Origin of the sequence: Thioalkalivibrio sp. K90mix (genome assembly GCF_000025545.1) — a bacterium.
Lineage (GTDB): Bacteria > Pseudomonadota > Gammaproteobacteria > Ectothiorhodospirales > Ectothiorhodospiraceae > Thioalkalivibrio.
This window is the reverse complement of sequence record NC_013930.1, coordinates 107153-164247: the sequence shown is the minus strand read 5'-3', so window position 1 is coordinate 164247 and position 57095 is coordinate 107153. Positions and strand designations below refer to the sequence as shown.

Annotated in this window: 55 protein-coding genes (2 of these 55 running past the window's edge); 22 read left to right on the top strand and 33 right to left on the bottom strand. The window is 60.8% G+C overall.

The annotated features are described in order from the left end of the window. The 10 genes from TK90_RS14095 to TK90_RS14050 form a co-directional block, all read right to left on the bottom strand. On the bottom strand, positions 1 to 209 hold the 5' portion of the coding sequence (locus TK90_RS14095) for a thioredoxin fold domain-containing protein (protein ID WP_013006662.1). It extends 733 nt beyond the left edge of the window; the window shows 209 of its 942 coding nt (coding positions 1–209); it begins with the start codon at positions 207 to 209; its stop codon lies beyond the left edge, outside the window. Positions 210 to 251: 42 nt separating this feature from the next. Further along, entirely contained in the window at positions 252 to 2087 is a 1836-nt protein-coding gene (locus tag TK90_RS14090) for a DHH family phosphoesterase (RefSeq protein WP_018940600.1), read from the bottom strand. Then, entirely contained in the window at positions 2071 to 2376 is a 306-nt protein-coding gene (locus tag TK90_RS14085; protein ID WP_013006660.1) for a hypothetical protein, read from the bottom strand. Before TK90_RS14085 ends, TK90_RS14090 begins: the two co-directional genes overlap by 17 nt. Before the next feature lie 515 nt (positions 2377 to 2891). Then, a complete protein-coding gene (locus tag TK90_RS14080; RefSeq protein WP_013006659.1) occupies positions 2892 to 3572 on the bottom strand; it encodes a response regulator transcription factor in 681 nt (226 codons plus the stop codon). After that, the gene (locus TK90_RS14075) at positions 3547 to 5985 is read right to left on the bottom strand and encodes a hybrid sensor histidine kinase/response regulator (protein ID WP_013006658.1); all 2439 of its coding nucleotides are present in this window, start codon (positions 5983 to 5985) and stop codon (positions 3547 to 3549) included. Before TK90_RS14075 ends, TK90_RS14080 begins: the two co-directional genes overlap by 26 nt. Continuing rightward, positions 5982 to 6524 (bottom strand): hypothetical protein, encoded by a 543-nt coding sequence (locus TK90_RS14070; RefSeq protein ID WP_013006657.1) that lies wholly within the window; start codon positions 6522 to 6524, stop codon positions 5982 to 5984. The genes TK90_RS14075 and TK90_RS14070 overlap by 4 nt, the downstream gene beginning before the upstream one ends. A gap of 9 nt (positions 6525 to 6533) precedes the next feature. Continuing rightward, complete coding sequence (locus TK90_RS14065) at positions 6534 to 7751, bottom strand: TraB family protein (protein ID WP_013006656.1); 1218 nt, start codon at positions 7749 to 7751, stop codon at positions 6534 to 6536. 59 nt (positions 7752 to 7810) lie between these two features. After that, positions 7811 to 8788 (bottom strand): hypothetical protein, encoded by a 978-nt coding sequence (locus TK90_RS14060; RefSeq protein ID WP_013006655.1) that lies wholly within the window; start codon positions 8786 to 8788, stop codon positions 7811 to 7813. Between the two features lie 268 nt (positions 8789 to 9056). Next, positions 9057 to 9245, bottom strand: coding sequence for a hypothetical protein (locus TK90_RS14055; protein WP_013006654.1), 189 nt, complete (start codon positions 9243 to 9245; stop codon positions 9057 to 9059). A gap of 422 nt (positions 9246 to 9667) precedes the next feature. Further along, positions 9668 to 10261, bottom strand: coding sequence for a lysophospholipid acyltransferase family protein (locus TK90_RS14050; RefSeq protein WP_013006652.1), 594 nt, complete (start codon positions 10259 to 10261; stop codon positions 9668 to 9670). A gap of 64 nt (positions 10262 to 10325) precedes the next feature. Between TK90_RS14050 and TK90_RS14045 the strand changes: the two genes are divergently transcribed. Next, complete coding sequence (locus tag TK90_RS14045; RefSeq protein ID WP_013006651.1) at positions 10326 to 11066, top strand: AcaB family transcriptional regulator; 741 nt, start codon at positions 10326 to 10328, stop codon at positions 11064 to 11066. On the opposite strand, the gene TK90_RS14040 is transcribed toward TK90_RS14045, so the two are convergent. The 4 genes from TK90_RS14040 to TK90_RS14500 form a co-directional block, all read right to left on the bottom strand. Beyond that, on the bottom strand, positions 11063 to 11686 hold the full coding sequence (locus TK90_RS14040; RefSeq protein WP_013006650.1) for a restriction endonuclease: 624 nt from the start codon (positions 11684 to 11686) through the stop codon (positions 11063 to 11065). The genes TK90_RS14045 and TK90_RS14040 overlap by 4 nt on opposite strands. A 442-nt stretch (positions 11687 to 12128) precedes the next feature. Next, positions 12129 to 12365, bottom strand: coding sequence for a hypothetical protein (locus tag TK90_RS14035; protein ID WP_013006648.1), 237 nt, complete (start codon positions 12363 to 12365; stop codon positions 12129 to 12131). A gap of 238 nt (positions 12366 to 12603) precedes the next feature. After that, positions 12604 to 12870, bottom strand: a complete 267-nt coding sequence (locus tag TK90_RS14030; protein ID WP_013006647.1) for a hypothetical protein — start codon at positions 12868 to 12870, stop codon at positions 12604 to 12606. Between the two features lie 633 nt (positions 12871 to 13503). After that, on the bottom strand, positions 13504 to 15372 hold the full coding sequence (locus TK90_RS14500) for a 2-oxoglutarate-dependent dioxygenase (RefSeq protein WP_018940603.1): 1869 nt from the start codon (positions 15370 to 15372) through the stop codon (positions 13504 to 13506). A 995-nt stretch (positions 15373 to 16367) separates the two neighbouring features. Here TK90_RS14500 and TK90_RS14015 point away from each other — a divergent pair. After that, entirely contained in the window at positions 16368 to 16682 is a 315-nt protein-coding gene (locus TK90_RS14015) for a hypothetical protein (RefSeq protein ID WP_013006643.1), read from the top strand. Between the two features lie 49 nt (positions 16683 to 16731). Beyond that, positions 16732 to 18768: a DEAD/DEAH box helicase gene (locus tag TK90_RS14010; RefSeq protein ID WP_013006642.1), complete on the top strand. Its 2037-nt coding sequence runs from the start codon at positions 16732 to 16734 to the stop codon at positions 18766 to 18768. Here the strand turns inward: TK90_RS14010 and TK90_RS14005 are convergent. Beyond that, complete coding sequence (locus TK90_RS14005) at positions 18747 to 19049, bottom strand: DUF1294 domain-containing protein (protein ID WP_013006641.1); 303 nt, start codon at positions 19047 to 19049, stop codon at positions 18747 to 18749. The two genes, TK90_RS14010 and TK90_RS14005, sit on opposite strands and share 22 nt — an antisense overlap. 282 nt (positions 19050 to 19331) lie before the next feature. Further along, positions 19332 to 19718, bottom strand: coding sequence for a hypothetical protein (locus TK90_RS14000; protein WP_013006640.1), 387 nt, complete (start codon positions 19716 to 19718; stop codon positions 19332 to 19334). 226 nt (positions 19719 to 19944) lie between these two features. Here TK90_RS14000 and TK90_RS13995 point away from each other — a divergent pair, with 226 nt between their 5' ends. After that, positions 19945 to 20433, top strand: coding sequence for a type IV toxin-antitoxin system AbiEi family antitoxin domain-containing protein (locus TK90_RS13995; RefSeq protein ID WP_013006639.1), 489 nt, complete (start codon positions 19945 to 19947; stop codon positions 20431 to 20433). 27 nt (positions 20434 to 20460) lie between these two features. Here TK90_RS13995 and TK90_RS13990 read toward each other — a convergent pair whose 3' ends face one another. The 4 genes from TK90_RS13990 to TK90_RS13975 all read right to left on the bottom strand — a co-directional run bounded on the left by TK90_RS13990 (position 20461) and on the right by TK90_RS13975 (position 23575). Next, a complete protein-coding gene (locus tag TK90_RS13990; protein WP_013006638.1) occupies positions 20461 to 20724 on the bottom strand; it encodes a hypothetical protein in 264 nt (87 codons plus the stop codon). A gap of 20 nt (positions 20725 to 20744) precedes the next feature. Further along, the gene (locus TK90_RS13985; RefSeq protein ID WP_013006637.1) at positions 20745 to 22304 is read right to left on the bottom strand and encodes a UvrD-helicase domain-containing protein; all 1560 of its coding nucleotides are present in this window, start codon (positions 22302 to 22304) and stop codon (positions 20745 to 20747) included. Then, on the bottom strand, positions 22301 to 22855 hold the full coding sequence (locus TK90_RS13980; RefSeq protein WP_013006636.1) for a thermonuclease family protein: 555 nt from the start codon (positions 22853 to 22855) through the stop codon (positions 22301 to 22303). Before TK90_RS13980 ends, TK90_RS13985 begins: the two co-directional genes overlap by 4 nt. A gap of 66 nt (positions 22856 to 22921) precedes the next feature. Then, positions 22922 to 23575, bottom strand: a complete 654-nt coding sequence (locus TK90_RS13975; protein ID WP_018940604.1) for a hypothetical protein — start codon at positions 23573 to 23575, stop codon at positions 22922 to 22924. A 201-nt stretch (positions 23576 to 23776) separates the two neighbouring features. On the opposite strand from TK90_RS13975, the gene TK90_RS13970 reads away from it, so the two are divergent. Then, positions 23777 to 24502 (top strand): hypothetical protein, encoded by a 726-nt coding sequence (locus TK90_RS13970; protein WP_013006634.1) that lies wholly within the window; start codon positions 23777 to 23779, stop codon positions 24500 to 24502. Between the two features lie 44 nt (positions 24503 to 24546). Here TK90_RS13970 and TK90_RS15520 read toward each other — a convergent pair whose 3' ends face one another. Next, positions 24547 to 24864 carry a winged helix-turn-helix transcriptional regulator gene (locus tag TK90_RS15520; protein WP_013006633.1) on the bottom strand — a complete coding sequence of 106 codons (318 nt, stop codon included), beginning with the start codon at positions 24862 to 24864 and terminating at the stop codon, positions 24547 to 24549. 70 nt (positions 24865 to 24934) lie between these two features. Beyond that, the gene (locus TK90_RS13965; RefSeq protein ID WP_013006632.1) at positions 24935 to 26047 is read right to left on the bottom strand and encodes a replication initiator protein A; all 1113 of its coding nucleotides are present in this window, start codon (positions 26045 to 26047) and stop codon (positions 24935 to 24937) included. Between the two features lie 775 nt (positions 26048 to 26822). On the opposite strand from TK90_RS13965, the gene ssb reads away from it, so the two are divergent. After that, the gene (gene ssb, locus TK90_RS13960; RefSeq protein ID WP_013006630.1) at positions 26823 to 27290 is read left to right on the top strand and encodes a single-stranded DNA-binding protein; all 468 of its coding nucleotides are present in this window, start codon (positions 26823 to 26825) and stop codon (positions 27288 to 27290) included. 99 nt (positions 27291 to 27389) lie between these two features. On the opposite strand, the gene TK90_RS13955 is transcribed toward ssb, so the two are convergent. Further along, positions 27390 to 27956, bottom strand: coding sequence for a cold shock domain-containing protein (locus tag TK90_RS13955; protein WP_013006629.1), 567 nt, complete (start codon positions 27954 to 27956; stop codon positions 27390 to 27392). Then, positions 27953 to 28963: a DNA-binding protein gene (locus TK90_RS13950; RefSeq protein WP_013006628.1), complete on the bottom strand. Its 1011-nt coding sequence runs from the start codon at positions 28961 to 28963 to the stop codon at positions 27953 to 27955. Before TK90_RS13950 ends, TK90_RS13955 begins: the two co-directional genes overlap by 4 nt. Before the next feature lie 667 nt (positions 28964 to 29630). Between TK90_RS13950 and TK90_RS13945 the strand changes: the two genes are divergently transcribed. Continuing rightward, on the top strand, positions 29631 to 30431 hold the full coding sequence (locus TK90_RS13945; RefSeq protein WP_244406406.1) for a tyrosine-type recombinase/integrase: 801 nt from the start codon (positions 29631 to 29633) through the stop codon (positions 30429 to 30431). A 1992-nt stretch (positions 30432 to 32423) separates the two neighbouring features. Here TK90_RS13945 and TK90_RS13940 read toward each other — a convergent pair. From TK90_RS13940 to TK90_RS13930, 3 genes are read right to left on the bottom strand one after another with little or no spacing between them, the layout of a single operon-like run. Further along, positions 32424 to 32885, bottom strand: a complete 462-nt coding sequence (locus TK90_RS13940; protein ID WP_013006626.1) for a hypothetical protein — start codon at positions 32883 to 32885, stop codon at positions 32424 to 32426. Further along, entirely contained in the window at positions 32885 to 33952 is a 1068-nt protein-coding gene (locus TK90_RS13935) for a ParB N-terminal domain-containing protein (protein WP_013006625.1), read from the bottom strand. The genes TK90_RS13940 and TK90_RS13935 overlap by 1 nt, the downstream gene beginning before the upstream one ends. 5 nt (positions 33953 to 33957) lie before the next feature. Beyond that, positions 33958 to 34848: a ParA family protein gene (locus tag TK90_RS13930; protein ID WP_013006624.1), complete on the bottom strand. Its 891-nt coding sequence runs from the start codon at positions 34846 to 34848 to the stop codon at positions 33958 to 33960. A gap of 587 nt (positions 34849 to 35435) precedes the next feature. Between TK90_RS13930 and TK90_RS13925 the strand changes: the two genes are divergently transcribed. Next, positions 35436 to 36674 (top strand): replication initiation protein, encoded by a 1239-nt coding sequence (locus TK90_RS13925; protein WP_013006623.1) that lies wholly within the window; start codon positions 35436 to 35438, stop codon positions 36672 to 36674. Positions 36675 to 36727: 53 nt separating this feature from the next. On the opposite strand, the gene TK90_RS13920 is transcribed toward TK90_RS13925, so the two are convergent. The 5 genes from TK90_RS13920 to TK90_RS13900 form a co-directional block, all read right to left on the bottom strand. Continuing rightward, positions 36728 to 37585 (bottom strand): HDOD domain-containing protein, encoded by an 858-nt coding sequence (locus TK90_RS13920; RefSeq protein WP_013006622.1) that lies wholly within the window; start codon positions 37583 to 37585, stop codon positions 36728 to 36730. A gap of 38 nt (positions 37586 to 37623) precedes the next feature. Then, on the bottom strand, positions 37624 to 38388 hold the full coding sequence (locus TK90_RS13915; RefSeq protein WP_013006621.1) for a DsbC family protein: 765 nt from the start codon (positions 38386 to 38388) through the stop codon (positions 37624 to 37626). 63 nt (positions 38389 to 38451) lie between these two features. Then, on the bottom strand, positions 38452 to 40923 hold the full coding sequence (gyrA, locus tag TK90_RS13910; RefSeq protein ID WP_013006620.1) for a DNA gyrase subunit A: 2472 nt from the start codon (positions 40921 to 40923) through the stop codon (positions 38452 to 38454). Beyond that, entirely contained in the window at positions 40920 to 41171 is a 252-nt protein-coding gene (locus TK90_RS15195) for a hypothetical protein (protein ID WP_148216269.1), read from the bottom strand. The genes gyrA and TK90_RS15195 overlap by 4 nt, the downstream gene beginning before the upstream one ends. A gap of 401 nt (positions 41172 to 41572) precedes the next feature. Further along, positions 41573 to 43555, bottom strand: coding sequence for a type IIA DNA topoisomerase subunit B (locus tag TK90_RS13900; protein ID WP_244406405.1), 1983 nt, complete (start codon positions 43553 to 43555; stop codon positions 41573 to 41575). Between the two features lie 199 nt (positions 43556 to 43754). On the opposite strand from TK90_RS13900, the gene TK90_RS13895 reads away from it, so the two are divergent. The 13 genes from TK90_RS13895 (at position 43755) to TK90_RS13835 (ending at position 54251) form a co-directional block, all read left to right on the top strand. Then, the gene (locus TK90_RS13895) at positions 43755 to 44465 is read left to right on the top strand and encodes a hypothetical protein (RefSeq protein WP_013006617.1); all 711 of its coding nucleotides are present in this window, start codon (positions 43755 to 43757) and stop codon (positions 44463 to 44465) included. A gap of 89 nt (positions 44466 to 44554) precedes the next feature. Then, the gene (locus tag TK90_RS13890; RefSeq protein WP_013006616.1) at positions 44555 to 45160 is read left to right on the top strand and encodes a hypothetical protein; all 606 of its coding nucleotides are present in this window, start codon (positions 44555 to 44557) and stop codon (positions 45158 to 45160) included. Between the two features lie 62 nt (positions 45161 to 45222). Then, on the top strand, positions 45223 to 46509 hold the full coding sequence (locus TK90_RS13885; RefSeq protein ID WP_013006615.1) for a hypothetical protein: 1287 nt from the start codon (positions 45223 to 45225) through the stop codon (positions 46507 to 46509). 94 nt (positions 46510 to 46603) lie between these two features. Then, a complete protein-coding gene (locus TK90_RS13880; protein ID WP_013006614.1) occupies positions 46604 to 47104 on the top strand; it encodes a hypothetical protein in 501 nt (166 codons plus the stop codon). Between the two features lie 170 nt (positions 47105 to 47274). Beyond that, positions 47275 to 48966 (top strand): ATP-binding protein, encoded by a 1692-nt coding sequence (locus TK90_RS13875; protein WP_013006613.1) that lies wholly within the window; start codon positions 47275 to 47277, stop codon positions 48964 to 48966. Between the two features lie 38 nt (positions 48967 to 49004). Next, positions 49005 to 49301 carry a hypothetical protein gene (locus tag TK90_RS13870; protein WP_013006612.1) on the top strand — a complete coding sequence of 99 codons (297 nt, stop codon included), beginning with the start codon at positions 49005 to 49007 and terminating at the stop codon, positions 49299 to 49301. Then, positions 49301 to 49573 carry a hypothetical protein gene (locus tag TK90_RS13865; protein WP_013006611.1) on the top strand — a complete coding sequence of 91 codons (273 nt, stop codon included), beginning with the start codon at positions 49301 to 49303 and terminating at the stop codon, positions 49571 to 49573. Before TK90_RS13870 ends, TK90_RS13865 begins: the two co-directional genes overlap by 1 nt. Next, positions 49570 to 49974 (top strand): zinc-finger-containing protein, encoded by a 405-nt coding sequence (locus TK90_RS13860; RefSeq protein ID WP_013006610.1) that lies wholly within the window; start codon positions 49570 to 49572, stop codon positions 49972 to 49974. Before TK90_RS13865 ends, TK90_RS13860 begins: the two co-directional genes overlap by 4 nt. Then, on the top strand, positions 49962 to 50429 hold the full coding sequence (locus TK90_RS13855) for a hypothetical protein (protein ID WP_013006609.1): 468 nt from the start codon (positions 49962 to 49964) through the stop codon (positions 50427 to 50429). Before TK90_RS13860 ends, TK90_RS13855 begins: the two co-directional genes overlap by 13 nt. Then, positions 50426 to 51457: an ERCC4 domain-containing protein gene (locus TK90_RS13850; protein WP_013006608.1), complete on the top strand. Its 1032-nt coding sequence runs from the start codon at positions 50426 to 50428 to the stop codon at positions 51455 to 51457. The genes TK90_RS13855 and TK90_RS13850 overlap by 4 nt, the downstream gene beginning before the upstream one ends. A 59-nt stretch (positions 51458 to 51516) precedes the next feature. Continuing rightward, the gene (locus tag TK90_RS13845) at positions 51517 to 52005 is read left to right on the top strand and encodes an NfeD family protein (protein WP_013006607.1); all 489 of its coding nucleotides are present in this window, start codon (positions 51517 to 51519) and stop codon (positions 52003 to 52005) included. Between the two features lie 17 nt (positions 52006 to 52022). Further along, entirely contained in the window at positions 52023 to 53006 is a 984-nt protein-coding gene (locus tag TK90_RS13840; RefSeq protein WP_013006606.1) for an SPFH domain-containing protein, read from the top strand. A 219-nt stretch (positions 53007 to 53225) separates the two neighbouring features. Next, a complete protein-coding gene (locus TK90_RS13835) occupies positions 53226 to 54251 on the top strand; it encodes a hypothetical protein (RefSeq protein ID WP_018940612.1) in 1026 nt (341 codons plus the stop codon). 77 nt (positions 54252 to 54328) lie between these two features. Here the strand turns inward: TK90_RS13835 and TK90_RS13830 are convergent, their stop codons facing one another. Further along, positions 54329 to 54673 carry a hypothetical protein gene (locus TK90_RS13830; RefSeq protein ID WP_018940613.1) on the bottom strand — a complete coding sequence of 115 codons (345 nt, stop codon included), beginning with the start codon at positions 54671 to 54673 and terminating at the stop codon, positions 54329 to 54331. Between the two features lie 514 nt (positions 54674 to 55187). Between TK90_RS13830 and TK90_RS13825 the strand changes: the two genes are divergently transcribed. Next, positions 55188 to 57095: the 5' portion of a S8 family serine peptidase gene (locus tag TK90_RS13825; protein ID WP_013006603.1), read on the top strand. It continues 375 nt past the right edge of the window; 1908 of the gene's 2283 nt are visible here — the first part of the coding sequence; its start codon is at positions 55188 to 55190; the stop codon falls past the right edge of the window.

The window sequence follows — 57095 nt, the reverse complement described above, 5'->3', positions numbered from 1 at the left end:
AGAATCATTTTCCCGGGCGAGATCTGGTTGGGGATCAACGTGCCTTCGGCGGCGTCGACATAGTCGCGCGCCCGCTTGCGTCGGCTTCGTGGTCGCTCGTTCTGGGCGTCCTCACCGGTGTCGCTCTCGACGGCATCGTCCAGCGCTTCCGGGTCGTCTGACGGCTTCGCGTTCGAGCCTTTGCGATCAGGGGTCTGGTCTTGTTCCATTTGCGTTCCCTCGCTGCGGGGCGGCATCCGTGCCAGTGGGCACTATACCGCAGCCTGTTCCTGATTGGCAGGGCGCATCTCCCGAACGACCAGCTGTAATCGGCAATGCCCCATGTAATGATTCAGGCCGACGCTGGCCGCCACCCAAACGGATTGGCCGGATCTCCATTGCGTCTCGCCACCCGGCTCTGCCGCATTGAAGTAGACCGCTCCATAGGTTCCGCCGTCTGTCTTGAGAGCTAGGCGCAGGTGTGTTTTCTCCTGCCCCATGGCCTTGACCGTCTGGATCAACGCCTTCAAGGCATATACCGGACGGCGGAAGCGCTCACCAAAAGGCGCCAGGGCCTCAAGCTCCCGCACCCGCCGGTCATCAAATCCGCCCTCCGGCCAGGCCTCGACCTGCAACAGGGGCTCGAGCACCAACCCGTGCGCCTGCGCCTGCTCATTGCACGCCGCGTTCCAGGATTCCTCGAGTGCGTCCAGGGCGCTGCGTTCAAGGGTGATTCCGCCCGCGCCGGCATGGCCGCCAAATTTCATTACCCGGTTTCCGAGATCGGCCTTCACCTGGCGCAGCGCACGCTCGACATGAACACCCTCGACACCCCGTGCCGAGCCGGTGACCCGGTCTCCCGACTCATGCACGGGCGACACACAAAGCGTTGGTCGGCCATAACGCTCCAGTACCCGCGAGGCCACGATTCCATGGACCCCGGAGTGCCCGTTTTCCATCCAGACCATGATGCCAGATACACCCTTACTCACCTGCGCTTCAGCCTTCCCGATGGCGACATCCTTCATCGCCTTCTCGACCGCTCGGCGCTGGGTATTCTCCGCATCCAGGACCGACCACCACTGCTCGGCCTCGCCCTCGTCCTTAGACAGCAGAAACTTTACGCCGGCCATCGCCTCGTCCAGTCGCCCGCGCGCATTGATTCGGGGGCCTACGTCAAAGGCGAGACGCTCCTCCGTGAAGGGCGCCCCGTGCTGGCAGGTGTGGCGTTTTGCCACCCGCCAGCACGGGCGAGGATCGTCGGCGTTGATGCGATCCAGACCCTTCCTCACGATCGTACGGTTGTTGACACTCTCTCCCAGCGACACACAATCCGCGATCGTCCCCAGGGCCACCTCGGGGAGCATATCGATCAGGGCCGCGCGCCCGGGGCCTGGGTCATCCAGGCCCTGCACCTCGCACCACTGGCGATAGACCCGCATTGCCAAGAGCCACGCCACCATGCAGCCGGCGATCGTGGTGTCGGGGTATGCACTGTCGTCACGCGCGGGGCTGACACAGGCCACGGCCGAGCGCGGCGGCCCGGCTTCCGGTACGGCATGGTGGTCCGTCACGATCGTATCCACCCCCTCGCCGGCGAGGCGGGCGATGCGGTCTTCGTCCGCGGTACCGTTATCGGCCGTCACCACCAGCTGCGGTTTTTCGTCAGCCGCCAAGATGCGGTCCACAACGGCATCCGAGAGGCCATACCCTTCCTTTAGTCGGTGCCCGATGTAGGACTGCACCTTTTCGGGCGCATGCCCCATCACATGGACCAGCGTGCGATACAGGATGGCGTGGCTGGTGACCCCATCGACATCGTGATCCGTCTCGATCGCGATGACCTGCTCCAGAAGGACTGCGCTCACCAGTCGTTCCGTGGCCGCCTCGATGCCGGGGAGGGTATCCGGGCTATCCAGATTCGCCAGCCGCACATCGACGAATCCCTTACGGATCGTATCCGTGTCGGCCTCGGGCATTCGTTTTGCCACGATCTCCGCCTGAAACGGCGTCAGCCCCGCCTCGACCGCGCGCGCCACCGAGTCCGGATGACCTTCGATCTCTTGCCAGCGCTTCATCGCAACTGCGCCACTACCGGTCTTCGTCATGGTCGCTTTCGTGTGCCTTCTCGCCATGCTTGCAGGCATCTTGATCCTGCGTGAATGCCGCACCATCCCAGACGTACATCACCGTCGGCACCATCACGTCTTCCTGGCGCGGCTCCAGGCGATACTGTGCGCAGTTCCGATCATCCCATCCGGCGAAGACGTACGCGGCCTGGACCGTGCCGGCATCGTTGTACTGATACCCCGCGGCTTCGCCCGACTTCTGTGCAGCACAGGCACTCAGAGCGGTTGCGCACGCCCCCGCCAACGCCCACTGACACATCCATTTCATTGCGGTCTCCTGATTCGTCTATTTGTACGGGTCTGGTATATACCCTACCGAATGGAGTCGTTCCGTCTATTTCTTCTCGGCCAAAAAAAAGGCCAGCTCACGGTTGAGCTGGCCTTTCCTTCGGGCTTATCCATAAGCCCCATCCCCGACTCCTTCGGGCGGCGTCCCTGCCAGCGCTGCCACCTTGCAGCGCTCTGTAATGGTCTTCCCTGACACCCTCTTTCAGCTTACTTTTGCGCCTCGTAAGCCTTGCCCCTCTCAATCCTTGAACTCCTTTCCGGGGCTCCCCACAAATGGGGATCATCCTTGAAGCGACCAATCCTTTGGTTCGCTATCCGCCCATCCTTGGGCGTTTGGCTTCCCTGCCTGCCCTCAATCCTTGAGGGCTTTTTCTTCCTTGCTTCTGCGCCATCCTTGCGCTTCGCTTCCGTCCTTGGACGATTTGTATTCTGCCCATCGATCCCGGATCGTGGAAGGGGGGTTGCTGGGTGAAAAGTCTACCCCCTCACCCACGTTTATCCAGCTGACTCCGTGACGCCCATGCCGCTCCGAATCAGCACGTCGCGGATCTCCCAGTCCTCACGAACCCCCAGCTTTGTCCTCACCGACTTGCGCACCTTGCTGACATATTTCTCGCCCACAGCACACTCCCAAGCGACCACCTGTGGCGTCTTACCCCCAATGAGCAGCTTTCCGATGACTTCTTTCTCGCGATCCGTCAGCAGTCGTACGGAATCCTCTACCTCACTCATTCGAGCGCGATCCATAATCTCGGTGGAGTAGTGTTCGTTTCGGCAAGCCGCTCGCAGGGCGCGTATGATTTCTTCTAGTGATTCCCGGCGGTTTTTTAGGATATAGCCATCCACACCTTCATCCAGAAGACCACGTATCGTCCCGAGTTCGTCGAGTCGACTCATCGCCCATACCACATCCCCTGGCCGCTTGATCTTCGGATTTCGGGCGGCCGCAAAACCGGCACCACAATCCGTCGTGTCGATATACAAGTCGACAAACAGGATTTGAGGTCGCGGCGGGTCATTGGCCTGGCGCCACAGAAGGTAGTCCGCCGGCGTTTCAAACTCTCGGACCTCCCCAATCTCAGCGCCCCCCGATTTCTCCCCATCCCGTTGAATGGCATCGACCAACAACGAGGAAAACAGACCCTCATCCTCAATGATATTGACGTCGTACTTCACGCTCTGCCTCCTCTAGGCTCGCCAGAATTTCCTTTTCTTCGCCGTCAAGGGCGCTTCGCTCCACCCTATAAAACGCCGCGCCAACTTCATCGACCCCCAGCATTTGGCAGGTCCCGGCTGCTTTGTGCATCACGCTCGCGACTCCCTTCCAGTCTTTCTGCGATGCCCTCGTGCGTGCTTCCCGGGCCCAGCTATTCGCCTTCTCCATGCAGGCATCCCGCATTTCCTGGCTGATCTCGACCTCAACGGGCGCCTCTTGGCTGTTGCCTCTCCCAACCGCCAGCGTTTCCATTAGGAATCGCTCCAGGGTTTCCATATCCAGAGGGCGCCCCATCACAGATTCAACACCGATACGTTCAACGCGCTCCATCGGGACCAAAGACGGATTCCCGCTCACCAATGCGATCTTGATGGAATCGCTCATACTTCGGATCCGCTCGGACAGATCAACGCCATCTTGGCCGGGCAGCTGGTAATCGATGATTGCGCTCTCGATTACCCCCTTCGCCACCCGAATCTTCTGCATCGCTTCCTCGGCGCTGCTGGCCTCTATGATCGCTCCGTTCAATTCAGGGAACCGGCTGATAAGTAGCTGGCTCAATGCCTCGAGATTTGCTTCCGAGTCATCCACTAGCAACAAGCTGCCGCCCCGATACGTTTCTGCCGAGCCTCCCATATCGCATTCGCCAATCGTGTCTTCACCGCCTATAACCTCCGAGGCTAGGATTTCCACCTCGGAAATGGTGACCCAGCCCTCCAGGTGGGCCGTGACGGGGTCCGAAGGCGCTTCCAGAACGATCGTTGGAATCGCCTCCGCTGTACGGCGCCTGTACCCCTCCACAACGAGAATGTCGGCGCCGGCGGCAACCCCCCTCTGAACGAACCCCACGCAGTTCGACGACCGATTGATGTGGGCAGCCACGGCTCGAGCCTCATCCGGATCGGCAAGATCTACCTGGACGTTGCAGCACTGATCCAGTGTTTTCCGCGTTCCATGCTCCACACTATGGCTCTCCATGGCGGGCCACACTGCTTGGAACCAGGCACCCCCCAGTGGGTGCGAATCACACACCAGGCGGAGCTCGCCATGAATCTTCCCCATGTGATCCGCAACCATTGCAAGTCCACGCCCCATTCCTTCGCTCGGGCCAATCTTGCGGATCGTCCCGTTGACCTTATAGTCACCCTCTTCGAACAAGGACTCCTGTTGCGCTTCCGGAACCCCCGGGCCGCTATCGCGAATATCGATCACGTATTCCCGTGCCGCATCCTCCCGATGAAACAGGATCTCAATCTCGCCCCCCTTTGGTGTCATTTTTTCGGCATTCTCGATCGTGTTCCTCAACATGCTTGCAACGATGGCTTCATTGGTGAGCACGTACTGGGGGATATCGGGACTGATCCAAATCGAAAACCGCTTGGTGTTCCCGGAGCGTCCATCCCGCGTCATCATCACCTGATCTTCAATCATCCGGGCAACGTTGTGCAGGCTGACCTCGGGCTGATTCTGCCGGCTGACGACAAATTCAGTCTTCAGGTCCTCTGAGATCTTCTCCCCATGCCGAATAACCCGGTCAATCGCTTCCGCGGCAGAAGCCATATCCCCATCACGGATCTTGGTCAGGGCAAGTTGGGCCGACAGGCTCATGTTGCCTACGGCCGAGCGGACATCGTGGGTCATCTGGGCATGCCAATGCGCCTGCATCTCGAGGAAGCGCTGAGAGACCACAGCCTCTTCTCTCTGTCTCTGTAGATGCCCGATTTTTTCTTCCAAGTGTCCGATGACGCGATCGAGGGACGAGCGTGACCGAACGTTGTTGCCCGGTCCTGCCATCCTCCCGTGTCCGTTTTTCCCGCTCGCGGCGGCAGAAAGTTTCTTCAGCGTATCGAGCCAGCCCTGCTCGGACGTCACATGCATGTGGAGCATGAACACAAGAACCGCAGCAAACGCGAACAGCACTGAGCCCACCCAGATGATCGTCCAGCTCGCAACATGCGGCTTTACGGCGACGGTGACTTCACCTCTAGCCTTTCCCCCGTCCTGCCCGTAATAACGGATCGTGCTCGCCGCCGCGATGCCGCTCGTGCCAGATGAATCCGGAATCACATCGCCTGTTCGATGAACACCACTCTCGCTGCTCCATGTGAGGGCGGGGGTCTCGACCAATACATTCTCCGCCCTCTCAGGCATCCATTCTTCCACCGCTTCCCGGATCTCAGTTGAGCTATTAGGGTCGGCGTTCGCCAGCGCCTGTGACACGGTCGATGCGGCGGTCTGGGCCAACTCTCGATCCCGGTCCTGCACGTACAGATGAACCAGGAAGAGCATGCCCAAGAAGCTCGCCAGAAAAGCCGCCATCACTCCATATCGCATTAGAATGGAGCGGCCCGACCGGGTGCGAAGCAAGCTCATTCAGCACACTCCTCGGATCCCCGGTAGCTCGCGCTCTTCACGCCCCAGCGGCCCAGATCCACCTCGCTCTCCACCAGGCGCACGAGCTCCACCTGACCGCTCTCCGAACCGGCCAAGAGCGCCATGTCAGCGCGAAACCACCGCTCATCGGCGGTGCGCACAAGCGCGCGCGCCTCCAGGGCTTCACCACGTTTCCGGTACAGCAGAGACACGACTTCGAACTGTAGGTCGAGATCCTCTTCCGGGAAGCCCTCCTCAACCAGCGCACGCTGGATTGCCGACTCGGCCGTCTGCTCGAATGCTTCACGCAGCTGCTTATCTCGGGATACACGAACCCCGTGCCGATACCCTTCCCAGGAGACCAGCCAGTACACCCACAGCACGACCGCCGTCACGCACAGCATCAAAACCGACCCCATCAACCAGGTCGCCAGGCTCGAGCTGGCAGCCGCTGCCAGCAGCATCCATTCCGCGCGCCCCAGGCCCTCGCGGTCCAGAGATGCGTTATTGCCGTCTCGTTTGTTCTTTGCGCATTCCATACGTCCTCCTTAATCCCGTCCTGGGATATCGTGGCTGTAGTTCACCGATGTCACGACCGGGACGCCGAAGAGGCGGCCCCACGCGCTTACGATGTACTCCTGCATGCGTGGAATTGCGTTGTTGTACGCCCACCATGCATTGGTCGGCGCAAGCACCACGTCGGGCCCGACCCAGAAGGTCTGAATCATCGGGAACCCAATAAGTTGCTCGTAACAAAGCAATACACCTATCTCTTCGCCCGTTGGAGCCTGTACAGTGCCCGGGCCAAATATGTCTGCATGCGCGGACTCGGGATCAAGCGGATTCCACATCGCCCAAGGAATCGGCATGCGCTGGTCGTACCGCATTCCCCGAAGCGCGCCGATCCCTACCAGACTGTTGTGGTATCCCGGCGCATCCCCCTGCAATGCTGCCCCGATCAAAGCTCCTCGAGGGGCGCCATCCCAATGCTCCCACATGGGTTCCGCGAATTCCCATACACCTGCTACTGTTTCCGGTAGCAGAACGAATTGCCCCTGGTACCGACCCTCGATCTTCTGTTGCAGGACTACCTGACGATCGACCACCGACGGGCCATGCGTCAGCTCGAGATCCCCTAAAGCCGTATCTACCCCCTGCCATTGGTCGAATTCTGGATCGGAATCGATCCAGACTGTGCTCTGCGGCATCAGAGCCACCAGCGAAATCGTCAGCAGACCCGCCACCATGGCCGCGCGTCCGCTCAGCCCCAACGCCAACACCGCCGCCAGTAGCACAAACCCGAACCATCCGGTACCCGGAAACAAAATCCCCGCGGCGTTTACAGGCGAGGCCCAACCGATCCAAGCCAGGGGCGGCAGCATAAACAGTGCGATAACGAGCAGTGCATTGATCACCCGCAGATGAGGTCGGTCCGTCCAGGCAATAGCCCATACCAGCGCATGGATGAAGGCGACGATCGCGACGGACAGCACCCCGAACAACAACTGGTCATTACCGAAGTAGGCCGGCACCGCAGGTGCGACAGTCCAGGCAGCGCCCGCAACAAACAGCCCGGAGGCCAAACCGCCCAGCCACCGGTTCGGCGCAAGGCCCCACAACAGTGGTTGCGCCAGGAGAAGAAGGACGGCCCCCGCGGTCGTATTCAGCGAGATCGCTCCGAACGCCGCAGCGGCCAGCAGAACGGCCGGCGGCCATGCCACCTCCAGTGACGCTCGATGTACCCCAATTTTCTCCATGATGAACATCGTATTGACCTCCCTGTCGATTACCTCTGTGCCTCAGCGGCCCCACACCCTCGCTGTGACTATTCGCCGGACACAGAATCCTTTTTCGCTTGGGCGTCACGCTGACGGCGCTCCGCCAGCGATATGACATCAGAGCCCTCGCCCTCGATACCTTTCGGGTCGATCTTCTCATCCGGGATCTTCTTCAGCAGCTCTCGAACCACCGCATCGACCCGGTCGTTCTGGCGTTTCTGCACATCGAGCTCCGGATCCACGATTTCGATCGCCATTCGCAGCCACTGGTCCATTTCTACGTTGATCCCCAACGGATGGTGCTCGTTGACGTAGGGCACCAGGATCGTCACTGCGAACGCAAACGGCCGGTGACGACCAAGCCAGAGCAGGATTTGCTCCGGGTTGGACTCCAACGTCACGGACTCGCCCTGCGCGTCATCGATGTCCCAAATTGAGCGTGCCTGCTCCCCGTACATCTCACGGAGGATCTCGCGCGTCTCCGGGTACAGCCCGCGGCGACCCCATTGACTCTGGGCAAACGCCACCAGGTGCTCCACCTCCGCATTCTCGAGAAAGTGGCGCATGTTCAACTGGAAGGTTTCCCCCGTCGCCTCACTACGGCTCTGGTCGGCCGGCTCCGGATCTCCAACCATCTGGTAGATGTATGCACTGTCCCGGTCTTCCTCGAACACGAAATAGATGTCCTTGTCCGGGCGCAACGCGAACCACTCGGATTCAGACTCGGTATCAGACCGATGCAACACCAGCCACACCTCCTGGACTCCATCCAGTGTCGCGAAATCACTCTGGAGGCTGGGCGTCCAGGCCGGTACCACCCAGCGACCCTTGTTGATAACCTTGGCGGGCGATACCACCATCGCTCGCGTCCCCATCAGGACCAGGTCGAGATGGAGGTCTTCGTTCTTCTCCGGCGCATGGTAGAGATCCTTGAAACGCGGATCTCGGACCAGTCGGTCGGCGGAGCGCGCCGCTTTCTGTAGTCGGCGTCGAATTGCTTGTAACGGCTTCAGGATCTCGGGCATAAACCCTCCTTGGTCTCGGTTCTGCGGCCTCGAATTACACTTGCTGCCAGTTTGAACCTACAGGATGCACCCCGATTGCGCGAATTCTTTTCGCGCCCGCGAAACTGGCGTTTCGCGCTCGAAGTTTGGAGGGGATTGGGCGAATACCCAGGGGAGAGAAGGGAGAGGTGGTGCTGATGGGGATGACCTCTCCCGGAGGGCCGACGACGGCCCCCCGGGAGAAGCCACCAAAGGTGACTTCAACCCCACTGAACTGCGGGCATGGATATTATCGGTATCCGTGGTTTTTCAGCATCTGGCCGACGCGGGCCTTGAATGAACCCTCGGTGATTTCGAGCTCTTCGTCGTTCAGGTGGTCAACGGTGATGATCCCCAAGATCTCACCCTGAAGCAGCCAGGCGGACTCATCCAGCTCGTTGAAGGTTTCCAGATTGTCTTTCAGCATTTCGATCTGCATGGTGAATCTCCTTAATAAAGAGAGACACCAGCCCCATCCGGGAGTGGTGTCCCGGATGGGAAAAATGATGGAAAGAACTCAGGCCCAGATCAGACCCAGGGACTGATCAAAGCGTAGCTGACGAAATCCGTGCCGTTTGATGAATTCACGAACGGTGAGGTTTCGTACATCGCTTGAGAGAGGCATGCGCATACTCCTGTCAAAGAGGGGCATGCGATCCTCACGGGAATCGAATGCCCCGGTGAGGAATGGTCGAGGTCGCGAAGACTTCGACAGCGAACAACCGACAAAACCGCGCAGGGTCTCGTGGGTTGTTGAACGATTTTTACAAGTCGCTTCCTTGCCTCAATATACCCAGAGGGGGGTGTCATCACCTTCAGTCCACCACATCCCCGCGCCTGCGTGCAAAGGTCGTTTTTCGCTCAGAAGCGTAGCCTGATCGGCGGCCGCCATCGTGTCCCTGCCTTCCCCGCTACCCGGCTTTGATACGCACCTTCAATCGCCAGACGGATATGGCGGGCCCCCGTGCGCCGCTGCATCCACTGAACTCCGGGATATTCGGCGCTTGTCTGTCCGTCGGGCGCGATCCCGCCCTCCGGGAAGATCATCACCCGCCCCCCCTTCTCCAGGACTTTCACCAGCTCGCGCAGGCCGATCGGCTTGGTGCTGGAGACCGGGACCACGCGCCCGAGCCCCGCCGCTTCCATCCATCGCAGCGCTGTTGAGCTCGCGGGGTCCGTCTCGGCAAACTCGGGGTCGACCCCGAATACCATCGGCACCGGGGAAGCCAGCGCGATTATCGGGCCATCAACGTAGGACTGGTGATTGCAGGTAACAATGAGCGGGCCAGGTTCATACAGAGCGCGCAGCGTCGACGGACGATATTCGACCTGCACCCTAGCGGCCTTCAGGAGTGCCCTGCACCACAACGGACGGCCCGGGGTCGCCGCGCTCTCCGCGGTGCCACCCTCAAACGAGTTTGGAGTCTGTGCCCCGGTCTGCGTTACCTTGCCCATTGCGCCTCCTGCGCATACACCCAACGCTGGCTCACCGCCAGCTTGTAAGAAAGGAGTCTTGATTATGCCCGACGATTACGATGTCTCCAGCGTCGACAGCCCGATGGGCCGCCTCAGTCTGCATCGCATGTACGAATTCGAGGCCTACACCCACACCGGCCGGATGCTGGTCAACGGACGCAATGCCGAACGCAATGAGGATGGCCGAATCGTCCGCCACGCGATCATCGGGCTGACGATGTTCGAGTCCAAGATGCGCGACGTCTGGGCTGACGTCAGTCGATCCAACCCCTTTGCTTTCTACTGGCTTCAGAAAGCCCGCGCCAGCCTGGAGGAAATCCACAACACCGTCGGTGACGCACTGGACCGGACAGAGGAACAGCTGAAGGACCAGGGGTTCGACCTCGAAAACTTCCCGCGCCCCGACCCGCACGAGACCTTTGAGCTCAAGATCAAGACCGGCATTGGCTGGGATGCGGCCGATCTGGTCCGGGATGTGGACCTTCTGGAATCGGCGATGCTGTTTCTGCGCTCCGCCGGCGAGATCTCGAACGATACCTTCCAGGTCGAGTACAAGCGGTTTCGCAAGCTGGCCCGAAAGGCGCTTCGTTCCTGTATGCGCTACCACCACTTCCCGGTGAACCTCGATGACTACCATGCCCAAACGGATACGACCAAAGAGGCCATCCAGCGCTTGGGTGACGTTCCAGCGCGGATCCTCGAGCTGGATCCATCGAGCGCCTGGTTCGGCCCTGTGATCGTCGACGAAGACGGCAAAGCCCTGCCCACCGAGTCCGCCGCCTAGAGGCCTATCTTCCGAATCAGATCCTCTCCCGAGAGGATCTGGATTCTGGATCTCCGCGCAATGCCGGCGGACTTTCCCCCGGTTCTACCCGAGTGAACGAACAACCCAGGCACCTGCTGCTGCTCGCACAGGTCCGCAAACGCCTGCACGTCCGCCGGATCGATGGCGCTGGAGTACCGCTTGGACTGGACGTTCCACCAGACTCCTTGCATCTGGATACGACCATCCACCCCGCCGTCGCCGCTGTAGCGCGCCGATCGCTCCACCCTGTAGCCCTTCTCCTCGAATATGGTCAGTACCAGCTCCTCAAAGACGTAGGGATCCACCTTGCGCAGATACTTGATCGCGGGCCCAGGTCCCGTTTTCTTCAGGATCTCCCGTATCTTGATCAGGACTCGCTGCGATCGCTCAATGCGCGGCCGGTTGGTATCGGTCTGCACCGCTATCGTGCGGGCGCCGGCTTCCGATTCCTGTGGCCGGAAGCGTGCGTGGCGGCGCCCCAGTAGACGCTCAAGCCAACCCGCTCCCGCAAATCGGGTCTGACGGGCCATTCGGTCCAGCCGGGATTCGAGCCGGTCCAGCGTTTCATCCAGCGTCGCATTGCCCTGTGTATTCGCCATACCCCTTCCTTGGTTGTTCTCATGTCCGCCAAGGCTACCGGCGGACCGACATACGTCAATTTCGCAAAAAAAAACCCGGAACCTTTCGGTTCCGGGCGTTGGGAGTGGTTAGTCCGAGTCGTAGAAATAATCGCGACGTGGATCAAAAACCTCTTTCTGAACTGGTGCCTTCTTTTTCTGCATCTCCGACTCGTCGATCTGCTCGCTGAGATGGTCGCAGTAATTCTCAAGGGAATTCACTGCCTTCGTGATGATGTGAAAAATTCCGGTCACATAGTTCCGCATGGCATAGCTCCTTCTATGGAAGGTGGACCATCCCGCATCCGCCCTCGGGCCTGATGGGGGTATGGATGAGGCTTTATTGCAGACCCCTGAACTGCCCTCTTATTCTCGAGGAGAGATTGCTCGGTCCCGGCTAACCCCGGAAATCCTATCTTCCGGATCAACGGATCACTGTCGATTTCTTCGTCGGCCGAAGTTTCTCCCCCTGAAACCTGGACTGCGTTTCGGGCGGCTGCTTCTCCAACCATGCCGGATTAGCGGCGATCAGACGGAACCCTCGGCTGCCCATGGCCGTCTCGAAATACTCGAGGGCAACCTTGAGCCCGGATCGGTAGGCCATTCCGGCTTCACGGGAAAGGATCACAGCAATCCCCTTGGGTACGGTCATTTTCAACATGAGCTACTCCACTCAATAGGCCCCTATAGGGCACCCGTTTTGGGGGGGGTGCCCCGGGGCGTTTGCTTTTCTGGCTGTGTGTTCGCTGGGAATTACTAACCGCTAGGCGGCCGGAACCACACAATGCACGAAGGTCGTCATGGCGATCTCCTGAAAGCACACCCCTTGCCGACCGGGGGGTGTGAGTGAGCGACACCCCTTTCGTTCGGCGGGTATGGATCCAGGTCGCCCCACTCAGTCACGCTAGGCGGGGCGCCGTGAGACGCGTTTCCGGGTTCAACCGGATCTTTACCGTTTCCAGTACACGGTGGGTTTCTACATCCTGAATGATGCCGACGCCGTTCGAGCTAAGGCCCTTGCAAACAGCCCGGCAACGCGACGAAGCGGCGCGGTAACGCTGCATCAGGTACTCCGATGCCTTGTCCCACGCTTCGGCTGCGGTCGTGGTGTCTTCCACGACCTTCACATCCAGTTCTCCATCTCGGGTGATCGTCACCTGATACATGGTCATTCTCCTCTCGTTGATTGGCTGATCAGGCTTGCAGCAGGCGTGTTACCGCCCGCAGCCGCCCTTGCTCGTCACGAATGGCTGTATGGCCTGTATCCGGGGCATAAACTCCCGCGCGGCCTGGGACCGCGGACAGCACATGCGCCGGCACAAGACAAGGGTGCTCATCGTCTGGAAGGCCCTCCACCCGAATGGGGTGGCGCTCAATCACGGGTACACCGTGCTTCCGTCCGACAACCCTGTCCTCGAGCTCTACATGGACTGTCACACCCGAAGGAGGAATAACTCGTTCAGCACCGTCTTCGGTGCGCAAAACGATTGCATGAGGGGTAAGGTTCAACATGGTGCTTTCTCCAGGTAGCGGCCCACATAGGCCGTCTCCTAACAGCCCGAAAGTGCCGCTGGAAAAAGCAGAATTCTTCCTGCTCCGGGCGCCATGCCCAGCAGGAAGCGACGCATCGGCATCAAGCGAACGCAATGCCGTTGCGTAGTGCCATCGCCCGTCGAAGACGTTGGCAGTAAAGGTGCGCCGGGGCGGCGCACTTTCCGGTCCAGAACTAAAGACCGAAGCCAGTCACCCTTGGCCGGGGAATTCTATTCATCGAGGCTATCGCCGCCCCCTCCGGTCGTTCAAGTGATGCGTTTAAATCGCTGGCTTCCCGTGCCCGCCAGCATCTCGAAAATCGATACCCACAACGGGATCGTGACCCGGTCGTTGATTGCTGGCTGCTGCACGAAATTCGGCATTGTGCTGATATCGAGGATCAGCGCGTGCCCATTCTCGCGGAACAGCGCATCCACCCCGAGCACCGCAAACGTGGTCGCCGATGAATTTTCGGCCAGCCCCGGGAATGCCTCCACTACGGCCGTAACCGCAGCCGACAGATCCTCCCAGTGAGAGTCCTTCAGCTGCGCTACCTCATGGAACACTTCCTGGACCAGCGGACCTGACGGGTCATGCGCATTGCGGTGATCCATCTGCGTGGCCGCATTGGTGCTCCCGACCTGGTACTGAGCCCCATGCATCAGCACATACCCCTCATCAAACAGGTAGGCCGCCCCGCCCCAGACCAGAACGAATGCACGCGTGAGAAACTTTCGCCCTCTGATGAGAAGTAGACTTTCCTCCGCCAGCTGCAAGAACTGCTGGGGATGCAGGCTCGCCCCCCGCAGGCTCGCCCCCCGCACGCAATGCGTACCCCGTCCCGCACTCCCAAACGATGGACGGACAAACCACACGGCGTCGCGAGCCCCCGGAAGCCCCATCGCGTCGCTGATCGAATCACAAGAGAGCGGGATGCGCTCCGCGTGCCCGGCCTCCTTCATTTTGCGCACGACGTTCTTCTTGTTCTCGGCTTCATTGGTGATGCTCGAAGGCATCGCCCGCACCACAAGCCCGAAGGCCTCCGCTTCAGAACTTTCCTCGCGCTGATTGTCCGGGCCGACACAGTATTCGACCATTACGTCGCCAGCTTCCGGGGGCAGCATCGGCGCCGCCCTCTCCAGCGCAGGCTGAAGGATGCTTTGCGCCCGATTGCTCGCCACTACCGGCCAGTGACCACCCTCGCCCTCGGGGACCTGGGCGCTGGCGTCCTCCACGTCATCGAACCAGGGTTGCCGTTCGTGCGCCGGGCGGGCGCGGAACCAGATGCTGGCCGCCCACTTTTCGCCGCTCTTCACCGGCATGCCGCCATGCAAACTGCGTGGATGTGGGCGACCCGGGTCAGCACCGACATTATTGAATATAGCGATCCTCCCCTTGCGGGGCGCGACTTCGACTCCGGCGTTTGGAAATGCCGTAGCACCCCCTTCCTCGACCTCATTGAGGTACAGCAATGCGGTAACCATTCGCTGTCCGCCCTGCCGTGTACACCTCAGTCCCCGCGGCGTATCCAGATCGTATGCATCGTAATGAGGTCGGTATTCCTGCTCGTGACCGTAGTGAATAACCTGAAGCGGCTCGGCGTATTCCAAGGGGAATCCGACCCGTTTTGCGACCCGCTCTCCGATGCGGCGCGCCAGCGGCTCTTCCTGATAGCGCAGCCAGCAGTTGGAGCCCGTCCGGCCCTGACTCACGCCGCTACTCCCATCGAGCGACACCAGCGCACGCTTCATGCGGCCCTGCGCCAGATGAATGAGCGCTTCACACTCCCCCGGCTCCAGAAACTCATCGAGATAGACCACCAGCGGGTCCTGCGATAGCGTCTCCATCCCGTCGTATCGTTCCGCCGGCATCCGGTTTCGTTCGACCCTCTCCGGCTCGGCTTCCTCGGCCACCACCGGGAGCGAGCTCGTTACGGCCTCCCGAACTGAATCGGGAATCTCGCCCTCAATGATCCTTACCTCGCCATTCACCATCCAACCAACACCGCCAATGGTGGTTTCAGGATCCTCTCTTAGCAGCGCAGCACGCGCCTCATGTGGTCCGGAAGCAAGAATCTTGTGAGGTGTAAAGTGACCAGTTGCGTGGTCGAGACGTGACAGGATGAACCAGTCCATTGGCGCTTCCCCTTCCTTGGGATCTCTTGTTTAGCACCACAAGGGTACCGGGCCGCCCCTCCTTCCTTCCAGTTCTTTGCCGAAAAACGGGTTTGACGGGGTGGTACTACGCCTTCAGACTTCTTGGATAGATCATGGATGATCGAGCCCAAACAAGGATGTATGGAGTGACCCCTTATCGCAAACTAACCGGGAATCCCGCGCCCTTAACGCACCGTTCTTGCCCACTGGGCGGCCGGACCGAGGCTTAGTGCTGTGCTCCTTTTTCCTCGTTCCTGGTATCCGTCGCCGATCGCGCCGGCAGCGCGCGAGTGGATGCTGCATGTGGCCAAGTGCTTCTTTGTTGCTCGACGGGACGGCGGAGCATCCGTTACTGAATACCCCTACCTGGTACTCCCCACTGGATACCATCTGCCCTCGTGTCGCATGGATAACCCGAACGAGTGGGTGCAGGAGCTGTTTGACGCGGTCCGCTTTCATGCGGGTTTGGCTCATTGGCCGGCTCGCGTCACTCCCGTCGATGGGAGGCATGAGAATTTCCCCACTCGGGCCCATTATCCTGGGCTTCACCCGCCGCCACGGACCTTCACGTACGACGCATCCATGGGGGCTGATGACCTGGTCACGCAATTCGCCAGCCACATGGCGGGTTGGTGGCTCGAGAGATATGGCCCCGACGCCCTCGCGCCTGACGCGACGACGTCGCGTCGGCTCCAAGAGTTGATTGCAGTCCTGATGGGGTTCGGCCTATTTGTAACCCGCGCCGCTTTGTTGCGGCCGCACTCCGAGTCCTCGCCACCCGGTCTTGGCCCAACGGAGGCCGTGTATGCACTGGCGCTTTTCTGCCAGGTGACAAGGACGCCTCTGCGTAGAGCTACGCCTCACCTGTCCCGCGACCTCCGCCTCGATCTTCGTGCTGCTTACCGGAGCCTTCGGACGTCTCAACATCTCCACAGTGCCTCCTTGCAGCCATGCTGGAAGCGAGGAGGTGAGGGATGAAGATGTTTACGTTCGCGGCCGTCATCGCATCGTTCGGGCTCGCGGCCTACATCACCTGGGGTGGTGTTGAGGGCGATGTCACCGCAGCCCTTGCTGCCGGTGGCGAGCTACACAGATGCGTCAGCGACCTGGAAGGCCATGGAGACGAAATCCGATCCTCCCTGGCTCGTCAGGACCTTAAACCTGAAGCGGAGGCCAACCTAAGCGCGATCAACAACGAGGACCTGGTCTTTGCGGCCTGCATCGCCCTGGTCGAAGACGCTCCTATTGAATCCGTTCTTTCCGAGGATCCACCCACTTCTGTGGAATGACCACCCATCGCTACCGGCCGCGAGGGCGCATCCAGGATTGGACCCGACAATGCCACCCACAACAAGCATCACCGACCTTCTCGATCGTTCCTTCAAAGGCTTTCGCCCCTACCAGCGCGAGGCCGTCGATTGCTACACCCGATGGGTGGTCTCCACGCGCGAACCCCTGCTGATTGTAATGCCCACCGGTGCTGGCAAGAGCTGGGTGATTGCCGGAATTTCCGCCGTCTTGAGGCAACTCGCGTATGAAAAAACGGGGTTACGAAAGAAGGTCTTGGTACTAGCCCCCAGTGCCGAGCTGGTCGGGCAGAATCACGCGAAGATGGAGGCCAGTGGTTTCAAGGCGAGCATCTTTTGCGCAGGTGCCGGTGACAAGTCTCATAGCGAGGACATCATCTACGCCACCCCCGAAACCGTGCGGGTAAACATCGAAGAACTCATGGAGTACGAATTCGCCGGTGTCCTGATCGACGAGGCACACAGGACATCCAACCAGATCATCGAGGCGATCGACACCATCCGCTCGCGCAACCCCAACGTTCGGGTCGCCGGGCTCACGGCGACCCCGTACCGGCTTACTGAGGGGTACATCTACCGGCAGGACAAGCACCTCGACCTCCCCCCGATGAGCGATGACCTCACGCTCGATCCGTACTTCTCCTACATGATCTACGAGGTCTCGGCGCACTACCTCATCGAACAGGGTTACATTCTGCCTCCGATCTTCGGCGATGTAACGGCGCAGTACGACACCACCAAGCTCGTCCGCAACCGTACCGCGAACTGGACCAACGAATCCTCGGACGAGGTCTTCGTTCACGGGAACGCGCGGGATCTGGCCCAGGAGATCGTCAAAGAGGTGAAGCAGAAAATTAGGGGCGGCCGGCACTCCGCGATCCTGTTCTGCCAGAACATTAAGCACGCCGAGATGGTATTGAGCCTCCTACCGCCCTCACAGTCGGGGATGATCTCGCACAAGACACCGCGCCGCGTTAGGCGGCAAATAATCGCTGACTTTCACCGCAAGAAGGCATTCAAGTATCTCGTCAATGTCAGCACCCTCACCACTGGGTTCGATGTGGCTGCCGTTGATGTCATCGCAATCCTGCGTGCCACTCACTCCGCCTCGCTGTTCCAGCAGATTCTTGGCCGCGGGCTAAGGCTCAGCCCGGAGACTGGAAAGGAAGACTGTCTAGTCCTCGATTACGCTAACAATCTCGGCCGCTTCTGCCCCCGCGGCGATCCATTCTCACCCGAGATTCGGGCGGCCCTGCCCAGCGACCGAGAGGGCTCGATGCGCATTGAGGTCGACTGTCCTGCCTGTGCCGGAACCAACTGGTTTCAGGCGGTGGACCTGCCAGGCACCGAGATCGACGCCCAGGGATACCTACGATCCATCGAAAACGGAATGCCTGTTCTCACGGCCCTCGGCGAACGGCTCGCGGGTCACATCGGCGTGCAGTGTACGAACTTCGTTGAGGGTCCCAACCAGCGTCTCGTTCGCTGCGAACATCGCTGGTCGAGCGTTGAGTGCCCGGCCTGCGGAACCCTCAACACCACCTACGACCAATGGTGCGTGAAGTGCGAAACGATTCTGGGGGCCGCCCTGGCGCGCATGCGCACCCGCGCACAGCACGGCGATACGACCTACGACGCCCGAATTGCTCGAGTGCGCGATATGACCGCGCGCATCCGACCCACGAAGAAGCAGCAAGAAGCCGTGGTACTAACCCTCGACATCCATGAACTGCCCAGGATTAAGGAAGGCGAAGACGGCAACCCTGAACTCGAGGAAACGTCGCCGCGCACCATCAACGTCTGGATGAGCCCCGAATGGAAACACCCGTCCGCCCAGCGTCAGTGGTCCACGTTCATCGAGCACTGTGTATTGGGCGGCCCCGTCCGCACTCCCTCAGATCTCACCAGGGACGGCATTGAACTCATCCTGCCGGAGGAGGTTGTATTCCGCGCGAAGCCCCCTTCAGATCCAAGCAAGACCGATGGACCCGTATTCTACGAACTGCTTCAGCTGCGCGACGAACCCACGCTCCAGATGGATCCGGCTTACGCCGCCACGAACCCGTAGAGCAGCACCCCCCAGGCCACGGTCGATGCCGTTGCCACCATCATCCACTTCGCTTGGAAAGTGCCTTTTCGTGTCTTGTGCCGGAAGCGCCGTTGCGCCCAAAAACCGCCGGGGAAACCGCCGGCGAAATCGACCGTCAGTAGCATTTGCTCCGGGATTCGGCTGAGGCTCTTGCCCCGCGCCCGCTCTCGAGCCAAACCTTTATCCCAGGCGTACAGCCCGATCGAGGCGAGATTTGCCGCCAGCACCCACATTGCGATCAACTCGATACTGCCATCCATTGCATCCACTCCCTTGGATATTCCACTTACACCCGTGACGGGATCATTGTAGAGGCGACGCACGACCATCCGCGGTTGAAAAACGACCCTTGACGTTAAAGCCCGTTCACTTCATCTTGAAGCCGTTGCCAAGGAACGGCGATTCAGGAATGGATTCCACATCACGGTCAGCTTTCAGTTTATAGCCTCCATCACCGTTGGTCTCCTCCACTGAAAAGCTGAGTTGGGCAGGGTCCCCGACTTCGCGGGTGGATCCACCCTGAGTATGTCGTTCCTGGCACCTTATATTCCCGGCCACCCTTCGAGCGAGGGGGTCTGAGCCGCGGTGGTGCCCCTTACCCCTGACACCGCCCCCCTGTCGTGCTCAGGCCCCTTCCCTCGAGGGGTGGCTTTCTTTCTTACGGCCGACTGCTGGTAGGGCGTTACCAGGCCCTCATCCTTCTGGATCTGCCCCAGTGCGAATTCGACCCACTCCTTTCTCAATGGAACGCCATCCGATGTTGTATCCAGGTTCATCATGTCCGGATGGGTCATCCAGTCATAGAACAATTCGGCAGCCGCTCGAATAGACCCCTCCTCCGCGATATAGAACCTCGCCGCCTCCGCCGTCTCAGGATCGCTTTCGATCTCACGGTAGATGGCATAAGCCAGGTCGATTCGACTTTCCATGGTGTCTCCCCGTTGTGCATGAAGCCAAGCCGAGGGTATCGACTTACCTCTGCACGTCGATTTCTATCGTCCGTCGGGCGCGAGCGGTGCTCTGTTACACTCTGCGCCCTCTTCCGTTTGTCTCGATCATTTTGTATCCGTGAAAGTGGCGCCTCGCGCTTCTCAGTGCCGAGATCTCCGGAAGCGTATTTGTCTTTGCACACCCACCACACATGAAGGTTTCTGAATGCACGACCAATCGCTCGACACGATGACGGCCGACGAACTCTACGAACTCGCCCGGGCACGTGAACAAGAACAGGCTCAGGCATCGCTTCAGGCCATTCGCAACGAACGCGCTTCTACCAAGAAAGCTCACCGCGCGGAGATGCGCGACATCAAGAAACGTCACCGTCGCGAACTCCGCGATCTGGAGCGTTCTCACGCATCCGACCTTGAGAGCATCGAAAAGCGATTGAGCGATTTGGAAGCGGTGCTTTCGGCGCGCGCGCCGAAAGCACCTCGCAGCCACCGGAAAAACCGTTCCGGGTCCGCAGGGAGCGCGGAAATTCTTGGTGTAATGGCTGCGGGAAGGGACTACTCCGCGGCCGACATCGAAACACTGCTCAAGGAGCAGGGGATGGAGCCGCCGCCCCAGACTAGCGCTGTCGTTTCATACTTGTCTTCGCGCGGAAAGGTCGAGCGGGTCCGGCGGGGCGTTTACCGGCTGATATAGCCGGGCCGTCGGGTGCGACGGGCGCACTCAGCGCCCGTCCACCTCACGTTCTGCGTCCTTGCGATGACCGTTGTGCATCTTCGGGGATGCGCCCCACATCACGTAGTCCTGCATCGCTTCGTGTTCACGGCGAGACTGCGCGGCGCGGATCTTCAGCTCGCGGTCGACACGCTTCATCTCTTCCTCGGTCGGTCCGATCCGATCACTCCACCCGGAAAGCGCATTTGCCATACGCTCCAGGCGGGCGGCGAATCGCTCCAGGCCGGTCAGTATTCGTTCGCTGATCGTCATCTCGTTATTCCTTGGGGGCGCTAGAAGCCCGCAGCGTTTCTGTATCGATGACCCTGTTGTACCACTCCGGCCCAATCCGTCAATTTCTCCAGCTCTTTCGACATCACGAGCACCTTTTTCGCACGGGTCAGCGCCACATACAGGAGGTAGATTTCCGGATCCTCGGGGATGGCGCAGCCTGGTCGGTCGATCCATCCCTCAGTGCGCGGCACCCGTTCCCCCTTCCCTGTCTGTTCGAGACGCTGTTGAATTGTCAGCGCCGGAAAGTCATCCCCCAACACAACGACAGGGAACTCAGCGCCTTTCGCCCGGTGTGCAGTGCTGACAATCCGGTCGGCACGCCACACATCCCGAACGGCAGCCTCCTGTAGCCGCTCGACCAGGTCGTAGAGCCGCTTACCGAAACGGCGCTGGATGCGAATCCGGGCCAACAGCTCGCGGTCTTGCACCGACTGGGCAAACTCCTCCAGAGCATCGACCGTCGCGAAGCGCTGCATCAACGGATCACGGATCTTTCGATGCCGGCCATCCGCCAGCAGCTGGACTTCCCTCAGCACCCACAGCTCATACGATTTGACGCCGCCCCACCACGCGACCCTCAATCCCGCCTCGTGGGCCTCCACTGCGCTCTGAAACACCCCAGCCCGCGTTCGGCTCAGGTGACAAGGGGGCGCCCCCGCATTCGAACCCTGATATTCCCATTGCCCCTGTGTCAGTACGGCCCCTCTGGGGCCCGCCCCGATAAGCAAGTGTTTCGGATCCAGGAAAACCCCGAGCAGGGTATTCGCAACCTCTGCAATCTCAGGGCCAAACCGGAACGACTGCGTCAGGCTGTACCGGCAGCCGCCGGGGACTCGGTTCATCACATCCACCGAACGCCGGAAGGCGTAGATCGACTGGTAGGTATCCCCGACCACCACCAGTGGCAACCCCTGGGAAACGAGCAGATCGAATACCGCCGCGTTCGTGTCCTGGGCCTCATCCAGAATGATGCAGTCAAAACGGCCGGTCAGATCCGGCTGCGATAATTGGTACAGCTTGAGATACCCATCGTGCGACATGGGAAGCGGGTTATTCAGCCAGCGCATTGCTTCCCAGAGGAAGCGGGCATCGCGGGCCACCTCCCCAGTTCCGACTCCAAACAGCGCAGCATGCTCGGGCGATACAAATCCCTCGTGCAGATCTTCATCTGGCGAGGCGCAGTACGCCGCCACCACGTCCAGACAGATCGCCGCGTAGGCTGCTCCCCGGCTCCTGCGGCCAGCGGCTTGCAAAGCGCGCTCCGCCTGATAAGGCTTCGGTGTTCCGAGCTTTTTCGGCGTGTTCGCATATGCCCGTCCGCAGGTATAGAAAGCCAATCCGTGCGTGGTCTTGCAGGTAGTATTGCTGGCCGGGAACCGCGTCTTGGCGTCCTCATTCACCGACTTATTGAACGCCAGGTTGAGGAAACGTCGCGATGGGTGCGCTCTCGCCCGCCATTCAAGCGTGGTGGTCTTGGCTGCCCCCGCGAAAGCCTCCACCGCCAACGACTCATGCGGGGAGCTCTCAATAATCTTCCGTTGTTCGGCGGTGGGCTTCACTGCTGGCTACCGGCCGCCTCTTCGTAGGCCTCGGGCCAATACGGGTGCGGCCCGAAGTTGTCGATGTACTCTGCATGCCCCTCGTTGACCAGATGCACGCCGAGGTCGAATCCTTCTCCCATCTCACCCCCATATAACGAGCAGATCGGGCGCCCCCAGTGGCCGATGTCCCAGCAGACAAAATTCACGGTGCGATCTGCCATCAGATCCTTCACATACTCCGAGGCTGCCTTCCCTTCGGGGGTGTTGCGTGACGGGTCCGGATGTACCGACTCGGGCGTATCGATATTCCCGATCCGCACCAGCATGCTCCGTTCACTATCTCGGAAGCGTTCATCCACGCGGAGATCGCGGTCGACCCGGCGCTGTTCGGCTTCCGCCTCCTGCCGGATCCGGTTATAGATCTCCGGGTCGATTCGTTCTACGCGCATGGTGTCGCCATCCGCGATCCACCCCACGACGGCCTGCCCTTGCGCTTCAAACGTCTCGCCTGCAATCACCGGCGCACCGGTCAGCACGATGGCCGCGATCATCATCCATTGGTGTTTCATTGCCCCTCCCGGGTATCTGCATCCATGCCCCCGAGGCTACCGGCTGCGGCGTGAGTGTCGATTTCTTCAGGCGGGCTTTCCCATCAGGGGGTCCGGCTCATCCGACAGATCGACGAAGCCTGCCCGGCGGTAGCTTGCGATGATGCGCTTCATCGCGTCCTCCTTGCTGCATTCTCGCTGGTTCAGGCACATGGCCTGATGCCATTCCGGCCCCCAGGGCGACGGGGCTGGACTATGCCGCTCTCCTCCCTCGAACTGAAGGGGGAATGGTCGTAGCACAGCCAGGCTGACGTTGCGCGCGGCCGTCCTGAACGCATCTTCTATGAGCTCGCCGCCGAAACCCCACCCCTCGTACTCAGGCAGAACTTCAACACGCTCGACGACCATTAGATCTCCTCGCTCCACCCTCTCTTGCGGGACGTACAGACATGCCGCCACATCGGGGCACACGCCGCCCCCCGCGTCAGCGTCCATGATCTTCCGCAGGTATCCCCAACTCGGCTCAACTTCCAGCATGCCCTCGAGATTGATTATCCAGTCGCACAGGATGTGCGCGTGGAGGCGCCCCACGATTCGGTTCTGCTCCAAGGGGTCCATTAGGCACCCGGCCAGCTCGAGCAGGTATGGGGCCGCCCTATCTCCTTCACTCTTCTCCAGGATCGGGTTCCATGCAGACAGCTCATAGCTCGTTGCCAGGACGGGTTTTCTTTCCATGTTCATCACGCTCCTTGTGTTAACGAGTTTTCACCCTATCTGCTTTCGCCTTGCTCCAGCAAGCCCTATCTCCATGTTTCGACTGAACTTTCTGGATCCAGTCGGCTTTTTCGATGGTTGCCTCGAGCACCCATTCTCTGTTTGAACGACCTGCTTTATGACGTGTAGCGTTGCCCATAACACTGAATTCGCAAAAGGAATTGCGCTATGCCTCAAAAGAAAGGACTCTTTCCACCGCTTCGGAATAACCCGTTGCTGATGAGTCCTGGTCGTCGGCGTGACGTACGGGAAATGCGGGCCCTCGCGAAACACCTCCTCACGGAGGAGGACGACCACTCAGCGATTCTCTCTAAGGTCGAGTCCATTCCGGAGCCCCTGTTCGCCGATTTCGCGTTGGCGGCCTTTGAGGTAACCGGCCACGCTGTTGAGCGCTTTGTGCAGTTCGACGACCTTGCTCCGCAGGGCGCTGTGCAGTTTGGCGTCCGACGCTTCCTGGTACGCGGTTTCCGCTCCCCGAGCCATCGCGATCGCGCGATGCACCTCAGCCGCTCACTGGACACGCTGGCGATGGAGTGCAAAGGCCGGAACCTAAGTGGGCTGTTTGTATCGCCCCATCTGGCCGTTACGCCTCAGCACCTAATGGAGGTGAGCAAGGCTCATTTCGGACGGAACTACACCATGTCGATGATGTGTGGCCCTGACCTGTCCGACCTGCTCTGCAAGCGCTGTGTGCGCGATCCGCTCCGGGGGTTCCTGCTGGTCTACGGGGAGGGTTTCTCGCCGGCGGTGACGCACCCCTATCACGCGTACTACCCGAAGCAGAATGACCCTTGGTGGTCGCCGGCGACAGACAAAACTCAGGTGCCTCATCCGCAGACAGTGTGCGAGACCCTTTCGACCGAAGGCGATGGAATCGAGGTCCATCATTCCTAGACGGACCTCCTAAAAGAAAAAGGGGGTTGCGGCCCCTCTTGGGCCTAATGGTACGGAACGCTACTCTCGTCCCGGTTGCGTTCGGACTTTCCTCGGTTGTACCCGGTTTCGGTCAATGTAAACTGGAGTTCTCTCTGAACACGTTCACTATGCCTGCGTACCCATCCGTTTTGTTCCAGTCGACGCATCGCGTCCCGAACCTTGATGATGTAGATCCCAGTTCGATTCGATATCTGCGAGCAGGTCAGCCATCCGCCATCGGATTCCAAGGTTTCCAGGATCTGGTGCGTGATGGTGGCGCCTCCACTGTGGTCCGATACATTGCCTCGAACCCATTGCGCCAGGTTACTCCAAGTTGTCATTGTCTCTATCCCTGAGCCCGACCAAACATACCGTCGCTGATCCGTGCGAACGGCCCGTGTTGTACCCTGATTAGACCTGTAGCTCTTTGCGCTTCCTCACACCGAGGCTCTCCTGCATCTGTTGCAGAGCATCCTTCGCCGTGGGCTTCTTGGAGCAAGTCTCCAGATCCAGTGTCCCGCTTGCGGCCGCTGCGTTGTTGGCTGCGGGCTGGGACTGCGCGGCTCGCGCCAGCCGCCGTGCCACATCCTCCAGTGTTGCCTCTCCGGGCAGCGCCATTTTGCGGAGGTGGTCTTCCGAGTAGCCGCTCAGTTTCCCCCGGGCCCGGGCATAGGCCGGCGCCCGGCGTGCGCCCGGATCGCGGTTTTTGAATCGAACCACATTCTTCGTGGCATCAAGAATCAGGTGGTACTCGGGCATTTCCTGCCGTTCCTGGATCTGCTTCAGCTCAAATCGAAGACGCCGCATCGGGTATTTCCCGCCGACACGGGCTGCCAGGTTCTCGAGGCCGATGGTCATTTCCTTCTGGTTGCCGCACATCTTCCGGGCAATCTCATAGATGCGCCTGTCAAGGGCTTTCTTCAGGCGGAAATAGTCGCGCGAGATCGTCAGCACATCGCGGCTCTGGATCGACTTGTAGAGCCACGGGGGGATGGTGAACTCAATCAGGCGTTCTGTTCCGCGGCCGTCGACCTTACCGGACAGCGTGTTCCCGTCCTTGATTAGTCCGAACCAATCGGTCTTCTCGATCGGATTGCCCGACTCGCCTCCGGTCTGGATGTTCGTTTCGACCCGGGTGCCATCCATGCGGCGGATGGCCTGTCGAAGTAGCGAGTAGCTCTTCCCGCCCGCTGGCCGATTGGTGGCCCGCATGAACTCGTGTGCCGAGAAGCGGATGTGTGGCCCGACGTTCGGGTGGCCGCTGTCCTCCCCGGCGACAATCTGTGAGATCGCGTATAACCACAGATCCTTATCGAAGATCGTCGCCATCCCGTAGTACGAGGGCGTCACGGTAACCTTGGTCCCCTTGTTCTCATAGAACCGGGGCTCGTGATCCCCCTTCTTCAGTGCGAAGAAGGGGTGTGGCATAGAAGGCATGTCCGATTTCGGCACGACCTTCGGAATATCCGCGACGAAGAAGTCGCTGGTCGGATAGCGTTCGGGTTCAAGACGTGATTCCGTCATCCGTGATCTCGCTTCGCTCCACCCTGAGCTGGGTTGTCTCAATGCGCAAAACCGTAGCGAGTCCCCTGCCCCGCCGCAATCCAGCGATCCCCCTGACCCCCTGTAAATCTCGTACCTGATGAACGGCCGCTTGCCACGATTGGCTCTGCAATGCGGGTTTCCGAGCTCCCCGTGTTCGCTCGGTCGATTTTTCTACCCGAGCGTCTTCGGATTCGTACCTGATGAACACCCCCTCGGTCGAAGCCCTATATCCCGCGTTGAAGCCTCGAAATCCCAACTAGGACCTGATGAACACCCGGTCTGGGCGTCCAATTTTGATCGAAATCCGATTCGTACCTGATGAACGGGTGTTAATTCGTACTTGATGAACGGGATCGGGACTTGATGAACAGGGATTCGTACCTGATGAACAACGACTCGTACCTGGTGAACGCCAATTCGTACCTGATGAACGGTAAAAGCCCACAGGGCGCACCACAGCAATCTGTCCGCGATCTCCTAACGGGTTTTAACGGTCTTTAACGATTTCTAACTGACGCTTCGCGTCGTTTTCCGTTACATCGAAAAATCGCTTCCCGACGTCGGGTGTGTGGGTTATCCGCAACGGGCCAGTCTCTGCCTTTGAAGAAATCGACAGCTCGACACCCTTTGCTAATCTGCACCCATCGGCGTTGCAGGACGGGGTGAATCACTACCGAAATGCACCACCCGGACCCTACGGTTGTTTCCGAGTGGAAACGTCGATACCCCGTACTCAAGTCGAAAAGGAGTTTTTATGAAAGGTGTCAACAAGGTCATTCTGCTGGGCAATCTGGGCGCTGATCCCGAAAAGCGCGAAACCCCGAACGGGGTCAGTGTTACCAACCTGCGTCTGGCGACCACGGAACAGTGGACCGACAAGAACAGCGGCGAGAAGCGCGAGAACACGGAATGGCATCGAATCGTGTTGTTCGGGCGCGTGGCGGATATTGCTGCGCAGTACCTCTCGAAGGGCTCTCAGGCCTACATCGAGGGCAAGCTCCAGACGCGAAAGTGGCAGGACCAGTCCGGCCATGACCGATATACCACCGAGATCGTTGCAAGCGATCTTCATCTTCTGGGCGGTCGTTCTGGTGGGTCCAGTTCCGGTGGCAGCGGTCAGTCGCAACCGGCGAACCAGCAACCGGCCTATGCCGGCGCGGCCGGAGGCCCGGTGTTTGACGATGATGTGCCGTTTGCCGCCGTGAACGGGATGGTCGTCTGACGGGCGTCCGTCAACACAGCCCTCGGAAGGCCCGCTTTGCGGGCCTTCCTTTTGTAGGGCGCTCTGAAGTGCGCCGGATTAGCTCGGCGCTCAAGGTCCTCACTCTTCGCGAAATTGCTCCATGAACCGCTGATGGCGTTCCTCGAACTGCTGGCGTCGCTCGTCCATCTGGGGCGGCGAGGTCCGCTCCACCGGTTGCGATCGGTCATCCCAGGTCAGGTGGGTGTGGAGCACAAATCCACCAACACCGAGCGCGAAGATGACGCTGATGGTCACAGTTAGGGCCTTCAGAGGGCCGTCGGCTGGCTGGAAGTCCTTATGGCGCCCGGCGCAATACGGACACAACGAATACTTCGGCTCCGGGGTCCACGTCCCCATCGTGATGATTGGCTTTCCAACCACGACGCGAGGCGTCATCTTGCGGTTGCAGTGGCGGCAGATTTCCCTTGGATCCTCGTTGGCCGGGCCTCGGGCATGGATCTGGATGCTGCGCGCAATGGGAGCCCCCTTACGGTCGAGACCCGGCTTAAAGGAAACCGAATCTCCACTGGAAGGTGTTGAGGTACCCTGCACATGCTTCGCCCCGAAGAACCGCTCCTTCCCCGCCGGATCAACGACGTAGCCGTACCCCTTCTCGTCGGAATACCACTTGATGGTTCCCTTCATCGGCCTTCTCCCTGTTCGCCATCGACTCTCGTCCGCTGATCCGTGAGTCGGTCAACCCAGCCCTGCAAGCGCTTCACATCGTCGGTGAGCTCGGCGGCGCGCTGCTGCGCGATACGGCCTTTCTCCACCTCCGCCTGAAGCGAATCGCGCTCTGCCTCCAATGATTTCACCCGACGCTGCGCGTCTTTCGCCTGCTCGGCCTCTGCCTCGAGTCGCGTCACGGTGTTTTCGAGTTTCGTGATCTGCACACCCCGCTGGGTGATCTGCTCATTGAGCATCCGACGCTCGCGGTCGAACTCAGCGCGGTCGGCCGAGCGGGCCTCGATGGCCTTCTCCGTTGAATGACGCGCGTTCGCGACTTCCTGGAGCCAATAACGCTCGGTGTCGTCGTAGCGCGATTCCCAAGCTTCAATCTGCCCCTTCAGTTCGTCGATGCGCTCTTGCAGGGCCTGCGTTTCCTGTTTCGCACGATCCTGCTCTCGTTCGACGCTCTCTTGCAGCCGGGCTTCCCACTTCTCGCGTTCTGCCTCATGGGACTCGCGTAGGTCCTGGATCTCCTTGCGGGCATTCTCTAGCGCGTGTGAGGCCGCCTTGCGCGCCTCATCCAGATCTTCAGTTCGTTGCTGGAGTTGCTCCAGTTCATTCTCGAGCCGCCGCGCTTCGCTCTGCGCGTCTTGGGCGAGTGCCTCTGCGACGGCCGCCCGCCCTTCAGATGCCTCCTGCTGTTGCTGAGTGCGCTCGCGCTCCTGATCGAAGACCTGACTGGCCGCCTGGAGGGCGGCATTCCAGATGGCCTCCATCGGGTCGACCAGCGCGTCCGGTACGCCCGCAGGCATCACGAAGCCCGTGGCGTCCAGAGATTCGCGCCACCGCTGGATGTGCTTGAGCGCCGTGGATTTAGATCCTCGCCCTACTCGCCGCACCACCGCACTGGCCGTCGGGTTTCGGCCCTCACGGAGGAGCTGCATCGCGGTCTCGACCGTTTCCTCGTAACTCAGGGGTTCCATGCGGAAAATCCTTTCTGGGGATGTACGGTGTACGGTGTACAGCCTACACCGTGGCGTACACGCTAGCTACGGGACTTGACCTAACCGGTATTGTGTCTACTCTATTGGGAAATGTTCTGCTTTCAGGCACTTTGGTGCGTGGAACATCGACCATAGAGGGCGCTTGTGACAGTTGTTTCTGGCGTTAAAACAAGGACTTCAATCCGTGAACGATTCACACCCAGAAATCCGTGAAACATCTCCAGCGGCAGCGCCGGTAGGGGCGACGGATGGCTACCTCCTCCCTTGGGGTCACCCCGAGGGTTGGCCCGCAATCCCCAATGGAGTGCGGGGCCGGTACCGCGCGCCGACTGAGGCATGCCTTCTCGAGGCCAACACGGACCGTGAGGCCGTGGCCGCATGGTTGGACCGCAAGGGATCGGCCTCCCCTTCCACGCTTGCCGCCTATCGGCGCGAGGTTTCTCGCCTGCTACTGTGGGCCGCCGAACTAAGGGGGAAGGCTCTAAGTGATCTGGGGACTCAGGACTACCGGGCCTACCAACGTTTCCTGGGCGACCCGCAACCGCGGGACCGCTGGGTAGCCGACGGAGGGCGCAAGTGGGCTCTGGGCGCTCCGGGGTGGCGCCCGTTCTATGGCGATCTGACCGCCCAGAGCCAGGAGTACGCCTTGCGCGTCATCCGGGACCTGCTGAGCTTTCTTGCTCAGGCCGGGTACCTGATTGGAAACCCTCTCGCACTCATCAACATCTGTGCGCACGCGCACAACGAGTCGGTTGCGGTCCAGCGCGCCCGGGCACCCCGACGGCGCGCGCTGGGTCGAAGGTTGTGGATCCGTCTTCAGTCTGCGGTGAATAACTGGCCGGAAAAGACGCCGCAGGCTCAATTTGAGAAGGCTCGGGCTCGCTGGATGCTGACACTGATGTACGCACTGGGGCCACGAATCAGCGACCTGCGGGGCTCGTTCGGGGACATCCACCGGGAAGCGGTAGGCGATCGCGACCTGTGGATCTGGTCCATCGCGGGCAAAGGCGGAAAGTTCGCCCAGCTCCCCCTCCCCTCCCCTGTCGTCGATGAGATGGTTCGGTTTCGAAAATCCATCGGGATTCCCGCGTTTCCCGTCGACGGGGAGACGACGCCGTTGGTGCCCCGCTCCACCGATACCAACCGCAATCGGCCGCTCACCCGTCAAGGGCTCGACCGTATTGTCCGGCAAACGCTGGACTCGGCCGCGCAGCAGGCATACGACGACGGCGATCCGGAGGCTGCCGAGCGCCTCAGCCGAGCGAGCGCGCACGCACTTCGGCACACGGCCGCCACCGACATACTCGAAAGCGGTGTCGATATGAGGGTCGCGGCTGACCTGATGCGGCATTCCGACATTCGCACGACCCAAGGCTACACCACACCCGAACTCTCACGCCTCATGGACGCACTTGATCAGCGCGATCTCGAATGGCGCGATCATTAGGTCAATCTGGTCAAAATTTGCCCTCATGAGAGCCGCTCTGACGGCTTTTCTCTTGGGTGGCCTTGCGCCGACCTTCCTTCTGGTTGTTCCCGCCGCGAGAGACTTGAGAGCGCGTCTATAGGGCGAGACCTTTTGGTTCGGCTTCTCAGCGGCGCTGTCTCTCTTGCCCGAGTGCCCCGCCACGCCAGACCTACGCGCCCCACTCTCTTGTTCCGCCGCGCCATCGCCGCACACACCCTCCGGGCGAGCGCACGGCTCCAGCGGGCGAGCGATAGTGCGCGTGCGCACACGCCGTCCTATAAGGCCCGGTCCCGGCGGAATATCGACAACGCTCGACGTCTCAGTAATCTAATCTGGCTCACACAAGGCGAGGACGTATGACCACGGGGAAGATAACGATGACCGCTGGCTCTACCCTGGCGGGTCGACTTGCCGGGTCCGCCGATTAGGGCGTAGGCCCCGAGCTCGACACCACATCAGGCGGTGCTTTCTGGCAGGCCTAGGCAGAATCGATTGGATGACTGAAAAATGAAGGCCAGCCCGAGGAAGACCTGGCGGCCTATTAGCTGGTCCCCCTGTACCATTTCACCGACTAGCCCGGTGACGTTGAAATCGTGCACGGGACGCTAGCAACCGCCGTCCCGGCGGCCGGCCCCGGGTTCGTTAAGGCGGAGCGCGCTCGCATTGCCAACAAGCAGACCGAAAGACTGGCCTACCAGTCAGAGAGCGCGCTAAGCAAACGAATCGCACCAGGAGTTCATCAAAAAGATCAGGGACTACGATCAGTAGTTAATTGGGCCAGCGGGCGGGCTTCGCGTAAAAATAAGGGGGGGGTGGGCTTATCATCCGCCCCCTTTCTGTTGTCACCCGGAGCCGCCCCCCTCATTCATTCTCGTACCCCGGACAGTGCGCGCAGGCACACCCGGGAGAACTGCCCGTTAAGGCGCATTGCGGCGGATCCCAACATGGGGGGATAGCGAACAAACGGGCGCCCCATATCCCATCGAATCGGCTAGAGGTAGAGAAGTGCGCACGCGCACTTTTCGGAATGGTAATCATTCGCACCTCATGCCTGGCGGGCCTGCCCCAATTAAATCCAGCCGGACCCCGAATTCACCGGGTATATGTCCAGAGCTCTGCACGACGTTGCGCGCAATGGTCTGTGTTGGCCCTGGTATTCCCTTCATGCAGCTTTCCTTTTGAGCCCGCTTTCGTCGGTCTCGTAGCCTTATGTGCGCACGCGAACCCCTTGGCGCGCAGAGTTCGGTCGGACGGCGTTCCAGTACAGGGGCTTTTGCGGCCTACATCAACCCGGAATGGTTCTCATTCAGCAAAGTGCGCGTGCGCACTTTTAGATCTACGACCGTCCATATTGGCACTGCACACGTCAATTCACGCCCCGAACCCGGCGTTGCCTTTCCCCCACTCAGGACTCAAGGCTCTTTCCAATCCCCGGCGAAGGCATGTGCGCATGCGCACATGATCCCCTTGGGTGGCCGCAGGACCGTGAAGGCACGAAGCCGCGATGCTTGCCGACGGTCCATCTAGGCACCTACGACCTCATTGACAAGGCATACACCCCTTCAACGGCGATAAGTGTGATCTGGCCCCAATACACAGAGTAGGGCGGTCCGGGCGTTGGCGGTTATCGGTGGCGATGGGCGCACGCGCATTGACCGGCGCCTTTTTACAGAGGCCGGCTTCCCACTCCGCCCTGGGTCGCGATCGTACGCGCCCGCCCGCGCCTCTGTGGACTGTCTCGGCTAAGCCCTCTCACGTTCCCGTAATGCGTCTCGTTTCGATCATTGTCCTGTGTACAGTCTTCGCACGACACCGCACGGCGGGCGTCCTCTCCGCCCTGGCGAGGCGGGACCGTCTGATTGTTCTACGAAAAAGGGTAGGGGGTGCTGAGTTACCGCGTCGCCATACCCCCGGGCGCACGCGCACAAAAAAGCCGCCATCGAGGGCGGCTTCAGTGGTTTGTGCTCACGACTATCGAGCCTTTTTACCAGGGCCCACCTGTCCGATTCGCCACAGTATCGCTGTCCGCAACACCGATGACGCGCTGAGATCGAGGACCAAGCGCGGTTCCTGTTGTAAGCCGTAGTACGAGCACTCGATCGCACAGGCGAGGGCATCTTCGATCACGATTGGCTCGAGCTTGAACCATTCTTTGACCGGCTCGATGACACGAATGCACTCGGAATCCACAACGACTCGGCGCCAGCCTGCCTCACCCCGCACACCACCCCAATACTCTTGGTCAGTGAACGCCCGAAAGGTGTTCTCCATCCAGCGGCTCTTTTCCTTCAGCCCGTACCCGCGCGTGGTCATATCGATTCGCATTCCCTGCTGCGCCATCTTGGGTACGTTGACGCTGATCTGAACTGCCTCTCGCGAAGCCTTGCGCCCGCCAAACACCTCACTGGCCGGGACATCCATCTTCGCCTTCATTATTCGCCCTCGCTTCGGACCGCATCGAGAAGGCGACTGACTGCTTCCCGTGCCGCCTTGGCATCCGACCAATCGACATTATCGACTCCCAAACGGGCTACCTCGTCGTTGCCCAGAGCTCGCACCGCCAACTCTTGCAGGTTTCTCAGATCGCCTTCATCCAACCGAATCGATACACGCTGCACCGTCTTCTTGGCTACCCCTCCGCTTGTTTTTTGCGACTCGATGCCCGTGGCCCCCGCTTTCTCCGCAGTTTGGTGCTCCCGGTTTGCCTCCTCGATCGAACGGAACGAATCCAGGGTCCCATCGTCAATGCGTGCGCGCACCTCCGAGGGAGCGGTCAGGGCTTCGACATAACGGTAGGCCGTGCGCCGGGGGAGATGCAGAAGTCGCATGAGATTCACGCCATTGAGAATCCAGTCAGGCTCCATCTTCTGCTTCGCCTGCACAATCCGATCAATTGCGTTGATCTGCTCCGCAATCGATAGATCTTCCCGCGCGATGTTCTCCATCAACGACGTAATTTCGCTCTTTAGGGCATCGGCCGGGTTCCCGGTGTCGACGCGACGGAGTAGGGCGCGGATATTCTTTCGCCCCAACAGAAGATGCGCGAGATACCTCCGCTCCCCTGCGATGAGCTCATAACCTCGGCCCTCGACAAATCGCACCGTTACCGGTGAAATCAGACGGTCGTTGTGGATTGATCGCGCGAGGAGCATTAGCGATTCCAGTGATGTGCGCACGCGCACATCACTCTGCGCCGCTATCGCTGAATCCAGCTGCTCGAGCACCTCGTCGTCCGCGGGCTCCCCGGGTCCTTTCCCTGCCTCGCGTCGAGCGCGGTCGGCCAGTTCCTGGATCCAAGTGGCATCCACAGGCAACTTGCGAGGATTCAGCTCGCTCGGGCGAATCCGATCCATCCGAATCGATTGAAGGTCTCCTTCGCCGATGTGCTCTGATTGCGCCAACTCGCGCGCAACCCCTTCGCCTACCGAGCGGGTTTCGCCGGCCGAAGTCGAAGACAGGGAGAATCGGCGCTTATTCTTCGCTGATCGTGACTCTGCCATCTCGGTTACCCCTCAAAGATCCGGTCGATGATCATTCCGCAGGCCTTCTCGATCTGGTCGCGCTCTTTTGGGTAGTCCTTTCTCAGGAAAACCGAGCGCGCTTTCGGCCACATGAGCTCCTTGTATCGGACCCAGTCGTCGATGCGTTCCGGTAGCATCAATGGTCCCAGGTCAGGGTCTTCCAGTAGCTGTTCGTAAACGGATCGATGCAGGATCGTGTTCTTCTTGAACTTGTTCACGAGGATGCCCACGAGGTCGAGCTGGTCCGATTCAGGCCGTTGAAGATTGGCATTGGTCCTCACAGTCAGCATGCCGCGGATCCCATCGATCGAAGGTGACTCCATCTCTGTCGGCATCAGCATGTGCGTGCTCGCATTCGCGGCCGCTTGCACGAGCGGCCCCCGGGAGGGACGTGTGTCCAACACAATCAGGTCATAGGTGCTCTGGATTTCGTCCAGCATCAGAAACTTTCGGAGCCAGTGGATGACCGTGTCATAGACCTCTTCCTTCTTCACGAACTCGATGTCCTGAAGATTTGCGCTATGCCCAGGCATGATCTCCAGGTTCTCGTGTTCTGTGGGGTAGGCCATGGCAAACCCGTATTTCCAAATATGGCTTGCATCTGATCTGCCCTCGATCGCTGACCAGTCCTCGTCATTGGGGTCATAGTCCGGGTGTACCGGCGGGGCATACTCGTTGGGATCATCTGCGTCCGGCGCCATATCGATAAAACGATGACTGAGGTTGGTTTGCGGATCGAGGTCGATCAGCAGCACCTTCATCCCTCGCTCGATGGCGGCGTATTCGGCAATGTGCTTGCTCAAGAACGTCTTTCCAACGCCCCCTTTCTGATTGCCCACGGTCAGCACTCGAGTCTGGCTATCTTTCTGCACCATGTGGTGCCTCCTTCTGTCGTCATGCCCGCCAGGTCCTTGGCGGGTCGTGATCCGCTCGTACAACGGGTTGCGAGCGCGCCCGTCTTCCGCTATACAGCGTGCATGATGCAAAAACTATCCGAGGCAGTTTCCCCGTGCAAGTCTTTTTTGCCCTAGCGGGCCACCGAAGATGCACCTACGGTGTTTCACCGTCTCGACGTGTGCTTACTGTGTAGGTAGTGTTTAATACACAAACAAGGATACATCTGTTTGCAAGACAAACAATGGCAGGATCTTCAATGACTTATGCCGTTCCAGGTCAACAGATTTGTGCAGCGGGTAACGGTTTTTGTGCGACCCGGTCACCATGCTTGTGCAGATCGGTCACAGTTTTTGTGTTGGCCGGTCACAGTTTTTGTGCGCGATGGAGTGCCGTCAGGGCTACTTTTGAGGGGGACGGTAAGTGATTGTTTGGGCCGCGATTTTTCTGGCTTCTGCGCTTCCTTTTCGATCTCTTCGACGGCGACCGGTCACAGTTTTTGAGCAGCCCGGTCACGGTTTTTGTGCATTTGTTTTCAGTAACTTAGATTACCCATGAGGGCTATCTAATGCGCCCGGATCGAAGTGACACGCAGGATCTTTCGATCCTGTACAAGCACACCGGTGTCATCCACGTCAGTGCGCCGCTTACTGGGCTCGAGCGGCGGATCTACAACGTCCTGCTGCGCCATGCCCAACCGCACCTTCGATCCCATGACCAGCATTCCATCAACCTTTCGCACCTTGCGCAGCGTCTGGAATATCGTTCGCGCAACCGCGCCCACCTGGTCCGTTCCATCGAGGCGCTTCACACAAAGCCGGTTAAGTTCAACATCCTGGGGAAGGACAAGAAGAACCAGGACCAGTGGGTCGCCATGCAGGGGTATCTCCTGGCCGAGATCGGGATCGGGCGCGATGACCCCGACATCTGCTACTACAGCTTCGGCCCCAACATGGCGCGGCTCCTGGCGGACCCCGCAATCTATACTCGCCTGTCGCTGGAGAGTCAGAATCGACTCAGCAATAAGCATGCAATCGCTCTCCATGAGTTCTATCTCGCCGCCTTACCGGCACATCTCCACTCGATCCGTCTGGATGTGGCGGTCGATACCTATTGTGAGCTCCTCTGTCTATCAAGCGCCTCGTACGGACAGTACAAGCACCTGCGGGCGCGGGTGCTAGAACCCGCGCACCGTGACATCTCCGAGAATGGCGACATCGAGGTCGAACAGGTGGACCAAACCCGCCGCCGTAACGCGGTGGTTTCTATCACGGTCCGAATCGCGCGCAAGGCCCGTGATCGCGTCCCACTCGGTTCGATTTCGCAGGAAGTCCTCGGCCCAGATGCCTCGGCCGAAGACCTTGTGGCGGCTTTAACCGACCGGGGTGTCCATGAGCGGGTGGCACAGGATCTGGTCGACAAGCATCCAACGAAGCAGGTAATCGGCAACCTGCGTTATTCCGACGAACAAGCGGCCCAGGGCGGCACGGATGGCCCGGGCTTTTACGTGTCCGCGATCCGCAAGGATTATGCGCGTACACAGGTGGGCGCAACACCTCCGCTGGTCACGCAGGATCGACAGAGCGGAGTAGAAGAAATGGATGAAACCCGTATCTTTGCGGCTCGCTATCTGGATTCCCTTACGCCTGCTCAGAGGAAACAGCTAATAGAGGGCTTTCTAGCCTCGCCGTATGGTGAGAGCCTGATGGAGGGGCAGGGAGGCCGCGCGCTAGACACCAATTCGGATGCATTTCGCCAGGTCCTCCTGCTTCACTTGGAGCACGAGCAGCCCTGGGCACGTCGTTAGAGACCAGACGTTGGACGCCCAGGGATCGTTGGGGACCCCTGGGTGTCTCCCACTTACGTTTCGGCGTCCCCGAAAATACTGTTGACCATCCGGATCCCACGCTTGTCGAGATCCCACCGCAGACCAGTCGAGTCAAACCCGCTATCCACACGCTGCACGGCTGGGATCTTTCGACGGTCCGCCCATTTTTTCCCGCTCGGCGTTGAAAGGAAGCACTCAACATTGGCGGCTTGGATCACATCCACGTAATTGACCGGCTCCGCAGGGTCTGGCGTGCGATCAAGGTCTCCATGCTCCTTGACGGCCCGGATCACGGACGAGGGGAAGTTCCACCGCCTCAAAACCGCCTCACCCACATCGGCGTGAGAGCGGTTCAAGGCTTCATCCACAGCTTCTGGATCCGAGTCCCAGTCGAACTCCCGCCCCATCACTCGCAGAAGCGGAATCTTCCCGATGTCGTGGACCAGGCCCGCCAGTAACGCCGTGTTCGGGTCCAGATGAGCGTGTTGACGCGCCAGTAGGTACGAGACCACCGCACATTCCCGACTGTGGTGCCAGATGTTGCTAATCCGGTCGCAGGCATGTGGCGACATGCCATCGCAGGAGAACACCTGCTGTAAACACATTGTCATTACTGTGTTCTGGGTGCGTTGTAGGCCGACGCGTGAGACGGCCTCCTCGATGGTTGTCACCCTCGGGAATGCCCGAAACGCCGCGCTGTTGGCCTGACGAACAACATGCGCCGCGATTGCTGGATCGCGTGCAATCACGGCCACGATTTCCGACAGCTCGGTTTTTTCATCCTGCGCGAGGAAAAGCACTTCGAGCGCGACATCCGGCATCGCCGGGATTTCAACGTCGCCTCGGTTAATGCCCTGGCATAGGGTACCCACAATTTCGTCGATGGCCATATCGGTCGCCTCCATGCTGATTGCTTGTGCGCTCCCCATCACGATTCCCCGGCCCCTTTCATTTCGATCACTTCGCCCACTGGGCGATAGCCATCGATCTTCTCTCCGTTGTCAAAGAGAATGGCCGGTGTCCCGCGGACACCCATTGCTTGTCCCAGTTCCATGTGCTGTTCGCGTGGCGTGCTACATCCCTCATTTTGCGGCTCAACACTGTCTCCAGCCTTGGCTCGATCCATTGCGGTGTTCTGATCCGAAGAGCACCAGATGGCGTCCATGATCTCGGGCGATTCCGCGCCAATCACAGGGAACATGGCATAGCGCACCTCGATCCCCGCGGCCTGGTATTTAGGGACCTCCTCGTGAAATTCCCGGCAGTAGGGGCAGTTCGGATCGGTGAATACGGTGATTCGGCCTTTGGGCTCACCCTCGGGCGCGTAGGTTGCCAATTCGTGCTGTTCAAGCTGCTCGAGCGCCCTCTTGCGTTCGCCCTGGAGCACTTGGTCGGTGAGGTTCTTCCCGGTCGCAATCTCCATGATTTGCCCCTGAATTAGGTGCTCACCCAGCTCATCGATGTAGAGGACGTTGTTGCCAAAGCGCGCTTCGTAAAACCCATCGATCGGGGCCGGCTGAACTGCATCCGGCTCCGCCTGCGGGACGGCCTGTTCGAGTGCTTGTTCTACGGAGTCGGGGAGGGTGGTTTCGCTTTCCGCCTGGGCCGCGCTCAGCACGATCACGGTGCCAACCACACCGGCGCCAATTGCGGAAATCGATGCGCCTACTCGGAATTTTTCCTTCGTTGTCATGCTCGAATCCTTTCTTTCTCTGCTGAATGGACGGGCGAGACTTGATGCCTCGCCCGTTGCGGGTTACTGATCTTCTTCGACCGGCGGCGGGACCGCCAATACGTTGCGAACCGATCCGTTGCGGATGATGGCGGAACCGGTGGTGGCGCGGCCGTTGTGTGGCACATCCGAGCCGGCAATCCGGTTGGCACCACCCTGGTCATTGAACAGCACCACGTCAGCGCCCTCGAAGAGCACTGTCGCGGCCACCACCGGACCGGATCGTTTGTTCGGCGTGTAAGAGGTGACCCCCTTGCCGCCGCGGGATTGTAACCGGAACTCGCTGGCCGGCGTCGCTTTACCGAGGCCTTTTTCGGAGACCACCATGAGGTGCGCCTTCTCCAGATCATCGGCGTGAATAATGTCGCCGGCCACGACACGGGCGTCCTCTGACAGGTTCATTGCGCGAACTCCCCGGCTGGTACGCCCAATCGCACGGGCTTCTTCCATACCGAAGCGGATTGCCTTTGCATTATCAGCCGCGACGATCACGCTCTCATTTGGCTCGTCCTTCGAGACACGGGCGCAGACAATTGAGTCACCCTCAACAAGTGATATTCCCTGAATCCCGCCTCGGCGCGTCGCATTGGAGTACGCGGACAATGGGGTTCGCTTGACGAGCCCCTGGGCGGTGAAGATGACGAGCGAATGGGTCACGCTCTCGAGGCCGTCCACCGTCAGCATGGCGACCACGTTCCCCTCGACGCCTTCAAACACGTTTCGGTAGTGCCGCCCCTTGTTGCCCAGCCCGGTATCAGGGATGTCGTAGGCCTTGATCGCATGGACCTGACCGCTATCGGTCAGGGCAATCAGGGTGTCGTGACTATGCCCTGCGTGAAACGTCGTAACCAGGTCATCCTCACCCACCGACATGATAGAGCGACCCTTCGTGCCCCGGTTCTGACGATTCATGTCCTTGGCGGCGATGCGCTTGAGGTATCCCTGCTGCGTTCCGATCAACATTACGTCTTCCTCGGGGATGAGATCGGCCGCGGAAACCTTCGAGAGCGAGGTGTCGATCTCGGTGCAGCGCTCATTCGCGTGCTGGTCGCACAGATCCAGAAGCTCCGTGCGCATGATCTCCACCTGGCGTTCACTGCGGGCCAGAATGTCCCGAAGATCTGCCACCTCGGCGGTCAGTCGGTCGTGCTCGTCCCGGATATCCTGGATCTGCAAGCCCGTGAGCTTCTGGAGCTTCATATCGAGGATGGCCTGAGCCTGCGTCACGTCGATCCCCAGCAGATCGATCAGTCCGCCTCGCGCTTCGTCGGCATCGGCGCTGGCACGAATTGTCGCAATCGTCTCGTCCAGACGGTCCAGCGCCATCAGTAGGCCTTCGAGGATATGCAGTCGATCCAGCGCCCGGTCGAGGTCGAACTGGGTGCGGCGCTGAATCACCTCGATACGATGTGCTCGGAAGTGTTCAAAGAGGTCGCGTACGCCAAGCTGCATAGGGGTTTGCCCCACCAGCGCCATGATGTTGTAGCGTACGCTGGTTTCCAGCTGGGTCATCGTTACCAGTTGGAACGCAATCGCCTCGGCCTCGAACTCCCGCTTGATCTCGAGCACGATGCGGATGCCTTTCTTGTTGGATTCATCCCGCAGATCGGCAACCCCTTCGATCTTCTTCTCACGCACCAGCTCGGCGATTTGTTCCACCAGCTTCGCCTTGTTCACCGCATACGGGATTTGGTCGATCACCAGACGTGATCCCCCGCGCGGGCGGTCTTCGACCGTCCATTGCGAGCGGAGCTTGACGGCGCCGCGGCCGGTATCGAGCGCCTGAATGTATCCGTCCAGGTCGTGCAGGATGCCCCCGGTCGGGAAGTCCGGGCCGGGCATGTGCTGCGCGATCTCGCGCGTGGTGATTTCGGGGTTGTCGAGCCATGCCAAGAAGGCGTCGGCGGTTTCCCGGAGATTGTGCGGCGGCACCGAGGTTGCCATACCGACCGCGATGCCCTCGGATCCGTTGACCAGCAGGTTGGGGTAGGTGAGGGGGAGAACCTCGGGTTCGCGCTCCGTGCCATCGAAGTTGTCGCGGAAGTCGACCGTGTTCTTCTGGATGTCGGCGAACAGACGCGTACCCAGCTTCGACAGGCGCATTTCGGTGTAGCGCATGGCCGCGGCATTGTCGCCGTCGATTGAGCCGAAGTTGCCCTGGCCGTCGATGAGCGGATGCCGCATCGCCCAGTGCTGCGCCATGCGCACGGCCGAATCGTAGCAGGCGGAGTCCCCGTGCGGGTGGTATTTGCCCAGCACATCCCCGACGACGCGCGCCGATTTCTTGTGCGCCACCATGTGTGTGATACCGAGCTGGTGCATCGAATATAGGATGCGGCGATGGACCGGCTTGAGGCCGTCCCGGGCATCTGGCAGGGCACGGTCCGTGATGACGGACATCGCATAGTCCGCGAAGGAGGACCGCATCACGTTCCCGATTTCCAGTTCCAGCGGCGCGTTCGACGCACCGGCTTCAGGGTCGATTACTTCAGTCATTCGGTCAGCTCCTTCTGCTCCGATCTTGCTTGTTTGTCTGGCGACCAGGTCTTGATTTCGTCCTCGGCTTCCCGGATGACGCCAAGGATTTTTCGCGGCGTTTTCGGGGCGTGCCCACAGGTGGAAGCCCGCCATGCGGGGCACTCGGGTTTGAGTGCGGCGCGCAGCTCGTCCCAATGTCGACCGAAGGCCGCCCAGTGCAGCGTGGTCGCCGCCAGCCGGCTCAGGCCTTTGCGCGTCTCCGGCACGATGCTTCCCAGTAGGAAGCACAGGCGGAGTTCCGCCGGATCGTGCGGGTGCAGTAGGGCGTTACCTGGGTCTACGCCCTCCGTGGGCTCCCCCGGGGCCCGCAACGTTGCCCACGCGATGGCCCTGCTTGGACGTCCGGTCTCGCCGGATCGATTCCACATCAGGGTGCGGTGGGCGGGCGACCCGTCGTAGTGGGTATAACGCAGGATCTCCCAGCGCCTTTGGAGTGCATCCTGGGGGCCACAAAACACCAGTGCCCCGTGACGGCTGGCGAGACGGTAGTCCAAGATCGAGTGCAGTACCGTGTACGTCCTGCATGACCTCCGGGATGGCGCTGGTGGGCACGCTTTCGCCGAATACAGCGATGCAGCCATCGTCGTAGCGTTCGACGCGATACTCGTCAGACATCGATGACCGCCTTTTCGGCGTACTCCTCGATGAATGCGCGCCGTGGCGGCACCTCCGCCCCCATCAGGACCTCGAATACCTCGTTGTCCCCCTCGCGTCCCTGCTCGGAATACTGGACCCGAGCGATGCGCCGGGTTTCCGGGTCCATCGCCGCTTCCCAGAGCTGCTCGGCATTCATTTCCCCGAGTCCCTTGAACCGCTGGACCTGCCATTTGTCCGGGTTCTTCTGCTGGGCCATAAAGGCCTCCAGTTCCCGGTCGTCCTTCAGGTAGGCTGACTGCTTGCCTTTTCGCACCCGATACAAGGGCGGGAGCGCGATGTAGACATAGCCGCTCTCGATCAGTTCAGGGGCGTTGGTATGGAAGTAGGTCAGGACCAGCGTGGCGATGTGGTGCCCGTCGGAGTCCGCGTCCGCGAGGATCACGATCCTGTGGTAGCGCAGTTTCTCGAGATCGAAGTGCGATTTCGGCCCACACCCCAGCGCAAGCATCAGGTTCTTCACTTCATCGGACTTCAGTACCTTCGCCGGGTCCGCGCGGTAGGTATTCAGGATCTTGCCCTTGAGCGGCAAAATGGCCTGGTACTCGCGCTCACGACCTGACTTCGCCGAACCGCCCGCCGAATCACCTTCCACGATGAACAGCTCCGACTTGGAAGGATCCTGCTCCTGGCAGTCCGCCAGCTTGCCGGGCAGGGCGGTCGCGGAGATCACCGACTTTCGGTTGACGACCATTTCGGCCGCTTTATCGGCCGCTTCGCGCGCTTTCTGTGCGAGCTTGGCTTTTTCGACGATGGCGCGCGCCATCTTCGGGTTTTCCTCGAAGGCATGATCGAGGGCTGCGCGGATGGCGCGCGACACAACGCCGGTCACGGGCCCATTTTTCAGCTTTTCCTTCGTCTGACCCTGGAACAAGGGGTCCGCCAGCCGTACTGCGACCGCGGCGATCAGGCCGGCCTGGATGTCGTCGCCTTTGAGTTCCTGATTGCCGCGCAGCAGGTTGTTGGCTTCTGCGTAGTTGTTGACCGCTTGGGTTACGGCCTTGCGCAGGCCGGTCATGTGGGTGCCGTCCGCGGTCGGGATGATGTTCGCGTATCCCGCCAGCACGGTCCGGTTTCGTTCGTGCCACCGTAGCGCCACCGCGACCTCGATTTCACCTTGGCCGTCGATATGTTCCGCGCTGTCGGCCTCGATGATTTCCGAGATGGCGTCCCCGCTATCAACCGACAGGTCCTCGATGATCTGCGAGAACGACTCAAACCGGAACACGGCCTGACGGGGCTCGTCGCCCCCCTCCGATGCCACCTCTTCGCGAATCGATAATTGCAGCCCGGGGACCAGGTACGCCGTCCGCTTCATGCGGTCGGCCATGAAGTCGAAGTCGATCTCCGCATCTTCGTCAAAGCGCGCAAGATCGGGCCAGAAGCGGATCAGCGTCCCGGTGTAGGACCCGGTGTACCGTTTGATCTCGGGATCACTCGGAGCGCCGCCTTCGGTGAAGGTCTGCTGATACCGCTGGCCGTCGCGCCGGATGTCCATATCGAAGCGAGTGGACATGGCGTTGGTGACTGCGGCCCCTACGCCGTGGAGCCCCCCGGACACTTTGTAAGCTGCGTTATCGAACTTGCCACCGGCATGGAGTGTGGTGACCAGCAGGGCCGCCGCATGCATCCCCTTCTCTCGATGCATGTCGATCGGGATGCCGCGCCCGTTGTCGTTCACCGAATAAGAGCCGTCCTGATGAAATACGACCTCGATCTCATCCCCATGCCCGGCGATGGCTTCATCCACGGCGTTATCGAGGATTTCATTGAGGAGGTGGCGCAGGCCGGATGAGTCGGTGCCCCCGATGTACATACCGGGTCGTTTGCGCACCGGTTCAAGGCCTTCGAGGACCTGTATCGATTCACTGGTGTACTGGCGGGCGGCTTCGGGGATAGCAGACATACTCGCTCCTTCGAGGCTGTCGTGGGTCATGGGGCCGAGACCACGATAAGTGCCGATCCTTCGGCCTGTTTTCCTGCGCCAGTATCCGCGCATTGGGCTGTGTGTCAAATATCGAAGTGACGCTCGCCTGCTCGATTTCTGCTTGAACGACCGGCGTCTTGCCCCCTATCGTCCCTCGGGAATAGTTTTATTCGCTACGCGCCGAGGATTGGGCGTACTGACCTCAAGGATGAGTCTGATCGGGGCTTCTCATAGTGGTACCGATCGCGTCCTTCGGATCGATCGGAACTCCCTCGAGATCGTAGATCGGAATAACAACGTTCCCAACGCTATCGGGAAGCTCACTCAACACCCGGACGGCGGCATTCATATTTCCTCTTCAAGCGCCTCCTCGCCTTCAATCTTTCGACTCCACGATGACCTGTCTTTCGATTTGGCGTTCCACCGGTATGACCGGGACTGGGAAGAGTTCTGGCGGCCAGAGCATGTGGTGCTTCCGGGTGGTGACCTGATTGCTGTCAAGGACAGTCGCGCGGTCTCCCGATACCGCCCCGACGACCCGGATCCGATTTGGATGAACGATGACGTGCCCCCTGATATCCACAGCATCCAATTACTCCGCGACGGTCGCGTCGTGCTGATCGAGGATGGGTCGTTTGCGCTGTGGGACGTTGACCTGGATTCCGGTGAGATCAGCAAGATATCGGGGGACTATCCGGCGCCACTCGTTTTCGAAGATGATAGCTCGTTCCGCTATCACTATCTCAGCGGGATGCTCGCCAAGACGCGACCTGACGGCTCCACCGTATGGCAATACGACACCAGTGATGATGGTTGCACGCTTCAGGCGGTTGCGCTGGCGCCGTCTGGATTGCTTGTCGGATGGCGCGATGCATCCAACGAGGTCACCTATATCTCGCTGATCGAGAACCCATCCTGACCAGGTGCCGCTCGCTCGTCGTTTCTGGCGCAGGTCTTTCTTCGCCAGGGTGCCTCCAGAATTCGACGCCACCTCTCGAGTATGGCTGGATGACAGGTGAAAGCTCGGCGCTGATGCCGTCGACGATGTATTCCAACACCGGTTTTCAGGAGGAAGACCAAACCATGTCCAAATACGTTGTCTATTTCGAACACCGGGGGCGCAAGCAGACCCGCGAGATGCTCGCGCCGACCTGCGCAGAGGCTGGGCACATTGTGCTGACAAAGAACCCAGGGGCCGAGGTCCTGGCAGTCGCGGAGCGGCAAGAGGAGGGCCTCCTGGTCGTGCGCGGAGCGGTTCCCGACTCGCTGATTGGGCCCGAGGACACGATTCTCAATCCGGATGCCTCGCCTGCCCCCAATCCAAGTGGGGCATCCGGATCCCGGTCTGGGTCTCGGGGCCTCTCAGAGGCTGCCGACTACCATCAGGCGCTGGCGCTTTTGCTGAAGTGGGTTGGTGGGGGCTACGTGGCCCTTATTCTTCTGGCCGGGGTCTTGCTGGCAATCCAAATGGGGGAGGCCGGCGGCGGTACATTTTTCTGGTTCGGCGGTATCAGCGTCTGGGCATTCGCGCCGCTCGGGTTCATTATGATGGGCCTCGGTGCGGTCATATCACTGCTGGACGCGCGGAACGATCCCGAGCGGGTACGACACTAAACCACAACAACGCCCACTCAAGGGCAACGGAACCGGCCCGTAGCCGGCACAGGAAGAAGATCATGCTGAAATCCCCGATGACCATTGCACTCGCCCATCCGGATCGCGTCCCGGACGGCTGGTACCCCTGGGCGTCCGCTCAGACCACGCAGCGGATGCGGCGTCACCTCGACGGCGGCGAGACGCTGCCGCCTACCGTAACGATCGTGCGCTCCCTTCCCGGGGCCGCAGCACACGCGGACCTGCTCGCGGTTTGCGGTGAGGCGCGCTGGCCCGTCGAGCCCGATGAGCTCGAGAGCGCGCTGGATCAGCTCGCCAATGACTCATCCGACCAGGAGGTCTCGCGAGCCGCGGCCATTCGCTACATCCGCTCGCTGGACCCCAACCATGGGCTCGCCCTTTGGGTTCCTTTGCCACTCCGGGAGGTGGATGTCCTGGAGCGTGGTCAGATGAGGATGTTCTCGGACGGTTATCGAGGACGCATTCGCTACGCACCGGAGCACCGGGGCTGGGTGGCCGAGACCGGGAGCGGCCGTGAGCTCCGCACGCTGAGTGGTGGTGCGTTCGAGACGTCGGAGGCGGCATTTGACCGTCTGGTCGAAACGCTGACGGGGAACTACGTTGCGGAAGCGCAGGCGTTGCAGCATGCGGCCGGCGGTGATCTGGGCTGGCTTCCGGAGCCACTGCCTTCCATCCAGGTGTCGGCCGTCGAACGGATCCGTGATGCCCGTCAGCTCCCCGAGACCCGCACGCTCGCCGAGGTGAAAGCCGGAACTATGCGGTGGGCCGAGCGGATTCTGATCGGGCCGAAGCCGGCGGTCGATATTACCGCTGGTCGGCTGACACTGCTGTGTCCGGACTGCAACGCCGAGCTGGCACTGGAACTGCCGGCCGCCCAGGGCGTGGTGCGCTGTGATTGCGGCGCGGAATGGGCACACCAAGAGATCGACGACGTCGCCTGGCTCGTTCGCACTGAAGGATCCCGCCCCGTTGGCCAGCTGTTGCGTCCGCTGGAGCGCGAGGCCTTCGTCGATCTGAACGTTCAGGCGTCCCGAGTCCTGAAGGAACACGAGGCCCGTAAAGGCGCCATGAAGGAGCAGCGGGGAAAAGAATTCGCTCAGGCCCTCGAGTTGTTTCGGGCCCATTCGCGAACCGCGGATCTCGTCGAGGAGAAGGGGCTTCGTCGCGGTGCCGAGATGGACCTGATCAACGGAGCTCGGGTTCGCTTTCACGGTCCGGTCCGGGTCGATCGCCATTCGGGCAAGGCTACGGCGCAGGTCTCCGTTGTGCAGGGTCCTGGCGCCAATCCGAACCGGCGGGTCTGGCTGACGCTTCTGGACTTTCTCTGATTGGGTGCGCCGTTCGGGGCGGATTTGAACGACCCCACCGGTGTGCGATATACGGGGGGGGGGACGTAGACACCCATGACGCAAGGATGCGTAGATGACTTTATCTCTGGACGAGATTCTCGACGACGAAGCCCCGTGCGATCCCCCCATGCCTTCCTGTCAGCCCCTAGCTCAACGGGTTGGACTGATCCGCTTCTTTCTTGGTTGCTACCACGACTGCTCGCATGCCGATGCAGACCAGGCCGCGCTTTCGATCGGGCTGATGCTCTCACCCGTATCCCATGAGTGCTCGGTGACTGTCTGCACGTTGTTCCAGTCGAACGGTCACGGCCGGGCCGATAGCCCGGACACCGTGGTGCCTCAGCGCCTCGTTGCCGCGACGATTGTTCCTGCGGTGCCGACCCAGGATGAAATCCAGGAAGAGGTTCTTCGCGCGGAGCGGGAGCTTCACTCCATCGGCTTCAAGAATGCCCGAAGCGAGGTGCATATTCTTCCGGCCGACTCCAGTCATCCGAATTACGCGCACGTTACTCCGGCTCGGATTGCGTCTCTCCCAGTGCCGGATATCGGAGTGGCCTCCCCCGCGAAGGTGTAACCGCCTTCGCATTTTGCCGCCGGTGTTGTGCCGGCGGCTTTTTTTTGCACGGGCCCGGTTTGCCGGAACGACATCCATACGGGCGTCGCCACGGAAATTGACGTCCTTCACTGCAAGGATAGAGTGGAACTCCCATCGGAATCGGCCCGAAGCCGAAAAGGAGAAGTGAAATGGCAAAGCGCAAGATCGAGGTCGGCTCGCAGCTGATCTACCACACCATCGTTTCCCAGGCCGGCAGCTTTGATAAGGCGCTGCTCGAGTTCGTGATGAATTCGGTCGACGCCCACGCGACGGAAATGACCATCGAGATGGACCGGCATGGCTTCCGTGTCGAGGACAACGGCAAGGGGATTCAGCGCATCCACGACGTGGAAACGTGCCTCGGCACGCTCGGCTTCGATCACGACGCGGACGCCGGAAGGACATTCGGCCGCTTCGGTGCTGGTCGTGCGCAAGCATGGGCCTTCGCGCCAACGTGTATGCGCACCGGCACCTACCAGATGGACGTGGATATCAAGCAGTGGGGGCTGGAGTACGAGCTTCTCGAGGACCGCGATCCGGTCGACGGATTTCAGGTCAGCGGCAGCTTCTACGATCCCATGACACTGGCTGACGTGGAGCGGACCGAGCGGTCACTGGCGGATATGGCTCTGTATGTCTCGCTTCCGATCACCTTCAATGGTCGGCGCCTGAATCGTCCGCCGGAGGACCAGAAGTGGACGCTTGAAACGGACGACGCCTGCATCCGGCTCGATCACAGCAGCACGCTGGACGTGTACAACCTCGGGGTGCTGGTCTGCCGGTACAACTCGCGGGACTTTGGCTCCGGTGGGGTGGTGCTGTCGAAGCGAGCCCTTGATGTGAATCTGGCGCGCAATGCCGTGCTGGAGTCGAAGTGCGAGGTCTGGAAGCGGATCAAGAAGGCGCTCAACGAGGCCGTCGGCCTCAAGCCGAAGAAGGCGATCCGATTGAACGATTTCGAACGCGAATACTTCCTGTCGCAGATTCTCTCGGGTGAGCGGACGATCGATGATCCGGAAATCGCGAAGCTGCGGCTGCTACAGGACATCACCGGCAAGCGTCACCGAATCGACCGGGTAACGAAGCTGAACGATATCACCTTCATCACGAGCCACGAGGACGAGCGCATGGCTGTTCGCGCGCATGAACGGGGCGATGTGTTTGTCCTGAGTCAGTCGATGCTGTCCATGCTGGGCCTGCGCTCGCCTTCGTGCGATACCGTCTGCGAGGCGTTCAACGCGCTGTGCCGCACCGAACACACGGATCACATGAAGGCATTTGGGATGGAGCCCTTCAGGGGCAAGGTCAACCCGTTTGACGACTACCGGGCGCTGTTCGAGTCCGGGCATGACCTGCTGGATCGCAAGAAGGACCTAACCAAGATCGAGCGGTGTGCCCTGAAAGCGATCGAGCGTCATGCCCGTTTCCTGCCGGCGCTGTTCAGTATGGTGACCGGGGAGTCCCGGGAGAAGCGGGACATCCATGTCGGCGTCAGCCAGACCGCCGAGGCATGGACGGACGGGCGGACGTACATCGCCATCGAGCGCGAGTTTCTCAAGGGGATGCGCAGGGGTTTCGGGGGTGTTCTGAAAATCGCCCATCTGCTGGCACACGAGTACGTGCATGACACTTCGGACAGCACGGGTCATGGTCACAGCCCGGAGTTTTTCGAGCAGTACCACGAGATCACGCAAAATCCGCGCTTCGGGGGTATCGCTCAGGATATTCTCGCCGCCTATCATTCCGAACTGAAACGTGCGGGCCTGAAACCGACCAAGGCGATGAATGACGCGCTGGAGTTCGATCAGTCCTGCATCGAACGATCCCACGAGGCCGCCTGATTCGGTGGCCCCATCTTTTCGCCAAGGAGGGCGTCCCCATGCCTGTTTCGCTTAACTCTTGTCACAACCACCCCTTTGATGATCGCCATCGATCGCCGGTCGTGAACAACGGCTACACGGAGGATGGCCGCCTCAAGACCGTCGAGTGGCCCGTGCAGTGGAGCCCGGCGCAGTGCGTCCACGGGGGGCACCCCGACACCGATCCGATGTGTGAGGGCTGTCGTTGGCGACCGCCGGTGGGGGCGACCCAGGAAGAAATCGACAAGCACGAGCAGGCCGTTATTCTGGCCCTCAATACCAACGGAACCGGCCCGAAGCCGGAAGGAAACGGATAATGGATAGCATCACCCTGCAAGCAAAGATTCGGTCGGCGGCGGATGCCGCGAGCATCGACTGGTTCCGCCGCCAGTGTGCGGACGCCACCGTGGCGATGCGCTTGTACTACAAGCCCGGCGAGATCGCGTTCTGGATCGGCCCCGAGCCCCTGAATGAGGACTGGGTCGAGGACATCCCGATCACCTCGAACATGACGCGCACCAAGGCCGCTCAGCGCATCGTGGAGCGCGCCCAGTCGCTTCCGATCCTGCGGGAGCGGGACCCGGCATGAACACTTCGCTGACACCCTTGTGCCCCTATTGCGGCGGATGGTCGGCGCGGGTCACCGGACGGGATCTGTACCCGCACCGTTCGGACCTGTTTGAGCGCTTATTTTACCGCTGCGAGCCGTGCGACGCCCACGTCGGCTGTCACCCGGGAACCGGGAAACCGCTGGGGCGTCTGGCCAATGCGGCCCTTCGCCGGGCGAAGTCCCAGGCGCACGCCGCGTTCGACCGGATCTGGCAAAACGGCGCCATGTCTCGCAGCCAGGCGTATGCGTGGCTGGCGCGGCAGATGGCCCTCCCCAAGTCGGAATGCCATATCGGTGATTTTGACGAGGGGCAGTGCGCGGCGGTCGTGGAGTTGTGCCGCCGACACCCCGAGCACAGGGAGGCCTCATGTCCGTCCTGAAGGCGCTGCTGATGGCGTTTGCCCAGCACACGGCTCGGTTGCTTACCTTCCGTCACAACGGTGATGGGCTTCCGCGAACCCGGGACGGGGTTTCGGTTGCCGCCTTCTTGGTCGCGGTCGCCACTGCGCTGGCGATGCTTCGCTGGGGCGTGGTGCAGGGCTCCGATCACTCCGCGGTCGAACTTGGGCGGGGCTTTGTCACGTTCGTTTTGATGGCCTATCTCGCGATGGCATTCGCCTACGGGGGTTGGCTGGGCTTCCCGTTGGTCGCTGTCTCCGGTTACGCCATCATCAGCAGTGCGATCGACACCGTGATGATGGCGATCATCCTTGTGGGTGGGTTCGCGGATCCATCCGCTGGCGCGGCCGAGTTGATCCTGTTGGCCGTCTTTGTGATTCGCGCGGCGCGCAGGGAGCGATCACGCCCACCTGTCGATCCGGAGAATACCCCATGATGCTCGCTCACTGGCAACACCCCAAACGGCCCTCCGTCGCCCGCGTCTACATTAACGGCATCCCGGGGCTGGGCCGCGAAACGATTGCCTACTTTGAGCGTGCGGGCTTCGGCGGAAGGGGCGTGACCCTGCTCGTGAACGAAGACAGGTTCTACGACGACGTTCTGGACGCGCTGGTCGAGGCAGGGATTCTCGATTCGGAAGCGGAAATGGCCTCGCTCACGCTCGATGCAGTGCTGGCCCGCCAGGGCCCGTCCGCCAGCCCGGTGGTGTCCGGGCGGCCGAAGACCGCGGTCGTACCCAGCGGCTCTGGCCCCGCGTATCGGGCGCAGGAGGTTGCGGCGCTGGACCCGCATTCAATCCCGGTACCCGACCCGGTGCTGATCCGTATTGACCACCGGGAGCCCCCGGCGCTGTTCGACGCGCTCGCGGATATACCCAATGTTCAGGTTGAACGCTGTGAACTTCCGATGGCGGATCTCGAGGTCAACGAACGCTTCGTGATCGAGCGCAAGTCCTGCCGGAGCGGGGCGGGTGGGCGATCCGATTTCGAGTCTTCGGTGATCGACGATTCGAAGCGGCTGTTCTTCCAGTCCGAGAAGATGCGACTGGCCGAGGATTGCGTGCCGGTCGTGATCCTTGAGGGGGAGCCTCACCTGTTCCAGCAATCCATGACGCCGGCACAGGTCGATGGCGCGATTTCGTTTTTGGTCACGGTCCAGCGGCTCAACGTGATCGTCACACACTCGGTGGAACACACCGCGTATCTGCTGGTAAAGCTCGCCACCCATGATCGTTCGGGGCTGGGGTATGTCCCGCCGCTGCGCGGCAAGAAGCCCAGCCACCCAAAGGACCAGCTTGCTTTCGTTCTGGAGGGGCTTCCCGGTATGAGTGGGTCACTCGCGAAGAGGTTGGCGGCGCACTACGACACCATCGGGCAGATCTGCAATGCAACGGATGCGGAATTGCTCTCAATCGAGGGTATCGGTCCGAAGCGCCTCGAGGGCATGCGGAAAGTGCTTGGATAGAAATCGACAGTTGCCCGGGCTTCGATACCTTTGCCGGGCTCACAACGAAAGGAGGCATTATGGATTTATCGCAATGGATTTTGTCGCTGGACCCTTGGCAATACTGGCTGATCGCGGCCCTCACCATCCTGGTCCTGGATCTTTTGATCTTCGGCGGCCTGATGTCGGGGGGCGGAGGCATCACCCTGATTCTGGCCGGAGGTGCGCTGGGCGCGATCATCCCAGCGGCTTTCGGTGCCAACATGGCGGCCCAGGTTCTCGGTGGGATCGGCGGCATGATCGCCATGGGGGGCTTTGTCTTCTGGGTCGGTCGGCGCTGGGTACGCGGGGATGACGGAAACCTGTCCGTTCAGGACATTCGCGCCAATCGCGAAGTGCTGCGGGTGATGGTCCGCGAAAGCCGCCTGGGTGTCACCATCCTCGGTGATTTCTACCCGGCGCGGACGGAGACCCAGGACTATGAACTGCGTGAAGGCGACCAGGTCCGCCTGATTCGTTTTGAGGGGATCACGGCTGTCGTGACCCCGGATATCCACGACCGCGCGTAAGCGCAAAGGAAGGAATAATGGAAGGATTCATCACATTCGTCGTGCTGGCTGTTCTGGTCGGCGCATTCCTCAGCATGGGGATCACGATGGTCCCGCAGCGGCGATCCATGGTGATCGAGCGTCTGGGCAAGTTTCACCGGGTGCTGACCCCCGGGTTGAACCTGATCATCCCATTCGTGGACCGTCCGCGGCCGATCACGATTCTTCAGTTCGCGGGTGAGCAGAAGATCGTGCGCACCGAGACGAAGATCGACATGCGCGAGATCCTCCTCGATTTCCCGAATCAGGCGGTGGTCACCAAGGACAACGTCGGGGTCACGATCGACGGGGTGATTTACTACCAGATCATGGACCCGCAGGCGGCCGTGTACGGTGCCGAGAACCTGGTGCTCGCAATCCAGACCCTTGCCCAGACCACGCTGCGCTCGGAGATCGGCAAGATGGAGCTGGACGACATCTTCGAGAACCGCGAGACCATCAACAAGCAGATGGAGGCGGTGATGGACGAGGCCGGCCAGAAATGGGGGCTCAAGGTGAACCGTGTGGAGCTCAAGGACATAAACATGCCTGATGAGATCGTGCAGGCTATGAACCAGCAGATGGTGGCCGAGCGAACCCGACGGGCCACCGTGCGCGAAGCCGAGGGCTACAAGGAGGCGGAAATCCGCCGTGCCGAAGGGGATCGCGACGCGGCGATCGCACGCGCCGAGGGCGACCGTCAGGAAGCCGTGCTGCGCGCCCAGGGTGAGAAGGACGCCATCGGGCTGATCGTGGGCAGCCTGGAAAACCACCCGGACGGACCGGCGGCGGGTGTGAACTACCTGATCGCCCAGCGCTATATCGGCATGTTGCCGGACCTTGCGAAGGACGGGGATCGCGTATTCGTGCCGATGGAGGGTACGGCTTTGCTGGGGTCGCTCGGCGGCATGCGGGATCTGTTCGGCCCCGGCGCCATGGGCGCGGTCGATGCCGGCACCACTGGCGGTACCGGCAACACCTGACGGATCGCACGTCGTTCATGCCCGCCCGGACCCCGGTCCCGGCGGGCTTTTTTGTGCCTGGGAGAAATGGACAACCCGCAGTCGTCGACTAAGGTAGTCGTGATGATTTCGGAGCCGGCCCGAAGCCGGCGACTTGATGCGGGGTTTACCCCGAAAGGGTGATTGACGATGGGTGGGAATGCCGTCCTCAGTACAACACGGCTAACGTCATCGGAACTGATGGTGCTGGCTTGCCGCGTTCAGCGTGCCCTTGATGCGGCTCTCCCCAGGGCTCACCGTTCCGAGCCGGTTCGGTTTCATGGCGGCAAGACGTCGCATGGCGACCTTGATGTTCTGCTCGCCTGCGACCACGCGACGTTCGAGAACGCGACGTTCGAGAACGCGCTCGGGGTGTCCCTGGGTGCGACCGAGATGGTGGTCAACCATTCCAAGCGGCTGGACGCAGACCCGAATCGCAAGGTCCTGAGTTACTCGGTGCCCACAGAGGCGGGTGCCTTTCAGGTGGATGTGGTTCAGGTGCCCGAGTCCGCTTTCGACTTTGCGCGTTGGTACTTCGCCTTCAATGACCTCGGCAATCTACTGGGTCGGGTGGCCCGCCGGATGGGCTTCAAACTGTCCGAATCAGGATTGCGGCTGGAAGTGGATGCCGCCGGCGAGCGCGTGGGCGAGGTGGTCGTGACGCGGGACTGGGAGCTTGCACTGTCGTTCCTCGGGTACGACTCGCAGCGGTACTGGAAAGGCGCGCAGGGCGGTTTCGACTCCCTGGAGTCCCTGTTCGATTTTGTCTCGAGTTCGCCGTACTTCGATCCTGGGGTTTTCTTGCCGGAAAACCGGCCGAATGCCGCTCGGCGGCGTGATGCAGCACGGCCGACCTATCAGGCGTTCCTCGCATGGATGGAGGGTCAAGGGCTTTGTTCGGCCTCATGGGGCAATCAGGACAAGGAACTGTTCCGGGCGAATGCCCTGGTTCGGGCGACGGACCGCTTCCCGCGCTTATCACGCGATGTGTGCGACCTACTGGATCACCATCGCCGCATGAAGGCGGTGCGGGCACGCTTCAACGGTCGGGTGGTGTCCGATGTGACGGGTCTTGAGGGCCCGGAGTTGGGCGCGTTTCTGCGAGAGCGCCAGGCCTTCTTTGGTAGCGAAGAGGCGCTTGCGGAATGGGTCGAGGGACTTACGGATGCGGAGCTGCGTTCGGCGGTTGCCGAACAAGCGTCCGAGTGGCACGGCCGCTCTCAATAGCCCCCACATATTGACCCGGGCGACACGATCCCGCAGCGGGTGCGGTGGTGTGTGGAACCGCACCGCCAGCATTCCCGTCACCGCGTCGCAGAGTTCAGCAAAGCCTTGTAGGCCTTGTGTCGCTGGCGATCATCCTCCCGCGTTTGAGCGTCGCGACTGGCCGGGGCAATGTGCTCCCAGACGCGGGTCTTGATCGCGGACTCCGTTCGCTCTGGAAAAGCTGCACGCAGCGCCGCAAGCCTTCCGGCCTCCCATTGCTGCTTGAGCGCTTCAATGTCTTCTTGAGTCCATTTCGGCGCTCCCTTCTGTGGCGTATGCGGGATACCGAAGTACCAGGCTCGCCATTTCACCGCCTGCCGTGTCTTGCCCAGCATTTTCGCCAATAGCTCCGGCCCCAGTGACGCATAACCCGCAATCATCATCGCGTCCGCTTCAGCGGACCATCGGTTCGACCTGCCTCTCGCCTCGAACGCCAGACCATTCTTTCGGGCCTTGCACTGAACGCTTTTGGCGGATCGATGTGGGGGTTTGGACCGTGCGCCGGCGACACCCTCGTGTCGGGTCGATCCTCTTGAGCGCTTAGATTTCCTCCGGAGTCCATTCCATGACTCTGCCTTGCTCTGGATCGCAGTCCCAGATGCTATCAGCGGCAGACGACTTCGGGGTCGGTTTCGCAGCGGCGGGGACTGGTTTCACGCGGCAGCAACCGAGGGCTCGTCCTTCGGGTGATACCACCCGAAAAACGACCTCATCCCGCTTTTCCCACGCCCGATAGACTTCCGGAAAGGCTCAGCCTCGGGCGGTGTTTATGCCGCGCCGCGTGCGCGTTCTGGCGGGGCTTGCAAGAAATCGACAGATCAAAACGTTTTGGCATTTTGGGGGTGTCAATTCCGACACAAGAACGTTTTGTTCCCCCACGGGAAAGGGAGTTCATCCATGAGTACAAGCACGATTCACACCCCTCGTTTGGCGCTGGTGGCGGCGTTGGCCGGCGCCGGCATTCTATTGTCTGGCTGCGGTGGCAGCGGTGGCGGCGGAGGTGGTGGCAATTCCAATGTCCGCGACAACCCCGACAGCGATGTGGTCATCGCCGGGCAGCTCGAGGCTCAAGGGCTCGTCCGTGATGGCGAGCGCATTGATGAGCAGGGCCAGGACGCCACCCTGGTGATTCTCGATGGCGGACTCGACACCTCCCATCAGGAATTCGACGGGATGGATCTTCACGAAGCCAGCGAGCTGAATCAGATCGCTTCGACGTCAGTGAGCGACAGTGGTACCAGCGAACCCGTCGAATACGCAGGCGCCTTCGACGACAACCACGGGACCGCCGTGACCAGTATCGCAGCGGGTCGGAACATTGGGGCCGCTCCGGAGGCCACCGTTCTGGCGTACCGCATGGGGCAATACTCCGATTCCTTTGCGGCCGCCCTCGATCTGGCCTCGGACGCGCTTCAGGCGGACGTGGATTCCGGCGACCGGCCTGCCAGTACGCGCCCCGTAATGAACTTCTCTGGTGTGACTACGGGAACCATGGCGGAGAACGCGCTGGAGGACTTCCATGCCGAGACCGGTGGCATGATGGTAATGTCGGCAGGAAACAACGGGGGAAGCAACCCCGAAGGACTGGCGCGCTTTGCTGGGGCCGACATCTTTAACGACTCGATGATCGTGGTGGGCGCCCTGAACTCGGCTGGCGACGATCTCGCGAGTTTCAGCAACAAGGCCGGTGATGCCTCCGACTACTATTTGATGGCGCCGGGCCAGAGCCTCCGTGAGATGCGTGAGGGCTTTGACGAAGGGATTGCCATTGCGGATGGCGAGAACGAGTATGCGGTCGGAAGTGGGACGTCTTTCGCAGCCCCGTTCGTGTCAGGGGTCGCGGCGCTGGTCTGGTCGCAGAACAATGCCGAACACCTGAGCGCTTCCGATGTGGCCGAGATCCTGTTCGAGACGGCCAGTACGGACGATCTTGAGGACTACGATCCGGATGTCCACGGCCACGGGGTTGTGGACGCGGAGGCGGCCCTGGCCCCGATCGGGGACATGGATTTGTCCTTCGCGGCGGCGAATGATGATGGGTCGCGCGATATGACGGCGACCGGCATGACGACCGGGGCTGCTTTCGGGGACGCCTTCGAGGCGGCCGGCGGATTGAGTTCCGTGGCGGCGTTTGACCAGTTCGGCCGGGATTTCCAGTTCGACTTGACCGGCGCTGTGCAGGGCCCCCGCCTGTCCTCCCTGGATCGGGCGATGATGCGCCCGCACGGCTTCCGTTCGACCGAATCTCTGGAGACGGATGGTTTCTCCTACACCGCCAGCTATATGGATGGGGGTTTGGAGTCGTTCCAGTCTGAGATGAACATCGGCAACGTGCGTCTAGGGGTCGCGTCCCGTGACTCGATGGAGCTAACCCCGAATGATGGCCCGCTGGATCTGGTCGGCGCCCATCGCCTGCTGTCGGCCCATACGGCCGATGCCTACCAGACCGAATGGTATGGCGCTCAGGGCGGGCACATGGGCTATGACGCGGGAGGTATAGACCTCTCGGTGCGCCACATGGTCAACCAGGGCAGCACGGACCGCTTCAGTATTGATCATGGTGATCCGCAGGGGAGCGCCTCGCGTACGCTGATTCGGGCCGGGTTTGAGCCGACGGACGACCTGAACGTAGGCGTCACCGCTGGCATGGTGCAGGACGATGAACGCCTGTTCGGCACGCAGGGCAGCGGCGGCTTCCAGATGGACGGCGGCAATGCCACCCAGACGGTTGGGATCGACATGGTGTATGCCATGAACGACCGCGTGGACCTGTTCGCACGCTACGAGCATGGCCGCACGAACACG

Coding starts and splice junctions, on each gene's coding strand:
- TK90_RS14060 (WP_013006655.1), bottom strand. CDS start 8,788: ATGCCCGAGATCCTGAAGCCGTTACAAGCAATTCGACGCCGACTACAG.
- gyrA (WP_013006620.1), bottom strand. CDS start 40,923: ATGACTGAAGTAATCGACCCTGAAGCCGGTGCGTCGAACGCGCCGCTG.
- TK90_RS13950 (WP_013006628.1), bottom strand. CDS start 28,963: ATGGAACCCCTGAGTTACGAGGAAACGGTCGAGACCGCGATGCAGCTC.
- TK90_RS14500 (WP_018940603.1), bottom strand. CDS start 15,372: ATGGACTGGTTCATCCTGTCACGTCTCGACCACGCAACTGGTCACTTT.
- TK90_RS13990 (WP_013006638.1), bottom strand. CDS start 20,724: ATGACGATCAGCGAACGAATACTGACCGGCCTGGAGCGATTCGCCGCC.
- TK90_RS15520 (WP_013006633.1), bottom strand. CDS start 24,864: ATGACAACTTGGAGTAACCTGGCGCAATGGGTTCGAGGCAATGTATCG.
- TK90_RS14005 (WP_013006641.1), bottom strand. CDS start 19,049: ATGGATGGCAGTATCGAGTTGATCGCAATGTGGGTGCTGGCGGCAAAT.
- TK90_RS14010 (WP_013006642.1), top strand. CDS start 16,732: ATGCCACCCACAACAAGCATCACCGACCTTCTCGATCGTTCCTTCAAA.
- TK90_RS14085 (WP_013006660.1), bottom strand. CDS start 2,376: ATGAAATGGATGTGTCAGTGGGCGTTGGCGGGGGCGTGCGCAACCGCT.
- TK90_RS13845 (WP_013006607.1), top strand. CDS start 51,517: ATGGATTTATCGCAATGGATTTTGTCGCTGGACCCTTGGCAATACTGG.
- TK90_RS14030 (WP_013006647.1), bottom strand. CDS start 12,870: ATGTATCAGGTGACGATCACCCGAGATGGAGAACTGGATGTGAAGGTC.
- TK90_RS13915 (WP_013006621.1), bottom strand. CDS start 38,388: ATGACAACGAAGGAAAAATTCCGAGTAGGCGCATCGATTTCCGCAATT.
- TK90_RS14015 (WP_013006643.1), top strand. CDS start 16,368: ATGAAGATGTTTACGTTCGCGGCCGTCATCGCATCGTTCGGGCTCGCG.
- TK90_RS14035 (WP_013006648.1), bottom strand. CDS start 12,365: ATGTTGAAAATGACCGTACCCAAGGGGATTGCTGTGATCCTTTCCCGT.
- TK90_RS13855 (WP_013006609.1), top strand. CDS start 49,962: ATGTCCGTCCTGAAGGCGCTGCTGATGGCGTTTGCCCAGCACACGGCT.
- ssb (WP_013006630.1), top strand. CDS start 26,823: ATGAAAGGTGTCAACAAGGTCATTCTGCTGGGCAATCTGGGCGCTGAT.
- TK90_RS13975 (WP_018940604.1), bottom strand. CDS start 23,575: ATGAACATGGAAAGAAAACCCGTCCTGGCAACGAGCTATGAGCTGTCT.
- TK90_RS13890 (WP_013006616.1), top strand. CDS start 44,555: ATGACAGGTGAAAGCTCGGCGCTGATGCCGTCGACGATGTATTCCAAC.
- TK90_RS14040 (WP_013006650.1), bottom strand. CDS start 11,686: ATGGCGAATACACAGGGCAATGCGACGCTGGATGAAACGCTGGACCGG.
- TK90_RS13970 (WP_013006634.1), top strand. CDS start 23,777: ATGCCTCAAAAGAAAGGACTCTTTCCACCGCTTCGGAATAACCCGTTG.
- TK90_RS14070 (WP_013006657.1), bottom strand. CDS start 6,524: ATGGAATGCGCAAAGAACAAACGAGACGGCAATAACGCATCTCTGGAC.
- TK90_RS13895 (WP_013006617.1), top strand. CDS start 43,755: ATGAGTCTGATCGGGGCTTCTCATAGTGGTACCGATCGCGTCCTTCGG.
- TK90_RS13865 (WP_013006611.1), top strand. CDS start 49,301: ATGGATAGCATCACCCTGCAAGCAAAGATTCGGTCGGCGGCGGATGCC.
- TK90_RS14050 (WP_013006652.1), bottom strand. CDS start 10,261: ATGGGCAAGGTAACGCAGACCGGGGCACAGACTCCAAACTCGTTTGAG.
- TK90_RS13980 (WP_013006636.1), bottom strand. CDS start 22,855: ATGAAACACCAATGGATGATGATCGCGGCCATCGTGCTGACCGGTGCG.
- TK90_RS13850 (WP_013006608.1), top strand. CDS start 50,426: ATGATGCTCGCTCACTGGCAACACCCCAAACGGCCCTCCGTCGCCCGC.
- TK90_RS13885 (WP_013006615.1), top strand. CDS start 45,223: ATGCTGAAATCCCCGATGACCATTGCACTCGCCCATCCGGATCGCGTC.
- TK90_RS13840 (WP_013006606.1), top strand. CDS start 52,023: ATGGAAGGATTCATCACATTCGTCGTGCTGGCTGTTCTGGTCGGCGCA.
- TK90_RS13920 (WP_013006622.1), bottom strand. CDS start 37,585: ATGGCCATCGACGAAATTGTGGGTACCCTATGCCAGGGCATTAACCGA.
- TK90_RS13830 (WP_018940613.1), bottom strand. CDS start 54,673: ATGATGATTGCGGGTTATGCGTCACTGGGGCCGGAGCTATTGGCGAAA.
- TK90_RS13940 (WP_013006626.1), bottom strand. CDS start 32,885: ATGAAGGCGAAGATGGATGTCCCGGCCAGTGAGGTGTTTGGCGGGCGC.
- TK90_RS14065 (WP_013006656.1), bottom strand. CDS start 7,751: ATGTTCATCATGGAGAAAATTGGGGTACATCGAGCGTCACTGGAGGTG.
- TK90_RS14075 (WP_013006658.1), bottom strand. CDS start 5,985: ATGAGCTTGCTTCGCACCCGGTCGGGCCGCTCCATTCTAATGCGATAT.
- TK90_RS14055 (WP_013006654.1), bottom strand. CDS start 9,245: ATGCAGATCGAAATGCTGAAAGACAATCTGGAAACCTTCAACGAGCTG.
- TK90_RS14000 (WP_013006640.1), bottom strand. CDS start 19,718: ATGGAAAGTCGAATCGACCTGGCTTATGCCATCTACCGTGAGATCGAA.
- TK90_RS13965 (WP_013006632.1), bottom strand. CDS start 26,047: ATGACGGAATCACGTCTTGAACCCGAACGCTATCCGACCAGCGACTTC.
- TK90_RS13860 (WP_013006610.1), top strand. CDS start 49,570: ATGAACACTTCGCTGACACCCTTGTGCCCCTATTGCGGCGGATGGTCG.
- TK90_RS13900 (WP_244406405.1), bottom strand. CDS start 43,555: ATGACCCACGACAGCCTCGAAGGAGCGAGTATGTCTGCTATCCCCGAA.
- TK90_RS13875 (WP_013006613.1), top strand. CDS start 47,275: ATGGCAAAGCGCAAGATCGAGGTCGGCTCGCAGCTGATCTACCACACC.
- TK90_RS13995 (WP_013006639.1), top strand. CDS start 19,945: ATGCACGACCAATCGCTCGACACGATGACGGCCGACGAACTCTACGAA.
- TK90_RS13930 (WP_013006624.1), bottom strand. CDS start 34,848: ATGGTGCAGAAAGATAGCCAGACTCGAGTGCTGACCGTGGGCAATCAG.
- TK90_RS13925 (WP_013006623.1), top strand. CDS start 35,436: ATGCGCCCGGATCGAAGTGACACGCAGGATCTTTCGATCCTGTACAAG.
- TK90_RS13955 (WP_013006629.1), bottom strand. CDS start 27,956: ATGAAGGGAACCATCAAGTGGTATTCCGACGAGAAGGGGTACGGCTAC.
- TK90_RS14090 (WP_018940600.1), bottom strand. CDS start 2,087: ATGACGAAGACCGGTAGTGGCGCAGTTGCGATGAAGCGCTGGCAAGAG.
- TK90_RS13835 (WP_018940612.1), top strand. CDS start 53,226: ATGGTGCTGGCTTGCCGCGTTCAGCGTGCCCTTGATGCGGCTCTCCCC.
- TK90_RS13870 (WP_013006612.1), top strand. CDS start 49,005: ATGCCTGTTTCGCTTAACTCTTGTCACAACCACCCCTTTGATGATCGC.
- TK90_RS13935 (WP_013006625.1), bottom strand. CDS start 33,952: ATGGCAGAGTCACGATCAGCGAAGAATAAGCGCCGATTCTCCCTGTCT.
- TK90_RS14045 (WP_013006651.1), top strand. CDS start 10,326: ATGCCCGACGATTACGATGTCTCCAGCGTCGACAGCCCGATGGGCCGC.
- TK90_RS13880 (WP_013006614.1), top strand. CDS start 46,604: ATGACTTTATCTCTGGACGAGATTCTCGACGACGAAGCCCCGTGCGAT.